At 73.0% G+C, this 57671-nt stretch carries 52 protein-coding genes (2 of these 52 running past the window's edge); 19 read left to right on the top strand and 33 right to left on the bottom strand.

Going from position 1 to position 57671, the window contains the following annotated elements:
* Together gltB and ACFV9M_RS12650 are read right to left on the bottom strand one after the other, a co-directional pair.
* On the bottom strand, nt 1–1838 hold the 5' portion of the coding sequence (gene gltB / locus ACFV9M_RS12655; protein WP_385064278.1) for a glutamate synthase large subunit. The gene continues 2764 nt to the left of window position 1, outside the view; the window shows 1838 of its 4602 coding nt (coding positions 1–1838); it begins with the start codon at nt 1836–1838; its stop codon lies beyond the left edge, outside the window.
* 379 nt (nt 1839–2217) lie between these two features.
* Entirely contained in the window at nt 2218–2949 is a 732-nt protein-coding gene (locus ACFV9M_RS12650; RefSeq protein ID WP_385064276.1) for a VIT1/CCC1 transporter family protein, read from the bottom strand.
* Nucleotides 2950–3219: 270 nt separating this feature from the next.
* Here ACFV9M_RS12650 and ACFV9M_RS12645 point away from each other — a divergent pair, with 270 nt between their 5' ends.
* The 7 genes from ACFV9M_RS12645 to ACFV9M_RS12615 all read left to right on the top strand — a co-directional run bounded on the left by ACFV9M_RS12645 (nt 3220) and on the right by ACFV9M_RS12615 (nt 11667).
* Nucleotides 3220–4308 carry an ADP-ribosylglycohydrolase family protein gene (locus ACFV9M_RS12645; protein ID WP_385064274.1) on the top strand — a complete coding sequence of 363 codons (1089 nt, stop codon included), beginning with the start codon at nt 3220–3222 and terminating at the stop codon, nt 4306–4308.
* 557 nt (nt 4309–4865) lie between these two features.
* Nucleotides 4866–6230: an ADP-ribosylglycohydrolase family protein gene (locus ACFV9M_RS12640; RefSeq protein WP_385064273.1), complete on the top strand. Its 1365-nt coding sequence runs from the start codon at nt 4866–4868 to the stop codon at nt 6228–6230.
* An 8-nt stretch (nt 6231–6238) separates the two neighbouring features.
* On the top strand, nt 6239–7423 hold the full coding sequence (locus tag ACFV9M_RS12635) for an ADP-ribosylglycohydrolase family protein (RefSeq protein ID WP_385064271.1): 1185 nt from the start codon (nt 6239–6241) through the stop codon (nt 7421–7423).
* Complete coding sequence (locus ACFV9M_RS12630) at nt 7411–8775, top strand: ADP-ribosylglycohydrolase family protein (RefSeq protein ID WP_385064270.1); 1365 nt, start codon at nt 7411–7413, stop codon at nt 8773–8775. Before ACFV9M_RS12635 ends, ACFV9M_RS12630 begins: the two co-directional genes overlap by 13 nt.
* Complete coding sequence (gene rbsK, locus ACFV9M_RS12625; protein WP_385064267.1) at nt 8772–9665, top strand: ribokinase; 894 nt, start codon at nt 8772–8774, stop codon at nt 9663–9665. The genes ACFV9M_RS12630 and rbsK overlap by 4 nt, the downstream gene beginning before the upstream one ends.
* Entirely contained in the window at nt 9662–10861 is a 1200-nt protein-coding gene (locus ACFV9M_RS12620; protein WP_385064264.1) for a CaiB/BaiF CoA transferase family protein, read from the top strand. The genes rbsK and ACFV9M_RS12620 overlap by 4 nt, the downstream gene beginning before the upstream one ends.
* Nucleotides 10858–11667 carry an HpcH/HpaI aldolase/citrate lyase family protein gene (locus tag ACFV9M_RS12615; RefSeq protein WP_385064262.1) on the top strand — a complete coding sequence of 270 codons (810 nt, stop codon included), beginning with the start codon at nt 10858–10860 and terminating at the stop codon, nt 11665–11667. Before ACFV9M_RS12620 ends, ACFV9M_RS12615 begins: the two co-directional genes overlap by 4 nt.
* 124 nt (nt 11668–11791) lie before the next feature.
* On the opposite strand, the gene lgt is transcribed toward ACFV9M_RS12615, so the two are convergent.
* From lgt to hisI, 11 genes are all read right to left on the bottom strand, one after another.
* Nucleotides 11792–12808 (bottom strand): prolipoprotein diacylglyceryl transferase, encoded by a 1017-nt coding sequence (gene lgt / locus ACFV9M_RS12610; protein WP_385064259.1) that lies wholly within the window; start codon nt 12806–12808, stop codon nt 11792–11794.
* An 82-nt stretch (nt 12809–12890) separates the two neighbouring features.
* Nucleotides 12891–13667 (bottom strand): DsbA family protein, encoded by a 777-nt coding sequence (locus ACFV9M_RS12605; RefSeq protein WP_385064256.1) that lies wholly within the window; start codon nt 13665–13667, stop codon nt 12891–12893.
* A 108-nt stretch (nt 13668–13775) separates the two neighbouring features.
* The gene (trpA, locus tag ACFV9M_RS12600) at nt 13776–14594 is read right to left on the bottom strand and encodes a tryptophan synthase subunit alpha (RefSeq protein WP_385064254.1); all 819 of its coding nucleotides are present in this window, start codon (nt 14592–14594) and stop codon (nt 13776–13778) included.
* On the bottom strand, nt 14591–15874 hold the full coding sequence (trpB, locus tag ACFV9M_RS12595) for a tryptophan synthase subunit beta (protein WP_385064252.1): 1284 nt from the start codon (nt 15872–15874) through the stop codon (nt 14591–14593). Before trpB ends, trpA begins: the two co-directional genes overlap by 4 nt.
* 69 nt (nt 15875–15943) lie before the next feature.
* Entirely contained in the window at nt 15944–16186 is a 243-nt protein-coding gene (gene trpM, locus ACFV9M_RS12590) for a tryptophan biosynthesis modulator TrpM (protein WP_385064249.1), read from the bottom strand.
* A gap of 21 nt (nt 16187–16207) precedes the next feature.
* Complete coding sequence (trpC, locus tag ACFV9M_RS12585; RefSeq protein WP_385064247.1) at nt 16208–17017, bottom strand: indole-3-glycerol phosphate synthase TrpC; 810 nt, start codon at nt 17015–17017, stop codon at nt 16208–16210.
* Nucleotides 17018–17156: 139 nt separating this feature from the next.
* Nucleotides 17157–17603, bottom strand: coding sequence for a DUF2752 domain-containing protein (locus ACFV9M_RS12580; RefSeq protein ID WP_385064245.1), 447 nt, complete (start codon nt 17601–17603; stop codon nt 17157–17159).
* Nucleotides 17604–17689: 86 nt separating this feature from the next.
* Nucleotides 17690–17941, bottom strand: coding sequence for an HGxxPAAW family protein (locus ACFV9M_RS12575; RefSeq protein WP_385064243.1), 252 nt, complete (start codon nt 17939–17941; stop codon nt 17690–17692).
* 161 nt (nt 17942–18102) lie between these two features.
* Entirely contained in the window at nt 18103–18753 is a 651-nt protein-coding gene (locus ACFV9M_RS12570; protein ID WP_385064241.1) for a TIGR02234 family membrane protein, read from the bottom strand.
* Nucleotides 18754–18866: 113 nt separating this feature from the next.
* Nucleotides 18867–20345, bottom strand: coding sequence for an anthranilate synthase component I (locus ACFV9M_RS12565; protein WP_385064239.1), 1479 nt, complete (start codon nt 20343–20345; stop codon nt 18867–18869).
* 11 nt (nt 20346–20356) lie between these two features.
* Nucleotides 20357–20794 (bottom strand): phosphoribosyl-AMP cyclohydrolase, encoded by a 438-nt coding sequence (gene hisI / locus ACFV9M_RS12560; protein WP_385064237.1) that lies wholly within the window; start codon nt 20792–20794, stop codon nt 20357–20359.
* Between the two features lie 83 nt (nt 20795–20877).
* Between hisI and ACFV9M_RS12555 the strand changes: the two genes are divergently transcribed.
* A complete protein-coding gene (locus ACFV9M_RS12555; RefSeq protein WP_385064235.1) occupies nt 20878–21513 on the top strand; it encodes a TIGR03085 family metal-binding protein in 636 nt (211 codons plus the stop codon).
* 123 nt (nt 21514–21636) lie between these two features.
* Here the strand turns inward: ACFV9M_RS12555 and hisF are convergent, their stop codons facing one another.
* The 8 genes from hisF to hisD are packed head-to-tail and all read right to left on the bottom strand — an operon-like array spanning nt 21637 to nt 27377.
* The gene (hisF, locus tag ACFV9M_RS12550; protein ID WP_385064234.1) at nt 21637–22392 is read right to left on the bottom strand and encodes an imidazole glycerol phosphate synthase subunit HisF; all 756 of its coding nucleotides are present in this window, start codon (nt 22390–22392) and stop codon (nt 21637–21639) included.
* Nucleotides 22389–22805, bottom strand: a complete 417-nt coding sequence (locus ACFV9M_RS12545) for a RidA family protein (protein ID WP_385064232.1) — start codon at nt 22803–22805, stop codon at nt 22389–22391. Before ACFV9M_RS12545 ends, hisF begins: the two co-directional genes overlap by 4 nt.
* On the bottom strand, nt 22802–23527 hold the full coding sequence (gene priA, locus ACFV9M_RS12540) for a bifunctional 1-(5-phosphoribosyl)-5-((5-phosphoribosylamino)methylideneamino)imidazole-4-carboxamide isomerase/phosphoribosylanthranilate isomerase PriA (protein WP_385064230.1): 726 nt from the start codon (nt 23525–23527) through the stop codon (nt 22802–22804). Before priA ends, ACFV9M_RS12545 begins: the two co-directional genes overlap by 4 nt.
* The gene (gene hisH / locus ACFV9M_RS12535; RefSeq protein ID WP_385064228.1) at nt 23524–24168 is read right to left on the bottom strand and encodes an imidazole glycerol phosphate synthase subunit HisH; all 645 of its coding nucleotides are present in this window, start codon (nt 24166–24168) and stop codon (nt 23524–23526) included. Before hisH ends, priA begins: the two co-directional genes overlap by 4 nt.
* Nucleotides 24165–24329 (bottom strand): hypothetical protein, encoded by a 165-nt coding sequence (locus ACFV9M_RS12530; RefSeq protein ID WP_385064226.1) that lies wholly within the window; start codon nt 24327–24329, stop codon nt 24165–24167. Before ACFV9M_RS12530 ends, hisH begins: the two co-directional genes overlap by 4 nt.
* Nucleotides 24326–24919 carry an imidazoleglycerol-phosphate dehydratase HisB gene (hisB, locus tag ACFV9M_RS12525; protein WP_385064224.1) on the bottom strand — a complete coding sequence of 198 codons (594 nt, stop codon included), beginning with the start codon at nt 24917–24919 and terminating at the stop codon, nt 24326–24328. The genes ACFV9M_RS12530 and hisB overlap by 4 nt, the downstream gene beginning before the upstream one ends.
* The gene (locus tag ACFV9M_RS12520) at nt 24916–26055 is read right to left on the bottom strand and encodes a histidinol-phosphate transaminase (protein WP_385064222.1); all 1140 of its coding nucleotides are present in this window, start codon (nt 26053–26055) and stop codon (nt 24916–24918) included. Before ACFV9M_RS12520 ends, hisB begins: the two co-directional genes overlap by 4 nt.
* Nucleotides 26052–27377 carry a histidinol dehydrogenase gene (hisD, locus tag ACFV9M_RS12515; RefSeq protein WP_385064220.1) on the bottom strand — a complete coding sequence of 442 codons (1326 nt, stop codon included), beginning with the start codon at nt 27375–27377 and terminating at the stop codon, nt 26052–26054. The genes ACFV9M_RS12520 and hisD overlap by 4 nt, the downstream gene beginning before the upstream one ends.
* Nucleotides 27378–27553: 176 nt before the next feature.
* Between hisD and ACFV9M_RS12510 the strand changes: the two genes are divergently transcribed.
* From ACFV9M_RS12510 to ybaK, 4 genes are all read left to right on the top strand, one after another.
* Nucleotides 27554–29131 (top strand): oxidoreductase, encoded by a 1578-nt coding sequence (locus ACFV9M_RS12510; protein WP_385064219.1) that lies wholly within the window; start codon nt 27554–27556, stop codon nt 29129–29131.
* A gap of 305 nt (nt 29132–29436) precedes the next feature.
* Entirely contained in the window at nt 29437–30474 is a 1038-nt protein-coding gene (locus ACFV9M_RS12505; protein ID WP_385064217.1) for a hypothetical protein, read from the top strand.
* A gap of 11 nt (nt 30475–30485) precedes the next feature.
* A complete protein-coding gene (locus tag ACFV9M_RS12500; protein WP_385064215.1) occupies nt 30486–31226 on the top strand; it encodes an LON peptidase substrate-binding domain-containing protein in 741 nt (246 codons plus the stop codon).
* Between the two features lie 21 nt (nt 31227–31247).
* Nucleotides 31248–31751, top strand: coding sequence for a Cys-tRNA(Pro) deacylase (gene ybaK, locus ACFV9M_RS12495; RefSeq protein WP_385064213.1), 504 nt, complete (start codon nt 31248–31250; stop codon nt 31749–31751).
* A gap of 421 nt (nt 31752–32172) precedes the next feature.
* Here ybaK and ACFV9M_RS12490 read toward each other — a convergent pair whose 3' ends face one another.
* The 4 genes from ACFV9M_RS12490 to ACFV9M_RS12475 form a co-directional block, all read right to left on the bottom strand.
* The gene (locus ACFV9M_RS12490; protein WP_385064211.1) at nt 32173–32853 is read right to left on the bottom strand and encodes an AAA family ATPase; all 681 of its coding nucleotides are present in this window, start codon (nt 32851–32853) and stop codon (nt 32173–32175) included.
* A gap of 34 nt (nt 32854–32887) precedes the next feature.
* Entirely contained in the window at nt 32888–33712 is an 825-nt protein-coding gene (locus ACFV9M_RS12485; protein ID WP_385064209.1) for an ABC transporter permease, read from the bottom strand.
* Between the two features lie 73 nt (nt 33713–33785).
* A complete protein-coding gene (locus ACFV9M_RS12480; RefSeq protein WP_385064207.1) occupies nt 33786–34760 on the bottom strand; it encodes an ABC transporter ATP-binding protein in 975 nt (324 codons plus the stop codon).
* A gap of 108 nt (nt 34761–34868) precedes the next feature.
* A complete protein-coding gene (locus ACFV9M_RS12475; protein WP_385064205.1) occupies nt 34869–36089 on the bottom strand; it encodes an NYN domain-containing protein in 1221 nt (406 codons plus the stop codon).
* Nucleotides 36090–36313: 224 nt separating this feature from the next.
* On the opposite strand from ACFV9M_RS12475, the gene ACFV9M_RS12470 reads away from it, so the two are divergent.
* Nucleotides 36314–36481, top strand: coding sequence for a hypothetical protein (locus ACFV9M_RS12470; protein WP_385064204.1), 168 nt, complete (start codon nt 36314–36316; stop codon nt 36479–36481).
* 89 nt (nt 36482–36570) lie between these two features.
* Here the strand turns inward: ACFV9M_RS12470 and dnaE are convergent, their stop codons facing one another.
* Nucleotides 36571–40110: a DNA polymerase III subunit alpha gene (gene dnaE / locus ACFV9M_RS12465; protein WP_385064203.1), complete on the bottom strand. Its 3540-nt coding sequence runs from the start codon at nt 40108–40110 to the stop codon at nt 36571–36573.
* A gap of 204 nt (nt 40111–40314) precedes the next feature.
* Here dnaE and ACFV9M_RS12460 point away from each other — a divergent pair, with 204 nt between their 5' ends.
* From ACFV9M_RS12460 to ACFV9M_RS12445, 4 genes are all read left to right on the top strand, one after another.
* Complete coding sequence (locus tag ACFV9M_RS12460; protein ID WP_385064201.1) at nt 40315–41673, top strand: DUF2252 domain-containing protein; 1359 nt, start codon at nt 40315–40317, stop codon at nt 41671–41673.
* A gap of 70 nt (nt 41674–41743) precedes the next feature.
* Nucleotides 41744–42436, top strand: coding sequence for a hypothetical protein (locus ACFV9M_RS12455; protein ID WP_385064200.1), 693 nt, complete (start codon nt 41744–41746; stop codon nt 42434–42436).
* Between the two features lie 458 nt (nt 42437–42894).
* Nucleotides 42895–43707 carry a thioredoxin domain-containing protein gene (locus ACFV9M_RS12450; RefSeq protein WP_385064198.1) on the top strand — a complete coding sequence of 271 codons (813 nt, stop codon included), beginning with the start codon at nt 42895–42897 and terminating at the stop codon, nt 43705–43707.
* A gap of 120 nt (nt 43708–43827) precedes the next feature.
* Nucleotides 43828–45471: an alkaline phosphatase D family protein gene (locus tag ACFV9M_RS12445; RefSeq protein ID WP_385064488.1), complete on the top strand. Its 1644-nt coding sequence runs from the start codon at nt 43828–43830 to the stop codon at nt 45469–45471.
* 10 nt (nt 45472–45481) lie between these two features.
* Here the strand turns inward: ACFV9M_RS12445 and ACFV9M_RS12440 are convergent, their stop codons facing one another.
* On the bottom strand, nt 45482–46051 hold the full coding sequence (locus ACFV9M_RS12440; protein ID WP_385064197.1) for a dienelactone hydrolase family protein: 570 nt from the start codon (nt 46049–46051) through the stop codon (nt 45482–45484).
* Nucleotides 46052–46173: 122 nt separating this feature from the next.
* Between ACFV9M_RS12440 and ACFV9M_RS12435 the strand changes: the two genes are divergently transcribed.
* Complete coding sequence (locus ACFV9M_RS12435; RefSeq protein WP_385064195.1) at nt 46174–47295, top strand: mechanosensitive ion channel family protein; 1122 nt, start codon at nt 46174–46176, stop codon at nt 47293–47295.
* A gap of 91 nt (nt 47296–47386) precedes the next feature.
* Here ACFV9M_RS12435 and ACFV9M_RS12430 read toward each other — a convergent pair whose 3' ends face one another.
* From ACFV9M_RS12430 to ACFV9M_RS12410, 5 genes are all read right to left on the bottom strand, one after another.
* Nucleotides 47387–48973 carry a Na+/H+ antiporter gene (locus ACFV9M_RS12430; RefSeq protein WP_385064193.1) on the bottom strand — a complete coding sequence of 529 codons (1587 nt, stop codon included), beginning with the start codon at nt 48971–48973 and terminating at the stop codon, nt 47387–47389.
* 273 nt (nt 48974–49246) lie between these two features.
* Nucleotides 49247–49723, bottom strand: a complete 477-nt coding sequence (locus ACFV9M_RS12425; protein ID WP_385064191.1) for a GNAT family N-acetyltransferase — start codon at nt 49721–49723, stop codon at nt 49247–49249.
* Nucleotides 49720–50664, bottom strand: coding sequence for an RluA family pseudouridine synthase (locus ACFV9M_RS12420; RefSeq protein WP_385064189.1), 945 nt, complete (start codon nt 50662–50664; stop codon nt 49720–49722). Before ACFV9M_RS12420 ends, ACFV9M_RS12425 begins: the two co-directional genes overlap by 4 nt.
* 136 nt (nt 50665–50800) lie before the next feature.
* Nucleotides 50801–51460: a signal peptidase II gene (gene lspA / locus ACFV9M_RS12415; RefSeq protein ID WP_385064187.1), complete on the bottom strand. Its 660-nt coding sequence runs from the start codon at nt 51458–51460 to the stop codon at nt 50801–50803.
* Nucleotides 51461–51527: 67 nt separating this feature from the next.
* Nucleotides 51528–53063, bottom strand: a complete 1536-nt coding sequence (locus tag ACFV9M_RS12410) for a TraR/DksA C4-type zinc finger protein (RefSeq protein ID WP_385064185.1) — start codon at nt 53061–53063, stop codon at nt 51528–51530.
* A 619-nt stretch (nt 53064–53682) separates the two neighbouring features.
* Here ACFV9M_RS12410 and ileS point away from each other — a divergent pair.
* Nucleotides 53683–56814, top strand: a complete 3132-nt coding sequence (gene ileS, locus ACFV9M_RS12405; protein WP_385064183.1) for an isoleucine--tRNA ligase — start codon at nt 53683–53685, stop codon at nt 56812–56814.
* Nucleotides 56815–57064: 250 nt separating this feature from the next.
* Here the strand turns inward: ileS and ACFV9M_RS12400 are convergent, their stop codons facing one another.
* On the bottom strand, nt 57065–57671 hold the final stretch of the coding sequence (locus tag ACFV9M_RS12400; protein WP_385078404.1) for a DivIVA domain-containing protein. It continues 620 nt past the right edge of the window; only the last 607 of its 1227 coding nucleotides appear in the window; its start codon lies beyond the right edge, outside the window; its stop codon occupies nt 57065–57067.

Here is a 57671-nt window from a genome sequence, read left to right as displayed (position 1 = left end):
AGGGCGTCACCGCCGCCGTGCACGCGGTACAGGCCGGAGAGGGTCGCGGCCTTGAAGCCGGGCATGTCGCCGTCGGCGTTGATGTGGATGAGCTTGGCCAGCTCGTCGTTGTCGATGACCGGGAAGGGCAGCACGACGGAGCGGCAGGAGGCCGCGGTCGGCTCCAGCAGGTTGCCCTGCGGGCCGAGCGAGGAGCGCAGGGAGGTGACCAGTTCCTCGCGGATGGCGTCCAGCGGCGGGTTGGTGACCTGCGCGAACAGCTGGGTGAAGTAGTCGAAGAGCAGCCGCGGGCGCGCGGAGAGCGCGGCGATCGGCGAGTCCGTGCCCATCGAGCCGATCGGCTCGGCGGCGGCCTTGGCCATCGGCGCGAGGAGGACGCGCAGCTCTTCCTCGGTGTAGCCGAAGGTCTGCTGGCGGCGGGTGACCGAGGCGTGGGTGTGCACGATGTGCTCGCGCTCGGGCAGGTCGCCCAGCTCGATCTCGCCGGCCTCGAGCCACTCGGCGTAGGGCGCCTCGGCGGCGAGCTGCGCCTTGATCTCGTCGTCCTCGATGATGCGGTGCTCGACGGTGTCGACGAGGAACATCTTGCCGGGCTGGAGGCGGCCCTTGCGGACCACCTTGGCGGGGTCGATGTCGAGGACGCCGACCTCGGAGCCGAGGACGACGAGGCCGTCGTCGGTGACCCAGTAGCGGCCGGGGCGCAGACCGTTGCGGTCGAGCACGGCGCCGACCTGCTTGCCGTCGGTGAAGGTGACACAGGCCGGGCCGTCCCAGGGCTCCATCATCGTGGAGTGGAACTGGTAGAAGGCGCGCCGGGCCGGGTCCATGGAGTCGTGGTTCTCCCACGCCTCCGGGATCATCATCAGCACGGAGTGCGGCAGCGAGCGGCCACCGAGGTGGAGCAGCTCGAGCACCTCGTCGAAGGACGCCGAGTCCGAGGCGTCCGGCGTACACACCGGGAAGATGCGGTCGATGGCCTTCTCGTCCGAGGCGAACAGCTCGGAGACGAGCTGCGACTCGCGGGCGCGCATCCAGTTGCGGTTGCCCTTGACGGTGTTGATCTCACCGTTGTGCGCGACGAAGCGGTAGGGGTGGGCGAGCGGCCAGCTCGGGAAGGTGTTCGTGGAGAAGCGCGAGTGGACCAGGGCGACGGCCGAGGCGAAGCGGCGGTCGGACAGGTCGGGGAAGAACGGCTCCAGCTGGCCGGTGGTCAGCATGCCCTTGTAGACGATGGTCCGCGCGGACAGCGACGGGAAGTAGACGCCGGCCTCGCGCTCGGCGCGCTTGCGCAGCACGAACGCCTTGCGGTCGAGGGCGATGTCCTTGCTCGTACCGTCGGCGACGAAGATCTCGCGGAAGGCGGGCATCGTCGAGCGGGCGGTGGCGCCGAGGAGTTCGGGGGCGACCGGGACCTCGCGCCAGCCGAGGACGGTCAGGCCCTCTTCAGCGGCGATCGTCTCGATCTGCGAGACGGCTTCGCTCGTGGCGTCCTCGGGGAGGAAGGCGATACCGACGGCGTAGGCACCGGCCTCGGGCAGCTCGAATCCGGCCACCTCGCGGAAGAAGGCGTCGGGGACCTGGGTGAGGATGCCCGCGCCGTCGCCGGAGTCCGGCTCGGAGCCGGTGGCGCCGCGGTGCTCGAGGTTGCGCAGTACGGTGAGCGCCTGCTCCACCAGCGTGTGGCTCGCCTCGCCGGTGAGGGTGGCCACGAAGCCCACGCCGCATGCGTCGTGCTCGTTACGGGGGTCGTACATACCCTGCGCAGCAGGGCGAGCATCCATGAAGGACCAGTTCTGGCCATTCGCGGAGTGCTGGGACGGCTGGCGCGGCGTACGCATCGGCTCTCCCGTCGTCGTCAGTTGGCATATGCATAGTGCCGAGGGACGACGCTGGCCCTCTGCGTGGCTGCAAAATTTCGTGCAGGTTACATGATGGAGCGGTTCTCGGGAACCGGATATTCCGTCCCATCATGCGGACGTCGCGGGGTCGCGACGGGGGCCGCGCGAAGCGGCCTGAAGTGTGGGGTCCGAACCGGACAAGATCGATCAGATCGGTGTCCGCCGGCCCGAGTCGGCGGAGCGAGCGTCGTCGTTCACCCCGCGAGTGCGCCGTAGGCGTCATTGCCCACAGCGCTTACGGCTCATGCCCGGTGGCCATGCGGCCGAAACCAGGGAGTAACGGGTATTTATGCGGCCCATCGCATAAGTACCAGTCGCCCTATCCTACGGCCGTTCCGAACCAACTGCCCAGGGCGTACGTCACACCGGCCGCCGCGCCTCCCAGGGCGAGCTGCCGCAGTCCGCTGTACCACCAGGTCCGCGCGGTCACCCTGGCCACCACGGCACCGCACAGGAAGAGTCCCAGCAGCGCGAGCAGGACGGCGGGCCAGAGGGCCGTGGCTCCCAGCAGGTACGGCAGGACGGGCAGCAGGGCGCCCAGCGCGAAGGAGCCGAAGCTGGACACGGCGGCGACCAGCGGCGAGGGCAGGTCGCCGGGGTCGATGCCCAGCTCCTCGCGGGCGTGGATCTCCAGCGCCTGCTCGGGATCGCGCGACAGCTGGTGGGCGACCTGCCGGGCGAGGTGCGGCTCGACGCCCCGCGCCTCGTAGAGCGCGGCCAGCTCGGCCTCCTCGTCCTTGGGGTGCTTCCTCAGCTCGCGCCGCTCGACGTCGAGCTCGGCCTCGACCAGCTCACGCTGGGAGGCGACGGAGGTGTACTCGCCGGCGGCCATGGAGAAGGCGCCGGCGGCGAGACCGGCGAGACCGCTCAGCACGATGGCCTGCTGGCCGGCCGACCCGCCCGCGACACCGGTCATCAGGGCGAGGTTGGAGACCAGCCCGTCCATGGCGCCGAAGACGGCGGGGCGCAGCCAGCCGCCGTTCACGTCCCGGTGCGTGTGGTTGTCGCGGTGCGCCTCGTGCAGCGCGGCCTCGGTGTCGATGACGGCCATAGGGGTCCCCCAGAAGCTAAGGCTAGGCTAAGTTTGGACTAGTTCCACTTTTTTACAACGACCAGAGTACGCTCGCTATTTCCGTGTCGCCAGGAAGGAAAGGCTGCTCTAACCTGCGGCTTTACCCAGAAACGCTCATCCGATCAAGGTCATGCACATATGTCGACCGGGTGACATGGCGTCTTTCAGGCTCAGGTCAACCGCCGACGGTGGGACACATTCACAAAAGGGCTCCGCGCCCGTGCGGAACCCCCTGAGGGAAGGCCCCGTATGGCATCGACCGCCTGCATCCCCCCGATCCCGGCGCCGGGGGACGCCGCCGAACTCCGCGAACGGGCCCGCGGCGCACTGCTCGGCCTCGCCGTCGGAGACGCCCTCGGAGCGCCGGCCGAGAACCTGAAGCCCTCCGAGATCCGCGCCCGCTGGGGCCGCATCACCGGGTACGTCGAGGACAAGCCCGCCGGCACGGACGACACCGAGTACGCGATCTTCTCCGGCCTGCTGCTGGCCCGGCACGGCTCGGCGCTCACCCCCGCCCATGTGGAGGCGGCCTGGCACGAGTGGATCGCCGACCGCGACGAGGGCCCCTTCCGCGGAGCGGGCTTCAGCGAGCGCGGCACGCTGGAGAACCTCCGCCGGGGACTGGCCGCCCCCATCTCCGCCCAGCACCGGCACGCCTGGAGCGACGGCCTCGCCATGCGCGCGGCCCCCTTCGGCGTCTTCGCCGCGGGGCGGCCCGCCGAAGCGGCACGCCTGGTCGCCATCGACGGCTCGGTCAGCCACGACGGCGAGGGCATCTACGGCGGCCAGGCCGTCGCGGCGGGAGTGGCCGCGGCGATGGCGGGCGCGCCGACGGTCGCGGTCGTGGCCGCCGCGCTCGCCGTCGTCCCCGACGACTCCTGGACGGCCCGTTCCCTGCGCCGCGCGGTCGCCGTGGCCCACTGCGGTGAACGCGCCGTCCGCTCGGCGGTCGTCATCGGCGGCTACCCGTGGACCGACCTGGCCCCCGAGGCCGTGGCCCTCGCCTTCGGCGCGTACGCGTCGGCCGACGGCGACTTCACCCAGGCCGTCCTCACCGCCGTGAACATGGGCCGCGACGCCGACACCACGGCGGCGGTGGCCGGCGCCCTGGCCGGCGCGACCCGGGGCGAGCCGGCCGTCCCGGCCGACTGGGCGGCCGCCATCGGCCCGGCACGCGGCAGCTGCCTGCCCTCCATGGCCGGACACCACGTCCTGGACGTGGCGGAACTCCTGACGCCGGTGGAGGCCGGACGCTGGGGGACGAGCGGCCGCGCGCCCGCGGAGACCCCGGTCCGGACCACCGCCCCCGCACGCCACCCGGCGGAGGTGCGCTCATGAGGCCGCCGGGCCCGTGGGAGGAGGGCATGACGGCGGGCGCGGCCGACGCCCTGATCACTACGGACCCAGCCCCCACGACGGATCCGACGGTCACGACGGACTCGGCGGACCCGACACCCACGACGGACTCGGCGGACTCGGCGGACCCGTCGGTCACGACGGTCACGACGGTCACGACGGTCACGGCGGGCCCGGAGGACCCGACCGTCACGACAGGCCCGGAGGACCCGACCGTCACCACAAACCCGGAGGACCCGACCGTCACCGCAGGCCCCGATGACCCGACGGTCACCACAGTCACACCCGACACGAAGGGCACGACCGGCACGGACGGCACGACCGGCACGACCAGCACGACCAGCACGACCAGCACGACCGGCACGACCGGCACGGACGGCACGACAACCCCAGCAGCCCCAGCAGCCCCAGCAGCCCCAGCAGCCCCAGCAGCCCCAGCAGCCCCAGCAGCCCCAGCAGAACCTCCCCCGACAGCCCCGCCCCCATCGGCGAAGCCGAACGATCTCACGGTCACCGCGAAGCCGAACGGCCCGACGATCATGATCACGGCGCCTCCGCCCACGGCTACGCCACCACCGCCCCCGCCCCCGCCTACGCCCTCACCCCCACCGCCCCCACCGCCCCCGCCCACCGCGCCGAAGCCGGGCGGAGCCGCGGCCGCCGGCGGCGGGGAGCCCCCACCGGGGCCACCCGCACCCGGCGACGAGAGCCGCACGGGCGGTGCGGGTGGGAGACACCACCCGGCCGGCGGCGCAGCCGAGGCCGCCCCCGACCGCCCCCGCCGCCGGCAGGCATCCCGTACCGAGGGCCTCCTGCTCGGCCTCGCGGCGGGCGACGCCGCCGGGTGGCCCGCCGCCCGCCACCGGGCCGCCCGCATGCCGGACTGGACCCGCCGCCTCACCCGCGAACTGGACACCTTCGCCGAACAGAACGCGACCACCACCCTCCCCGTCCCCATCGCCCTCAACCAGCCCCCCGAACCCCTCCGCCTCGGCCCCTCCGACGACGCGGAGTGGGCGGCCTTCGCGGCGGAGGCCCTGCTGCGCGCCGGCGACGACAGCGTTCTCGGCGACCTGAGCCGCGAGCGCCGTACCCGCGCCGCCATCGACCTCACCTGGAACGCGATCGCCGGCGAGGTCGCCGCGGCGGCCGACCGCGCCCCCGAGGTCGAGTCGGCCGTCCTCCCGCTGCGCGCCCGCATCTCCGTGCGGGCCGGTCTCGGCAACCTCGCCACCGGTCTGCGCCCGCCCGCCACCGGCCACGACAACCCGCACTACTTCGACGACGCCGCCTGTGTCCGCGCCTGCGTGCTCGCCGTGGCCCACCCCGGCGACCCCCGACGCGCCGCGGCCCTCGCCGAGTTCGACGCCCGCTACACCCAGGACGGCGACGGCGTGCACGGCGCGCGGGCGATGGCGGCGGCCCTCTCGCTGGCTCTGGCCGGCGCGGACGCCCCCGCCTGTGTGGCGGCGGCGCTCGCCGAGCTCCCCGAGGCGACGGAGATCGGCCGCAACGCCCGCCACGCCGTGGACCTCGCCCGCGCCGCCGAGAGCGCCTTCGCGCTGGTCCCCCTCCTGGAACACCAGATCGTCGACCACGTCTACAGCTACGGCATCGCCGCCGCCGAGACCGTGCCGGTGGCCCTCGCCCTCGCCCTCGCCTCGGGCGGCCGTATCGCCGAGGCCGTACCGGCGGCGGCGTGTCTGTCCCGGGTGGCGGACTCCGCCCCCGCCCTCGCGGGTGCCCTGACCGGCGCGCTGGGCGGCGGCGAGGCGATCCCGGCCGCCTGGCGCGACGCCTGCCGCACCCTCTCCGGCTGCGCCCTGCCCCGCCTCACCGGCACCGACCTGGTGGAACTCGCCGGGCTCCTGGAAGCCGCGCAACCGGCTCCACCCGGAGGATGATTCGGGGCATGACACCCAAAACAGAAGAACGTCACGAAAGTCCGGGAGAGCCCCTGGAGGTCCGGGTCACGGCCGCCCTCGTCGGCGCGGCCGTCGGCGACGCTCTCGGCGGCCCCGTCGAGGGCTACTCCCCCGACCAGATCCTCCAGCGTCACGGCGGCCGCGTCCACGGCATCGTCGGTCCCTGGAACGGCGACGACTGGCGCACCGCCCGCCCCCTCGCGCCGTACCACAAGGGCGACGGCCACGTCACCGACGACACCTTGCTGACGCATGCGCTGATCAGGGTCTACGCCACGGTCCGCGACCACCTGGACGCCTACGCGCTCGCCGGGCACCTGGTGCCCGACCTGATCACGAACCCCCGCTGGATCCCCGAGCTGGAGGCCGAGGCACTCCCCCTGCACCGCGTCTTCCTGGCCGAGAAGTGGCTGGTGACAAGGCTTCACTACGGCCATGTGGACCCCCGCGAGGCAGGCGTCGGCAACATCGTCAACTGCGGTGCGGCCATGTACATGGCGCCGGTCGGCCTGGTCAACGCGGCCAACCCGCGGGCCGCCTACGCGGAGGCGATCGATGTGGCGGGCGCCCACCAGTCGTCGTACGGCCGGGAGGCGGCGGGTGTCTTCGCGGCGGCGGTGGCGGCGGCCTGCGCGCCCGGGGCCACGGCGGACTCGGTGGTGACGGCGTGTCTGTCCCTGGCCAAGGACGGCACCCGCACGGCGATCGAGAAGGTGTGCGAAGTGGCGTCCCGGCACCGGGACTTCGAGTCGGCCCTGGCACCGCTGCGCGAGGCCGTGGCCCCCTACGACACGGTGGGCCCCGACTACCGGGCCCCCTCGCTGGCCGCCCGCCGCCCGTCCCGTCTGCACGCGATCGAGGAACTCCCCGTCGCCCTGGGGATGGTGCTGGTCGCCGGCGGCGACTACCGGCACGCCGTCCTGGGCGCGGTGAACTACGGCCGGGACTGCGACTCGATCGCGACGATGGCCGGCGCGCTGACCGGCGCCCTGGGCTCCCCCGTCCCCGACGACTGGTCGAAGCGGGTGGCGGAGGCCAGCCGCCTGGACCTGTGGGAACCGGCGAGGACCCTCACCGAGGTGGCCCGGGAGATCTTCGACAAGGACCTCGGGCGCCGTCGGGCCCACGAGCGGGCGTTCACCGCGATGGGGGGCCGGGGATGCTCCGACTGACCTGGGTCCAGCCGGAGGACCTCGTCGGCCACGAACTGCGGCAGGCCGTCCAGGACGGCCGCGAACCGTCGGCGATCGCGGCCCGCTGGGCGGCGGCGGGCGGCCGTCAGGCCCCGGAGCGGGCGGGCGCCTCCCCCCACCGGGCCTCCCCCTACCTGCGGCTCCTGGCCGAGGACCTGCTGGACGAACTGGCCGACCTGCCGAGCCGCCTGGCGGAGGAGGAGCCGACGGACCTGGCGCGCATCCGGTCGCTCTGCCCCGGGTGGCCGCGGACGCCCGGCGCCCGGCGCACCGTGCCCGTGGCCGCCCTGGAGGCGGCCTGGCTGGGCCGGGCCGTGGGCTGCCTCCTCGGCAAGCCGGTGGAGAAACTCCCCCTGGACGGCATCCGCGCCCTCGCCCGGTCCGCCGGGAACTGGCCCCTCGACGACTACTTCACCGCTCGGGGGGTCCCCCCGGACGTCCTCGCGGCGTACCCCTGGAACCGCCGCTCGGCGGGCACCTCCCTCGCCGAGAACATCGACGGCATGCCCGAGGACGACGACCTCAACTACCCCCTCCTCAACCTCCTCGTGCTGCAACGCCACGGCAGGCACTTCACCACCACCGACGTGGCCCGGGTCTGGCTCGACGAACTCCCCGCCGGCCGCACCTTCACCGCCGAACGCCTCGCCTACCGCAACCTCCTCTCCGGCGTCGAACCCCCGCTCACCGCCCGCCGGCGCAACCCGTTCCGGGAGTGGATCGGCGCCCTCATCCGGGCCGACGTCCACGGCTGGACCAACCCGGGCGACCCGGGCGCCGCCGCGGCCCAGGCCCACCGCGACGCCACCCTCACCCACACGGCCAACGGCGTCTACGCGGCGATGTTCGCCGCGGCCGTCATCGCGGCCGCGGCCGGCGGCACCCACGACGTGCACGCCTGTCTGCGCACCGGCCTCGCCGTCGTCCCGCCCCGCTCCCGCCTGGCCCGGGCGGTCACCCACGCCGTCCGACTCGCCCGCGCCCACGAGGACTTCGACACGGTCGTGGACGAACTCCACGCCGCCCACGCCGCGACCCACCACTGGGTGCACGCGATCCCCAACACCGCGCTCGCCGCCGCCGCCCTCACCCACGCCGGCGGCGACTTCACCGGATCCGTCCGCCGAGCCGTGTCGGGAGGCTGGGACACCGACTCCAACGGCGCCTTCGCCGGCGGCGTCGCCGCGCTCCTGGCCGGCGAGCCCGCCGCGCTCCCCGACCGCTGGACGGCCCCCCTGAAGAACCGTCTGGCCACCTCCGTCGCCGACTTCGACGGCACCGGTTTCGACACCCTCGCCCACCTCACCCACCGGGAGGCATCCCGCCCATGACCGACATCGTCGTGCTCGGCAGCACGAACATGGACCTCGTCGCCTACGTCGAGAAGGCCCCGCAGCGCGGGGAGACCGTGACGGGACGGCAGTTCCGCACCATCCCCGGCGGCAAGGGCGCCAACCAGGCGATCGCCGCGGCCCACGCCGGCGCCACCGTCTCGATGATCGGCGCCGTCGGCAACGACGCCTTCGGCACCCGGCTGCGCTCCACCCTCGAACACTCCGGCGTGAACACCGACCACCTGCGCACGGTGGAGGGCCCCTCCGGCACCGCCCACATCGTCGTGGACGACGAGGGCGGCAACGCGATCGTCGTCGTCCCCGGCGCCAACGGCACCGTCGACCACCTGGTCCCCGGCGACGAGGTCCTCATCGCCTCCGCCGACGCCCTGCTGCTCCAGTTGGAGATCCCCCTCCCGGCGGTCGTGGCGGGCGCCCGCGCGGCCCGCGCCCACGGCGTCCGCACCCTCCTCACCCCCGCCCCCGCCCAGCCGCTGCCCGCCGAACTCCTCGACGCCACCGACCTGTTGGTGCCCAACGAGCACGAGGCCACCGCGCTCACCGGCCGCACCGATCCGCACGAGGCAGCCCTCGCCCTCCTCGACAGCGTCCCCGAGGTCGTCGTCACCCTCGGCGCGGCGGGCAGCCTGTACGCGGCCCGCGGCACCGAGCCGCTGACCGTCCCCGCGCCGCACGTCACCGCCGTGGACTCCACGGGCGCGGGCGACACCTTCGCCGGCGCCCTCGCCGTGGCCCTCGGCGAGGAGCGTTGCGTAGCCGAGGCCCTGGCCTGGGCCGCCGCGGCGGCCGCGCTGTCGGTCCAGCGGGCGGGCGCGTCGGCGTCGATGCCGTACCGCTCCGAGATCGACCGGCAGTACGCGTCATGACCGGCACCGGCACCGCGCCCCTGCACGGACTGCGCGTCCTCGACCTGGCCACCCTCTTCGCCGGCCCCCTGGCCGCCACCATGCTCGGCGACTTCGGCGCGGAGGTCGTCAAGATCGAGCACCCGGAGCGGCCCGACCCGTCCCGCGGCCACGGCCCGTCCAAGGACGGCGTCGGCCTGTGGTGGAAGATCCTCGCCCGCAACAAACGGACCGTCACCCTCAACCTCTCCCGGCCCGGCGGGCGCGCCACCCTCCTGCGGCTCGCCGCCACCGCCGACGTGATCATCGAGAACTTCCGCCCCGGCACCCTGGAGAAGTGGGACCTCGGCTGGGAGGAACTGTCCGCGGTCAACCCCCGCCTGATCCTCACCCGCGTCACCGGCTTCGGCCAGTTCGGCCCCTACGCGCACCGCCCCGGCTTCGGCACCCTCGCCGAGGCGATGAGCGGCTTCGCCGCGATCACCGGCGAACCGGACGCGCCCCCGACCCTCCCGCCCTTCGGCCTCGCCGACTCCATCGCGGGCCTGGCCACGGCATACGCGGTGATGACGGCCCTCGCCGCCCGCGACCGCACGGGCGAGGGCCAGGTCGTCGACATGGCGATCATCGAACCGATCCTGACGGTCCTCGGCCCCCAGCCCCTCTGGTACGACCAACTGGGCTATGTGCAGGAACGCACCGGCAACCGGTCCGCCAACAACGCCCCGCGCAACACCTACCGCACGGCGGACGGCCGGTGGGTCGCCGTGTCGACGTCCGCCCAGTCGGTGGCGGAGCGCGTCATGCGGCTGGTCGGCCGCCCCGACCTGATCGACGAGCCGTGGTTCACGACGGGCGCCGGCCGGGCCGCCCACGCCGACGTCCTCGACGAGGCGGTCGGCCGGTGGATCGCCGCGAACACCCGCACCGACGTCGTCGCCGCCTTCGAGAAGGCGGAGGCGGCGGTCGCCCCGGTGCAGGACGTGCGCGACGTGATGACGGACCCTCAGTACCAGGCGCTCGACACGGTCACCACCGTCGACGATCCCGAACTGGGCCCGATCCGTATGCAGAACGTCCTGTTCCGTCTCTCCTCGACGCCCGGCGCGATCCGCTGGGCGGGCCGTCCGCACGGCGCGGACACCGAGGCGGTCCTCACCGAACTCGGGCTGACCGCCGCCGACCTGTCCGCCCTGCGCGCGGAGGGCGCCCTGTGATCCACCCGCTGACCTGGCTGTACGCCCCCGGCGACCGCCCGCACATCGTCGCCAAGGCCCTCACCCGCGGGGCGGACGTCGTCGTGATCGACCTGGAGGACGCGGTCGCCCCCGACCGCAAGGAGTACGCCCGCACCGCCACCGCCGAACTGCTGTCCGAACGACAGCCGGTGCCGGTGCACGTGCGGATCAACGCCCTGGACGGTCCCTGGGCCGCCGCCGACCTGCGGGCCGTGGCGACCCTGCCCGGCGTCCGCGGTCTGCGCCTGCCGAAGGTGACCTCGCCCGCCCAGATCACCGGTATCGCCGAGCACACCCCGGGCCCGTTCCACGCCCTGCTGGAGACAGCCCTCGGCGTCGAGCGCGCCTACGCCATCGCCGCCGCGCACCCCGCCCTGCGCGGTGTCTCCCTGGGCGAGGCGGATCTCCGCGCCGACCTGGGCATCCGGGAGGACGCGGGCCTGGACTGGTCCCGCTCCCGGGTGATCGTCGCCGCGCGGGCGGCGGGCCTGGCACCGCCCGCGCAGTCGGTGCATCCCGACACCCGCGACCTGGAAGGTCTGGCGGCCACCTGCGCCCACGGCCGCACCCTCGGCTTCCTGGGCCGCGCCGCCATCCACCCCCGTCAGCTCCCCCTCATCGAACGGGCCTACCTGCCCACCCAGCGGGAGATCGAGGAGGCGGAGACGATCGTCAAGGCGGCGGCACACCAACAGGGCGCCCAGGCCCTGCCCGACGGCCGCTTCATCGACGCGGCGGTGGTGGCGACGGCACGGCGGACGCTGTCGCTGGCCCGCCGGATCTAGGTGCCGAGCCGCCCACGAGCGGCACCCGGACCGCACACGGCGAGGGCGCCCGGGAAGGTCTCCCGGGCGCCCTCGCCGTGGTACGGGCCGTCGGCGGCCGACGGTGTTCGGTGCGGCGTGTGCGTCAGTTCTTGCGGCCCGCCGACTCGGACTCGGGCTCGGCCGTGTCCTTCGCGTCGCCGTCCTCGCTGTCCGGCTCGGCACCGTCCCGCGTGTCCTTGCCGGTGTCGGCCTCCGCCTTCGCGGCGTCGGTGTCGCCGTCGTCCTCGGCGTCGGCCTTCGAGCCGTCCTCGGCGTCGGCCGGGGACCCGCCGTCGGCGGACACGGCGTCAGGCTCCACGACCGCCTCGCGGCCCGGCCGCTTCTTCGCCGACACCACGATGTACACCACGGCGAGCAGGAACACGAACACCGCGGTCCAGTTGTTCAGCCGCAGGCCCAGGATGTGGTGGGCGTCGTCGACGCGGAGGTACTCGATCCAGAAGCGCCCCGCGCAGTACGCGGCGACGTACAGGGCGAACGCCCGGCCATGGCCCAGTTGGAAGCGGCGGTCGGCCCAGATCACCAGCAGCGCGACACCGATGCACCACAGCGACTCGTACAGGAAGGTCGGGTGGTAGTAGCCCGGCACCCGGCCGTCCGCGGCGGACGTGATGTGCAGCGCCCAGGGAAGGCCGGTCTCCTTGCCGTACAGCTCCTGGTTGAACCAGTTGCCCCAGCGGCCGATCGCCTGGGCGAGGGCGATGCCGGGGGCGACGGCGTCGGCGTACGCGGGCATCGGGATGCCGCGGCGGCGGCAGCCGATCCACGCGCCCAGCGCGCCGAGCGCGATCGCACCCCAGATGCCGAGTCCGCCCTCCCATACCTTGAAGGCGTCCACCCAGTCACGGCCCTCGCTGAAGTACAGCTCGTAGTCCGTGATGACGTGGTAGAGGCGGCCGCCGAGCAGGCCGAAGGGCACGGCCCAGACGGCGATGTCGGCCACCGTGCCGGCCCGCCCGCCCCGGGCGACCCAGCGCTTGTTGCCGAGCCAGACCGCGACGAAGACGCCGATGATGATGCAGAACGCGTAGCCGCGCAGCGGAACGGGGCCGAGGTACAGCACCCCGCGCGACGGGCTCGGAATGTAGGCAAGTTCCATGGCAAGGTCGACGCTACCCTGCCGCGCCGGGCCCACGACGGGCAGCCCGGCTACGGCTCCATAACGGGCCGGGGAGATGGGCTCACCCCTGGTCTGCCTCCTCCACCATCTGCCGGAACTTCTCCGGCGTCATCGTCTGGTCCTGGTAGATGTTCTTGCCGTTGAGCATCACGGACGGCGTGCCGGTGAAACCGCCCTTCTGGAAGGCCTCGTTGGACTTGGCGACCCAGCTGTTGTGGGTGCCCTTCTCCACACAGGTGCGGAAGGCGGGGGTGTCGAGGCCCTCGACCTTGCCGGCCAGGGCGATGAGTCTGCTGTTCTTCGCGAAGGCGTCGTCGGTCTCGGCGGGCTGGTTCTGGTAGAGGACGTCGTGGTACGCGGGGAACTTGCCGGCGTCCTGGGCGCAGGCCGCGGCGTTGGCCGCGTTGCGCGAGCCGGTGCCGCCCATGTTGCCGTCGATGAGGGTGGCCAGGTGGTACTCCACCTTCAGCTTCCCGGCGGCGGTCAGCTCGTGGATCGTCGAGCGGTAGGTGTCCTCGAAGGACTTGCAGGCCGGGCAGCGGAAGTCCTCCCAGACCGTGAGCGTCGAGCCGGCGCCGTCCTTGCCGACCGGGATGGCGAGGGCGTCCTCCCCCTGCGCGCCCGAGGGCGCGACGACCGGGCCCGCGCTGTCGCTGCCGTCGTCCTTGCCGGCGTTCGCCGCGAGGACGCCGATGACCGCCGCCAGACCCAGCACGCACACGACGCTCGCGGTGACGATCAGCGTCCGGCGCCGCCGGTCCGCGGCCTTCTGCTTCTCGCGCTCGACCGCCAGCCGCTCCCTGGCGGTGCGCTTCCCTTCACGATTCTTCTCGCTCACACCCCCAGAACGAACCGGGGAGGCGCACCGCGCCTCCCCGGTCCCATGTCCACCCGTTCGGGTGAGCCGTACGGCTCGTACGGAGATGACCGCGCCGGCGGCCGTCGGCTAGACCTGCCCGCGCACGCCCTTGGCGAGATCGCCCGCGAGCGCGCGGACGGCGTCCAGGCCGGCCGCGTGGTCCGGCGCGTCCAGCATCCGCTTGACGAAGGCGGAACCGACGATCACGCCGTCGGCGAAGCCGGCGACCTCGGCCGCCTGCGCGGCGTTGGAGACGCCGAGGCCGACGCAGACCGGCAGCTCGGTGCCGGTGGCGCGGGTGCGTCCGACCAGGTCCTGGGCCTGCGCGCCGACGGACTCGCGGGTGCCGGTGACGCCCATCAGCGAGGCGGCGTAGACGAAGCCGCTGCCCGCCGCGGTGATCTGCGCGAGCCGCTCGTCCTTGCTGCTGGGGGCCACGACGAAGACCGTCGCGAGGTCGTGCTTCTCGGCGTGCTCCCTCCACAGCGCCGACTCCTGCACGGGCAGGTCGGGCAGGATGCAGCCCGCGCCGCCCGCCTCGGCCAGCTCGGCGGTGAAGCGCTCGACGCCGTAGCGGTCGATGGGGTTCCAGTACGTCATGACGAGCACCGGCTTGCCGGTGGCCCGGTAGGCCTCGCGGACCGTGCGCATGACGTCGGCGATCCGCACTCCGCCGCGCAGGGCGATGTCGTCGGCGGTCTGGATGACCGGGCCGTCGAGGACGGGGTCGCTGTGCGGCAGACCCACCTCGACGATGTCGGCGCCGCCGTCCAGGACGGCCTTGATCGCCTCGATGCCGCCGTCGACGGTCGGGAACCCGGCCGGGAGGTAGGCGATGAGGGCGGAGCGGCCCTCGGCCCTGGCGGCGGCGAGGGTGTCGGACAGCAGGTGGATGGTGCCGCTCACTTGGCGTCCCCCTCGATCTCGGCGGTGCCGGTGGCGTCCTCGGCGACCTCGGCGTCGGTGTCGTACAGGCCGAAGTAGCGGGCGGCCGTGTCCATGTCCTTGTCGCCGCGGCCGGACAGGTTGACCACGATCAGCCCGTCCCTGCCCAGCTCCCTGCCGACCTCCAGGGCGCCGGCCAGCGCGTGGGCGCTCTCGATGGCCGGGATGATGCCCTCGGTGCGCGACAGCAGGCGCAGCGCCTGCATGGCCGCGTCGTCGGTGACGGCGCGGTACTCGCCGCGGCCGGAGTCCTTCAGGTAGGAGTGCTCCGGGCCGATGCCCGGGTAGTCCAGACCGGCGGAGATGGAGTACGGCTCGGTGATCTGGCCCTCGTCGTCCTGGAGGACGTAGGAGCGGGACCCGTGCAGGATGCCGGGCTCGCCGGCGGTGAGGGTCGCCGCGTGCTCGCCGGTCTCGACGCCGTGCCCGGCCGGTTCGCAGCCGATGAGGCGTACGTCGGTGTCGGGGATGAAGGCGTGGAAGAGGCCGATGGCGTTGGAGCCGCCGCCGACGCAGGCGACGGCCGCGTCGGGCAGGCGTCCGGCGCGCTCCAGGATCTGGCGGCGGGCCTCGACGCCGATCACGCGGTGGAAGTCGCGGACCATGGCCGGGAAGGGGTGCGGGCCGGCGACGGTGCCGAACAGGTAGTGGGTGCGGTCGACGTTGGCGACCCAGTCGCGGAAGGCCTCGTTGATGGCGTCCTTGAGCGTGCGGCTGCCGGACTTCACCGCGACGACCTCGGCGCCGAGCATGCGCATACGGGCCACGTTCAGCGCCTGGCGCTGCGTGTCGATCTCGCCCATGTAGATGGTGCACTCGAGCCCGAAGAGGGCGCAGGCGGTGGCGGTGGCGACGCCGTGCTGGCCGGCGCCGGTCTCCGCGATCACGCGCGTCTTGCCCATGCGCTTGGTGAGCAGCGCCTGGCCGAGCACGTTGTTGATCTTGTGGGAGCCGGTGTGGTTGAGGTCCTCGCGCTTGAGGAAGATCCGGGCGCCGCCGGCGTGCTCGGCGAACCGGGGCACCTCGGTGAGGGAGCTGGGCCGGCCGGTGTAGTGCACCAGCAGGTCGTCGAGCTCGCGGGCGAACTCGGGGTCGTGCTTCGCCTTGTCGTACTCGACGGCGACCTCGTCCACGGCGGCGACGAGGGCCTCCGGGATGAACTTGCCGCCGAAGGCGCCGAAGTAGCCTTCGGCGTCGGGGACCTGACCCTCGGGGTCGGGGATGAAGAACTCGCTGGGCATGCGGTTTACCTCACGGTGAGTGTGTGAAAGGACACGAGTCGCCGTGGGGGCAGGGCTTGTCGGACGACCTCAGGTGGTGTCTGGCCGGTCGTGCCCGCGCGGCGGAGCCGCATGTTCGGACACTGCCCCGCGCCCCTGACAGGCCTGCCGGTGCCATCGCATGCCGTTGACTTGCCCCGGTTCGTCGCCGATGACGTAGCGCACCCTGCGGCCGTGCACCCGCCTCGCGGGCGCGCGGCAGCCACGGGGCCGGCAGCCGCGCGCGAGGCGGGCGTACCGGTCCGTGGTCGTCACGGAGGCGGTCGGAGTCATCGGGTCAACCCTGTCGAGTGATCAGTCGCGGCCGTGGCGGAGTGCGGGGTGCTCCCCCGCCGCCACCAGGTCGGCGACCGCGGTCTTCGGGTCGCGGCCGGTGACGAGGGACTCGCCGACCAGGACCGCGTCGGCGCCGGCGTTGGCGTAGGCGATGAGGTCGTGCGGGCCGCGGACGCCGGACTCGGCGACCTTGACGATGTGGCCGGGGATCTCCGGGGCGATCCGCTCGAAGGTGCCCCGGTCGACCTCCAGGGTCTTCAGGTTGCGCGCGTTGACGCCGATCACCTTGGCGCCCGCGTCCACCGCGCGCTCGACCTCGTCCTCGTCGTGGACCTCGACGAGCGGGGTGAGGCCGATGGAGACGGCCCGCTCGATCAGCGACTCGAGGGCCGACTGGTCGAGGGCGGCCACGATCAGCAGCGCGAGGTCGGCGCCGTACGCGCGGGCCTCCCACAGCTGGTACGAGGTGACGATGAAGTCCTTGCGCAGGACGGGGATGTCCACGCGCGCGCGGACCGCCTCGAGGTCGGCGAGGGAGCCGCCGAAGCGGCGCTGTTCGGTGAGGACGGAGATGACGGCCGCGCCGCCCGCCTCGTAGTCCGCGGCCAGCCCGGCCGGGTCGGCGATCGCGGCCAGCGCGCCCTTGGAGGGGCTGGAGCGCTTGACCTCGCAGATCACCTTGACGCCGTCGCCCTTCAGCGCGGCGACCCCGTCCTTGGCGGGGCGGGCCTTCGCCGCGCGCTCCTTGAGCTCGTCGAGGCTCACGCGCGCCTGCCGCTCCGCGAGGTCGGCACGGACTCCGTCGATGATCTCGTCGAGCACACTCACGCGAGCGGCCCCCTTCCAGACGGTTGGCAGTTGCGGCGACCAGTGGAAACCGGTGGTCACTGCGATGGTATCCGGAGGAGGGCGAAGGCCTCGCATCCGGTTGACGCCGGTCCCACCACGTGGACGCGCCGCCCGGTGGTCACGGGTGCAGCCAGTCACCGAACGGAAGGTTCCGGACCACCGTGAAGACCAGCAGCAACGCGCCCAGCGACCACAGGTGCACCGGCCGCGCCTCCAGGCGCGGCGGGCGTCCGCGGGCCGCGCGGACCACCCAGACGGTCCACAGCACGGCGAAGGCCAGGTAGGCGGCGACGGCCGGTGCGTTGGCGTGCAGGGCGGTCACGACGTCGCCGTGCGCGAAGGCGTGCGCGCTGCGCAGACCGCCGCAGCCGGGGCAGTACAGGCCCGTGAAGCGCAGCAGCGGGCAGACCGGGTAGTGGCCGGGCTCGTTGGGGTCGACGGCCGCGACGTACGCGAAGGCCCCGGCGACGGCCGCGAGGAGGCCCGCGGGCACGGCGAGCCGTCCCAGGACGGTCCCCGGGGCGGGTGGTGTCACGCTCTGGCGGTCGGGGTGCACGCCTCGCATTGTGCCCCGCTCCCGCTCGTGGCCGCACGCGCGCGTGGGGCGGCCGGTGTCACCGGCCGCCCCACGGCGTGGTCCTGCGGGGGGGCTCAGCCCTCGGCGACCGCCGGCTCGCGCGTGGCCGTCACCCGGTGCGCCGACTGCGCCTGCTTCGGCTGCCCCAGGCCCATGGCGCGCATCACGCCGCCGACCACACCGCCGAGCACCACGATCACCATGCCGGCCCAGAAGCCGAGCGGCTGGGCCATCACCATGAACGCGCCCGCGACGCAGAAACCGATGAAGGCGATGGTGACACCGGTCCAGGCGGCCGGGGTGTGTCCGTGGCTGCTGCCCGCCATGACTTTGCTCCTCGTTGCTGTCTGTGTTGCGTACGGGGTGTACGTGTGCGAGCCGGGGGCTCGCCGTCCATTGTCCCGTACGGGGTGGCGTGCCGTGCCCGGGGGTCGTGTCCTCGGGGCGTCTGATTCACCACATCGGGAGGGGACCGGTCGGCGGGTGGTCAGGCCGGGTCCGCGCCCGTGGGGTCCTCGCCCCGGTCCAGCGCCTTCCACATCTCCTCGGGCCGGTCGGGGTCGACGGGCCGGGACCGGCGCCGGGGGCGGGGGGCGCCGTCGCGCTCGTACCGGCCGGACATGGCGGGCCACATCCCGCCGTAGCGCAGGGCGAGCAGGCCGGCCAGGAGGATCAGGACGCCGCCCACGGCCGCGGCGTACGGCCAGGCGGTGTGGGTGAGCGAGGCGACGGTGGCGGAGGTGTCGCCGGAGGCCTGGGCCGCCTTCTCGTCGAGCGCGGAGCTGTCGGACGCGCCGAGCAGGGCGGCTGCGACGATGCCCGCGCCGGAGAGCGCCAGCAGGCCGGCGACGGCGAGGCGGCCGGCCCTGCGGACGGCGAAGACGGCGACGAGCGCGGCGAGGCCCACTATGGCGAGCGCCGCGGGGACGCCGGTGACGTCGCTGCCCTTGGCGGTCAGGGGGAAGGCGCCGCCGGCCACCGTCGCCGTGCCCGCCGACCAGCGCTGCCGGGTGGAGAGCAGGGCCACGGCCGCGCCCAGCGCACCGCACAGCAGGGCGAGGGCGAGGCTCCGGCGGCCGGACCGGGCGGGGGCGGCGGCTTGGGCACGGGGGTGAGGGACAGCAGTCACGTACTCCACTATCGCCTGAACCCCGGGCGAAGCGTCACCCGGGGTTACGTGACGCGCGCCCCATCGTCCCGGGCACGCCCCCGCGCACCGGCGTCCGCGCAGCGCCGCGTCCCCGTAGCGCCCTACCGCCCCAGCCGGTTGGCGGTGTGCACCGCGCGCAGGACCGCCGCCGCCTTGTTGCGGCACTCCTGGTCCTCGGCGGCCGGGTCGGAGTCGGCGACGACGCCCGCGCCGGCCTGGACGTAGGCGGTGCCGTCGCGCAGCAGGGCGGTGCGGATGGCGATGGCGGTGTCGGAGTCGCCGGCGAAGTCCAGGTAGCCCACGCAGCCGCCGTAGAGGCCGCGCCGGGACGGCTCCAGCTCGTCGATGATCTGCATGGCGCGCGGCTTCGGGGCGCCCGAGAGGGTGCCCGCGGGGAAGCAGGCGGTGAGGACGTCGAAGGCGGTGCGGCCCCGCGCGACCCGGCCGGTCACCGTGGAGACGATGTGCATGACGTGCGAGTACCGCTCGATGGACATGAAGTCGACGACCTCGACCGAGCCGGGTTCGCAGACCCGCCCGAGGTCGTTGCGGCCGAGGTCGACGAGCATGAGGTGCTCGGCTCGCTCCTTGGGGTCGGCGAGCAGCTCGTCGGCGAGTGCCTGGTCCTCCTGCGGGGTCGCCCCGCGGTGCCGGGTGCCGGCGATGGGGTGGACCATGGCCCGCCCGTCCTCGACCTTGACCAGGGCCTCCGGGGAGGAGCCGACGACGTCGAAGCCGTCGAGGCGGAAGAGGTACATGTACGGGGAGGGGTTGGTGGCCCTGAGGACCCGGTAGACGTCCAGGGCGCTCGCCGAGCACGGTGTCTCGAACCGCTGGGAGGGGACCACCTGGAAGGCCTCGCCCGCGCGGATGCGCTCCTTGATGTCCTCGACGGCCTCCTGGTAGTCGGGGCCGCCCCACAGGGCGGTGTACTCGGGGAGTTCGGAGGGCGGCAGGACGGCGGGGGGCTGGACGACCGCGCGGCCGAGGTCGGCCTCCATGGCGTCGAGGCGGGCGACCGCGTCCGCGTACGCCTCGTCGACGCCGGTGTCGAGGTCGTTGTGGTTGATCGCGTTGGCGATCAGCAGGACGGAGCCCTCCCAGTGGTCCATGACGGCGAGGTCGCTGGTGAGGAGCATGGTGAGCTCGGGCAGCCGCAGATCGTCCCGCTCGCCGGGGCCGATCTTCTCCAGGCGGCGCACGATGTCGTAGCCGAGGTAGCCGACCATGCCGCCGGTGAAGGGCGGCAGGCCCTCCTGGTGGGGGGTGTGCAGGGCCTCGAGGGTGGCGCGCAGGGCGGCGAGCGGGTCGCCGTCGACGGGGACGCCGACGGGCGGGGCGCCCAGCCAGTGGGCCTGGCCGTCGCGGGCGGTGAGGGTGGCCGCGCTGCGGACGCCCACGAAGGAGTAACGGGACCACGTGCGGCCGTTCTCCGCGGACTCCAGCAGGAAGGTGCCGGGGCGCTCGCCGGCGAGCTTGCGGTAGAGCGCGACCGGGGTGTCGCCGTCGGCGAGCAGCTTGCGGGTGACGGGGATGACACGGCGGTCGCCGGCCAGCTTGCGGAACGTCTCGAGGTCCATGGCGGCTGACCTTACTGATCCGAGGCGGGTGCGCCGGAACCGGCGGCGTCGGAACCGGAACCGGACCCGGCGCCGCCCTCGCCCTGGCCCTCGCCGAGCAGTACGTCGGCGTCGAAGCAGGTGCGGGCGCCGGTGTGGCAGGCGGCGCCGACCTGGTCGACCTTGACCAGCACGGTGTCGGCGTCGCAGTCGAGGGCGACGGACTTGACCCACTGGAAGTGGCCGGAGGTGTCGCCCTTGACCCAGTACTCGCCGCGGCTGCGCGACCAGTAGGTGCAGCGGCCGGTCGTCAGGGTGCGGTGCAGCGCCTCGTCGTCCATCCAGCCGAGCATGAGCACCTCACCGGTGTCGTACTGCTGGGCGATGGCGGGGACGAGCCCGTCGGGGCTGCGCTTGAGACGCGCGGCGATCTCCGGATCCAGGCTGCTGGGCGGGGGCGTGCTGGTCATGTGTGCCATTGTGCCGCGCGGCACCGACAGCGCCCGGGCCGTGTCCACTGTCCGGACCTCCTACGCGGTCGTAGGCTGACCGCATGTCGACTTTCGCCAAGCGTGAACGGCTCCTGCTCGCCGACCTCTTGGAGGCGCTGGGCCCCTACGCCCCGACCCTCTGCGAGGGCTGGCAGACCCTCGACCTCGCCGCGCACGTGGTGGTGCGCGAGCGCCGGCCGGACGCCGCCGGGGGCCTGCTGATCAAGCAGCTCGCGTCCCGTCTGGACAAGGCGATGGAGGAGTTCGCCGCCAAGCCGTACGAGGAGCTGATCCAGCTGATCCGTACCGGCCCGCCGCGCTTCTCGCCGTTCCAGCTCAAGCAGATCGACGAGGTGTCGAACACGGTCGAGTTCTACGTCCACACCGAGGACGTCCGCCGTGCCCAGCCGGGGTGGACGGCCCGCGAGCTGGACCCGGTCTTCCAGGACGCCCTGTGGTCCCGGCTGGAGCGCACGGCCCGGCTGATGGGCCGGAACACGCCGACCGGCCTGGTCCTGCGTCGCCCGGACGGGCGTACGGCGGTCGCCAACCGCGGCACGCCGGTGGTGACGGCGACGGGTGAGCCGTCGGAGCTGCTGCTGTTCCTGTACGGCCGGCAGAGCGCCGCCCAGGTGGACCTGGCCGGCGACGCGGACGCCATCGAGAAGCTGAGCGGCGGCAAGCGGCTCGGGTTCTGAGGGAGCCGGGCGGCCGGGGCGGGGACGTGTGCGTCTCCCGCGCGGGAAGCGGGTGGGCGAGGGCGGGCCCCGGTCACCGGGTGACCGGGGCCCGGCTCGGGTCCTCGTCGCGCCGGCGGGGCGTCACCGCACCGGGCGGCCCGCCTCCCGCAGCGTCTGCTTCACCTCGCCGATCCGCAGGTCCCCGAAGTGGAAGACGGAGGCGGCCAGGACGGCGTCCGCGCCCGCCTCGACGGCCGGCGGGAAGTCCGCGAGCTTTCCGGCGCCGCCGGAGGCGATCACCGGGACCGTGACGTGCTTGCGGACGGCGGTGATCATCTCCAGGTCGTAGCCGTCCTTGGTGCCGTCGGCGTCCATCGAGTTGAGCAGGATCTCGCCGGCGCCCAGCTCGGCCGCGCGGTGCGCCCACTCGACGGCGTCGATGCCGGTGCCGCGCCGGCCGCCGTGGGTGGTCACCTCGAAGGTGCCCGACTCCGTGCGCCGTGCGTCCACCGAGAGCACCAGCACCTGGCTGCCGAACCGCTCGGCGATCTCCTTGATCAGCTCCGGGCGGGCGATGGCCGCCGTGTTGACGCCCACCTTGTCGGCGCCGGCCCGCAGCAGCTTGTCGACGTCCTCGGGGGTGCGCACCCCGCCACCGACGGTCAGCGGGATGAACACCTGTTCGGCAGTGCGGCGGACCACGTCGTAGGTGGTCTCGCGGTTGCCCGACGAGGCGGTGATGTCCAGGAACGTCAGTTCGTCGGCGCCCTCGGCGTCGTACACCTTGGCCATCTCGACGGGGTCGCCCGCGTCCCGCAGGTTCTGGAAGTTGACGCCCTTGACGACCCGGCCGTTGTCCACGTCCAGGCAGGGGATGACTCGGACTGCCAGGCTCATGACTGCGCGGCTCCTTCTGAATGTCCTCTGAATGCTTCGAGTTCCACCGAGACCAGGACGCGCGGATCGATGAACCCCTCCACGACCAGCAGGGTCGCGGCCGGGCGTACGGCGTCGAAGAACTCCTTGTGGGCCCGGCCCACCGCGTCGACGTCCCGCGAATGCGCCAGGTGCATCCGGGTCCGGATCACGGAGGCGGGCCCCAGACCGAACTCGGCGATGGCCTCGAGCGCGCCGGTGAAGGCCACCCTGGCCTGTTCGTACGGGTCGCCCTCCCCGTACAGCACCTCGCCCCGGAAGGCCGTCGTGCCCGCCACCAGCACACGGTCGCCCGCCGCGACGGCGCGTGCGAAACCGAAAGCCTCTTCCCAGGGATTTCCGCTCTGCACGCGCCGCACGGCTTCGGACGTCATGACGACACAGCCTCCAGGGCCTCTTCCAGGGTGAACGCCTTCGCGTACAGCGCCTTCCCGACGATGGAGCCCTCGACGCCGAGGGGCACCAGGGCGGCGATGGCGCGCAGGTCGTCGAGGGACGACACGCCGCCGGAGGCCACGACCGGGCGGTCGGTCGCCGCGCAGACGTTGCGCAGCAGCTCCAGGTTGGGGCCCTGGAGGGTGCCGTCCTTGGCGATGTCGGTCACCACGTAGCGGGCGCAGCCCTCCTTGTTCAGCCGCTCCAGCGTCTCGTAGAGGTCGCCGCCGTCGCGGGTCCAGCCGCGGCCGCGCAGGGTGGTGCCGCGTACGTCGAGGCCGACGGCGATCTTGTCGCCGTGCTCGGCGATGACCTTGGCGACCCACTCCGGGGTCTCCAGGGCGGCCGTGCCGAGGTTGACCCGGGTGCAGCCGGTGGCCAGGGCCGCGGCGAGGGTGTCGTCGTCGCGGATGCCGCCGGACAGTTCGACCTTGATGTCCATCGCCCCGGCGACCTCGGCGATCAGCTGCCGGTTGTCGCCGGTGCCGAAGGCGGCGTCCAGGTCGACCAGGTGCAGCCATTCGGCGCCGGACCGCTGCCAGGCGAGGGCGGCCTCCAGCGGGGAGCCGTAGGAGGTCTCGGTGCCGGACTCGCCGTGCACGAGGCGGACGGCCTGGCCGTCGCGGACGTCGACGGCGGGGAGGAGTTCGAGCTTGCTCACAGGGTTCCGATCCAGTTGGTGAGGAGCTGGGCTCCGGCGTCGCCGGACTTCTCGGGGTGGAACTGCGTGGCCCACAGGGCGCCGTTCTCCACGGCGGCCACGAACGGCTTGCCGTGTGTCGACCAGGTCACCCTGGGGGCCTGGATCGCCGGGTTGTGCGACTCCAGGGACCAGTCGTGGACGGCGTAGGAGTGCACGAAGTAGAAGCGCGCGTCCGCGTCCAGGCCGGCGAACAGCTCGGTGTCGGCCGGGGCCTCCACGGTGTTCCAGCCCATGTGCGGGACGATCTCGGCCTGGAGCGGCTCGACCGCGCCGGGCCACTCGTCGAGGCCCTCGGTCTCCACGCCGTGCTCGATGCCGCGCGCGAAGAGGATCTGCATGCCGACGCAGATGCCCATCACCGGGCGGCCGCCGGACAGCCGCCGGTCGATGATCCAGTCACCGCGCGCGTCGCGCAGGCCCTTCATGCAGGCGGCGAAGGCGCCGACGCCCGGCACCAGCAGGCCGTCGGCGTTCATGGCCCGGTCGAAGTCACGGGTGATCTCGACGTCGGCGCCGGTCCGCGCGAGGGCGCGCTCGGCGGAGCGGACGTTGCCGAAGCCGTAGTCGAAGACGACGACCTTCTTGTTCACGGCGCTCAACTCCACACCTCCAGCCGCATGACGCCCGCCACGAGACACATCGCGGCGGCGATCGAGAGCAGCACGATCAGGCTCTTGGGCATCTCCTGCTTGACGAAGGAGATGATGCCGCCGACCAGGAACAGGCCGACGACGATCAGGATGGTCGACAGACCGTTCACAGGGCGCCCTTCGTGGAGGGCAGGATGCCCGCCGCGCGCGGGTCGCGCTCCGAGGCGTAGCGCAGGGCGCGGGCCAGGGCCTTGAACTGGCACTCCACGATGTGGTGCGCGTTGCGCCCGTAGGGCACGTGCACGTGCAGCGCGATCTGGGCCTGGGCGACGAAGGACTCCAGGATGTGCCGGGTCATCGTGGTGTCGTACTCGCCGATCATCGGCGCCATGTTCTCGGGCTCGGTGTGCACGAGGTACGGGCGGCCGGAGAGGTCGACGGTGACCTGGGCGAGGGACTCGTCCAGCGGGACCGTGCAGTTGCCGAAGCGGTAGATGCCCACCTTGTCGCCGAGGGCCTGCTTGAAGGCGGCGCCCAGGGCGAGGGCGGTGTCCTCGATGGTGTGGTGGGAGTCGATGTGCAGGTCGCCCTCGGTCTTCACGGTGAGGTCGAACAGGCCGTGCCGGCCGAGCTGGTCGAGCATGTGGTCGTAGAAGCCGACCCCGGTCGCCACGTCGACCTTGCCGCTGCCGTCGAGGTCGATCTCGACGACGACCGAGGTCTCCTTGGTCACTCGCTCCACGCGTCCCACGCGGTTCATGCGCTCTGCTCCTTCGGGGGTGTGGGGGTGGCCCCCACAAAGCTCGTCAGTTCACGGACCGCGTCCAGGAACGCGTCGTTCTCTTCGGGGGTTCCGGCGGTGACCCGCAGCCAGCCGGGCACGCCGTTGTCCCGGACCAGGACGCCCCGGTCGAGGATCTTCCGCCAGACCGTGTGCGCGTCGGCGAACCGGCCGAACTGCACGAAGTTGGCGTCCGAGGCGGTCACCTCGTAGCCGAGCGCGAGCAGTTCGGCGACCAGCCGGTCGCGCTCGGCCTTCAGCTGCTCGACGTACTTCAGCAGCGTGTCGGTGTGCTCCAGGGCGGCCAGCGCGGTCGCCTGGGTGACGGCCGACAGGTGGTACGGCAGCCGCACCAGCTGGACGGCGTCCACGACGGCCGGGTGCGCGGCGAGGTAGCCGAGGCGCAGGCCGGCCGCGCCGAAGGCCTTCGACATCGTCCGCGAGACGACGAGATTCGGCCGACCTTCGAGCAGCGGCAGCAGCGAGTCGCCGTGGCTGAACTCGATGTACGCCTCGTCCACGATCACCATCGACGGCTTGGCGGCCTGGGCCGCCTCGTACAGCGCGACGACGGTCTCGCCGGGGACGGCGGTGCCGGTGGGGTTGTTGGGGGTGGTGACGAAGACGACGTCGGGGCGGTGCTCGGCGATCGCCTTCTCGGCCGCCGCGAGGTCGATGGTGAAGTCCTCGTGGCGCGGGCCGGAGATCCATCCGGTGCCGGTGCCGCGCGCGATGAGCCCGTGCATCGAGTAGGAGGGCTCGAAGCCGATGGCCGTGCGGCCCGGCCCGCCGAAGGTCTGCAGCAGTTGCTGGATGACCTCGTTGGAGCCGTTGGCCGCCCAGACGTCGGCCGGGCCGACCTCGTGGCCGGACGTGTCCGTCAGGTACCGGGCGAGCTGCGTGCGCAGCTCCACCGCGTCCCGGTCCGGGTAGCGGTTGAGGTGGCGGGCCGCCTCGCGCACCCGCTCCGCGATCCGCTCGACCAGCGGCTCGGGCAGCGGGTACGGGTTCTCGTTGGTGTTCAGCCGTACGGGGACGTCCAGCTGGGGCGCGCCGTAGGGGGACTTGCCACGCAGCTCGTCCCGTACGGGGAGATCGTCGATTCCGAAGCTCACTTGCTCGTCGGTACCTTCCACCCGAACCGTGCCTTGATCGCCGCGCCGTGCGCGGGCAGGTCCTCCGCCTCCGCCAGGGTCACCACGTGGTGCGCGACCTCGGCCAGCGCCTCCCGCGTGTAGTCCACGATGTGGATGCCGCGCAGGAAGGACTGGACGGACAGGCCGGAGGAGTGGCAGGCGCAGCCGCCGGTGGGAAGGACGTGGTTGGACCCGGCCGCGTAGTCGCCCAGCGACACCGGCGCCCAGGGTCCGATGAAGATCGCGCCCGCGTTCTGCACCCGGTCGGCCACGGCGGCGGCGTCGGCCGTCTGGATCTCCAGGTGCTCGGCGCCGTAGGCGTCGACCACGCGCAGGCCCTCGTCGACGCCGTCGACGAGCACGATCGCGGACTGCTTGCCCTTGAGCGCCGGCACGATCCGGTCGTCGATGTGCTTGGTGGCCGCGACCTGCGGCTCCAGCTCCTTCTCGACCGCGTCCGCGAGCTCGGCGGAGTCGGTGACCAGGACGGCGGCGGCCAGCGGGTCGTGCTCGGCCTGGCTGATCAGGTCGGAGGCGACGTGCACCGGGTCGGCCGTGGAGTCCGCGAGGACCGCGATCTCGGTGGGGCCGGCCTCGGCGTCGATGCCGATCCTGCCGGTGAAGTAGCGCTTGGCGGCGGCGACCCAGATGTTGCCGGGCCCGGTGACCATGTCGGCGGGCGGGCAGGACTCGGTGCCGTACGCGAACATCGCGACGGCGGTGGCGCCGCCGGCCGCGTAGACCTCGTCGACGCCGAGCAGGGCGCAGGCGGCGAGGATCGTCGGGTGCGGGAGGCCCCCGAACTCGGCCTGCGCCGGGGAGGCGAGGGCGATGGACTCGACGCCGGCCTCCTGCGCGGGCACGACGTTCATGACGACGGAGGACGGGTAGACCGACCGGCCGCCCGGCGCGTACAGGCCGACGCGCCCGACGGGCACCCACTTCTCGGTGACCGAGCCGCCGGGCACGACCTGGGTCGTGTGGGTGGTACGGCGCTGCGCGCGGTGGACGAGGCGGGCGCGGCGGATGGACTCCTCGAGGGCGGCGCGCACGGCCGGGTCGAGTTCCTCCAGGGCGCGGGTGAGGGCCGCGGCGGGCACCCGGACCCGGTCGAGGCGGACGCCGTCGAACTTCTCGGCGAAGTCGATCAGCGCCGCGTCGCCCCGATGATGCACGGCCTCGCAGATCGGACGCACCTTCTCGAGGGCGGCCGAGACGTCGAAGTCGGCTCGGGGCAGCAGGTCGCGCAGGGCGGGTCCCTCGGGGAGGGCGTCGCCGCGCAGATCGATTCGGGAGATCACGTCGTCAATTCTCTCAGACCGGCATCGGAGGTCGGTCGCGCGTCCCAGTGGCTGATACACACCGCGGCCGGATTCGGAAGATCCCCTTCACGGTTAGCGTTCGTGACGTCACCCAGCGGGCATGAACGGTTGTGCGAAACCCGTGAGCCGACGGGCGGCAGGAGGGACGGGACAGCGTGACCGAGGGGGCCGGCATCCGCACCGGGGACGTGCCGGAGGATCTGACCGCCGCCGAGGCCGGCATGTGGCAGGCCTTCCGCAACGGCAGCGTGTACGACCTGAGCAGCGGGGACACGGTCGTCGACGACCCGCACGGCGGACATCCCTGGGGCGCGGCGCGGACCGTGCGGGCGCGGATCGTGGCCTGGCTGCTGCTGGACGGACCGCCCGCGCTCGCGGGCCGGGTCTCCTCGCTCAAGCTGGTCGGCGTGCAAATCAGCGGCACGCTCGACGTGGCGGGCGGCACGGTGGTGCCGTACGTCGAGATGAAGCGCTGCCGGTTCGAGCAGGACGTGCTGCTGCCGGAGGCGCGGGTGACGACGCTGCGCATGGTGGACTGCTCGGTCCCGCGGCTGGAGGCGGCCCGGCTGCAGACGGAGGGCGACCTGCACCTGCCCCGCTGCCGCTTCCACAACGGCGTCCGGCTCACCGACGCGCACATCGGCACGGACCTGCTGCTCAACCAGGCGATCGTCTACCGCGACCGCACCGGCCGCTCGGTCTCCGCCGACGGCCTGACCGTCGGCCAGGACCTCCAGGCCGAGCTGCTCGAGTCGCACGGCGAGCTGCGGCTGCGCAGCGCCAAGATCGGCGTGTCGCTGAGTCTGCGCGGGGCGCGGCTGGTCAACCCGTACACCCGGTTCGCGCTGAACGCGCCCCGGCTGACCGTCGAGCGCTCCCTGTACCTCACCCCGGCGGGCATCGGCGGCCACGCGCTGAGCGGCACGACACCCGCGCGCGGGACCCGCGTCCAGCGCTTCGAGTGCCGGGGCGGGGTGCGGCTGGACGACGGGCGGTTCGGAGACGCCGTCGACCTGGAGCGGGCCCGGTTCGACCTCACCGACGAGCAGGAGTTGTCGCTGCGCCGGGTGCAGACCCCCGAGCTGCGCTTTCTCGGCGAGGGGCCGCGGCGCGGCAAGGTGGTGCTGTCGGGCGCGCGGGTGGTCAACCTGGTGGACCGGGCGAGCGCCTGGCCGGGGCCCGGCAACCTGCACATGGGCGGCTTCGGCTACGAGAACCTGGTGCCGCAGGGCCCGTTCCCGCTGGCGGAGCGGCTGGGGTGGGTGGCCGCCGCGACCGCCGAGTACAACCCGGAGCCGTACGAGCGGCTGGCGGCGGTGCTGCGGACGGGCGGGGAGGACGAGGACGCCCGCGAGGTGCTGCTCGCCAAGCAGCGCCGCCGCCGCGAGACCCTGCCGCCGGCCGCGAAGCTCTGGGGGTACGCGCAGGACTGGACGGTGGCCTACGGGTACCGGCCCGGCCGGGCCGCGGTGTGGATGGCGGTGCTGTGGGCGGCGGGTTCGCTGGCCTTCGCGCACGCCGACCATCCCCCCGTCAACCGCGAGGGCCATCCGCCCTGGAACCCGGCGCTCTTCGCCCTCGACCTGCTGCTTCCCGTCATCGACCTGGGGCAGGCCGGCCAGTGGCGGCTGTACGGCGGCTGGCAGTGGGTGCAGGCGGCGATGATCCTGCTGGGCTGGACCCTGGCGACGACGGTGGCGGCGGGGGCGACCCGGATGCTGCGGCGCGGCTGACCGCGGGGGCGACCCGGCTGCTGCGGCGCGGCTGACCGCGGGGGCGGCCGGGACTGCCAGGGCTGCCGGGACTGCGGGGCTGCCGGGACTACCGGGACTACCGGGACTACCGGGACTACCGGGACTGCCGTCCCCACCCTGCGGCGGCGGAGACCACGGTCGGCGAACGGCGGGGAACAGCAGCCGGTGAACAGTTGCCGAACAGTTACCTTTTACCTGTCCTTGACCTGGGGGCGCACAACTTTCCACAGGTTCGCCTTACCCCCTGGCGCTCTGCCCACCAGCGGCTTTTCAATGGCGAAACCATGGCTCTGCTGCCCCCCTTCCACCGCGCTTCCCGGACGGCCGCGTCCCGGACGGCGCGGTCCGCCGCCCCCCACCCCGTCGCAGGGCTCCCGGCCGACGACGAGGTGCTCCTCGACGTGCCCGACGACCGGCTCGGCCCCGCGCTGGTCGAGGCCGCGCGGGGCGGGTACCAGGCCGCCGCCGCCCTGCTCTCCGGCGTCCGCGAGCGGGCCGAGTGGGAGTACCGCGACCGGTACGCCACCCGTCTGGCCGCCTTCGCCGACGCCCGGCCCGAGTGGTTCGAGCAGTGGCGCGCCGCCGCCCCGCGCGACCCGGACGTGCTGCTGGTCACCGCCCAGCTCGCGGTGGACCGCGCCTGGCGCTCGCCCGCCCGGGCGGAGCTGCTGCGCGAGGTCAGTCCGCTGATCACGGCGGCCGCGCAGAGCGACATCCGCGACCCGGTGCCGTGGCGGATCGCCCTGGACCACGCGCGCGGGGCGAACGCCGGGCACAAGTACTTCGAGGAGCTGTGGGAGGCCGCGGTGCGCCGCGCCCCGCACCACTACGGCTGCCATGTCGCCGCCAAGCGCTACCTGGCCGAGTCCTGGCACGGCTCCCACCGCGAGTGCTTCGACTTCGCCGACCGGGCCGCGCAGGACGCGCCCGCGGGCTCCCTGGTGCAGGCGCTGCCGGTGCGGGCCGCCTTCGCCTACCTCACCGACGGCTGCGGGCCCCAGGTGCCGCGCGAGCGCCTCGAGGCGGCCGCCGACCGGGCCGTCGACCTCTCCGCCCGGTTCCCGGCCGCCGACCCCTGGCCGGCCGAGATCCGCAACCTGCTGACGTACGTCCTGGTCCGTCTCGACCGGCGCGACGACGCCCTCGACCAGCTGCGGCTGATCGGCCCGTACGCCACGTCGTTCCCCTGGGGACGGCTGTCCGACGACCCGCTGGGACACTTCCTGGCGGTGCGCGAGGGTGTGTGCTCGGGGGTGCCCTGGCAGGCCCTGGGGCATCCACGGAACGGGCACGGGGAACGGGCCCGCCCCGGGGACCACTAGGCTTCTGCGGCGTGACCACCGTCCGGCTGCCGCTCTTCCCCCTGAACACGGTGCTGTTCCCGGGGCTCGTGCTCCCGCTCAGCGTCTTCGAGGAGCGCTATCGCGCCCTGATGCGCGATCTGCTCAAGTCCCCCGAGGAGGAACCCCGCCGGTTCGCCGTCGTGGCGATCCGCGACGGCCACGAGGTGGCGCCCAGCGCACCGGGCCTGCCCGATCCGACGGCGCCGGCCCGGCGGGGGCCCGCGGCCGGCTTCGGCGACGACCCGGCCAAGGCGTTCCACGGGTTCGGGTGCGTCGCCGACGCGGCGACGATCCGCGAGCGGGCCGACGGCACCTTCGAGGTGCTGGCGACCGGCACGACCCGGGTGCGGCTGCTGTCGGTGGACGCCTCCGGGCCGTATCTGACGGCGGAGCTGGAGGAGCTCCCGGAGGAGCCCGGCGACGAGGCTGGCGCGCTCGCGGAGGGTGTGCTGCGGGCTTTCCGCAAGTACCAGAAGCGGCTGGCGGGCGCCCGGGAGCGGTCGCTGTCGACGGGGGCGGACCTCCCCGACGAGCCGTCGGTGGTCTCGTACCTGGTGGCGGCCGCGATGATGCTGGACATCCCGACCAAGCAGCGGCTCCTCCAGGCCCCGGACACCGCCTCCCGGCTGCGCGACGAGCTGAAACTCCTGCGCACGGAGACGGCCATCATCCGTAGCCTGCCCTCGCTGCCCGCGGCCGAGCTCACGCGCGGGCCCACCAGTCTCAACTGACGTCACCACCAGAAGGCCCGCATGGCGAAGAAGTCGAAGAAGCAGCAGCAGTCCGGCGGCACGCCCGCCACGGTGGCCCTGACGGCCGCGGGCGTGGACTTCACGGTCCACGCCTACGACCACGACCCGAGCCACCCCTCCTACGGCGAGGAGGCGGCCGAGGCGATGGGCGTCTCCCCCGACCGGGTGTTCAAGACGCTCGTCGCGGACGTCGACGGCACCCTGACCGTGGCGGTGGTCCCGGTCGCCGGTTCCCTGGACCTGAAGGCCCTCGCGTCGGCGGTCGGCGGCAAGCGGGCCGCCATGGCCGACCCGGTCCTGGCGGAACGCACCACCGGCTACGTCCGCGGGGGCATCTCACCGCTGGGCCAGCGCAAGAAGCTCCCCACGGTGCTCGACGACTCCGCGAGCGCGCACGCCACCATCTGCGTCTCGGCGGGCCGGCGCGGCCTGGAGGTCGAACTGTCCCCCACCGACCTGGCCACCCTCACCGGGGCGGTCCTGGCCCCCGTCGGACGCACCTGACCCCCGCACCGACGCCCGACAACCACGGCCCCGGCCCCGGCCGGGGCCGTGGCCGGGGCCGGCCCCGGCCGGAACCCGGCCCCCGGACCCCGGGGCCCCCGGCCCTGCGAACGCCGGCAGCGCACTACCCGAGACGGCGCGGCGCCGGCACGGCGGACTCGGCCCGACACGGCGGACTCGGCCCGACACGGCGGACTCGGCCCGACACAGTGGACCCGGCCCCGCTCGGCCCGGCCCGGCTCGGCCCGGCCCGGCCCGGCCCGGCTGCCGGACAGTGGCCACCGGCGTGGTGCCGAACCCGCCCGTGCCCCTCGCCGCTGAGCAAGCCGAGCAAGCCTCCGGCCGGGCAGCCGCACCGCCAGGCGTCCGGACGGCGTCCCGCCGCCGGACGCCCCGGCAGCACCCGAGCGGGCGCCGCCCCTTACGCGGACGGGCCCTCGTAGGGCTTCGGGTACGGCCCCTGCCCGCCGTAGGGCTCCGGGTCGCGTGGGCCGAACAGGGCCAGGAGGCCGAGGTGGACCAGCAGCGCCGCCACGGACCAGATCACGAGCGCGCTCTTCGCACCCAGTTCGAGGGGGGCGGAGAACGTCACGCCCTTGCCCACCTCCTTCGCCCGGGCGAGGACGTCGTCGGCGGGGCCGAGCCAGACGCCCAGGCGCCAGGCCAGGAGCGAGCCGAGCAGACCGCCCAGGGCCAGCCCCACCACCAGCGGCACGCCGCCGCGCCGCCGCCACCCGAACACGGCCAGCGCGCTCACGGCGCCGCAGGCCAGGGCCAGCAGCGTGAACGTACCGTCCACGCCGACGGCCTGCTCGCCCTCACTGTCCTCGAGGTAGACCACCCAGTCGCCGTCCACCACGTCCCCCACCAGCGGCACGCGCGGCGCGAGCCACACCCACAGCAGGCCGAGCAGCACACCGGCGAGGGCGACCAGCACGGTGACCACGGCGGCTTCCCGCACCTCGGTCCTCATCCCGGGCCCGTCCTGGCCGTACGCGGCGGGCGGGCCGGCCGCACCCGGGTGGCCGCCGGGCGCCGGCGGCCAGGCCTGGTGCGGGGAGGGTTCGTGCGGGGGCGGCGGCGGGGTCAGCGGTGCGGTCACCCTGACATCGTGCCAGGCCCGCCCCGGCGGCGCGTCACCGGACGGCGGCCCGGCGGTAGGCCCAGGTGGCGACGGCCAGCGAGACGACGCCGACACCCGCGCAGACCGCGAGGTCGCCGAGGACGAACGCCCAGTCGGGGCTCGGCCGGAAGGTCCGCGCGAAGGCCTCGACGCCGTACGTCGACGGCAGCAGGTCACGGGTGAAGCGCACCGGCTCCGGCATCCGGTCGGGCGGCAGCACGCCGAGGAGCAGCGCCGCCGACATGCCCAGCTGCCCCAGCACGGTGGCCAGCTCCGGACGGGGCGCGAGCAGCCCGAAGGCCGCGCCGAGCCCGGACAGCGCGGCGCCCGCCAGCGGGATCACCGCCGCGAGCACCCACAGATGGGTCAGCGGCAGCCCGAACAGCACGCACCCGAAGACGGCCGTGACCAGCGTCCCCGGCACGGTGAAGGAGGCGTACGCGCCGGCCGCGCCCAGCACCACGGCCGCGGGCGGCACGGGGAGCGTCGCGTAGTGGTCCAGCCCCCCGCTCGCCCGGAGCTGCCCGAAGTACTGCGCGAGCAGGTTCAGCGCGACGAAGGCGACGACGAGGACCGCCGAGCCCGCCACCACGGCCTCCGCCTCGCGCCCGCCGTCCACGACGCCCCGCATCATGATCAGGATGCCGACCGACTGGAAGGTCGCCACGAACAGCAGCGGGATGCGCGCCACGCGCGCGCGGGACAGCTGCGCCCGGTACACGGCGACCAGCGACGGCCACAGCCTCGCACGCGGCCCGAGCTCGGCCGCCTCCCGGACCGGCTGCTCGTCCACGGCCCGGACGCTGCCCGGCAGAACCTCTGCGGGTACGACACTCACGTCGCGTCGCTTCCCTTCTCGGAGTCCACTCCGTCAGTCGTCCTGTTCGGTACGGATGCGATGGCCGCCGTACTCACACCCTCACCAGTCCCTGTCCCGCGGCGCCGCCCAGCGCCAGGTAGACGTCCTCCAGGCTCGGCGTCGCCAGGGTGAAGTCGTCCAGGGCGGCGAAGGCGGCTCCGCCGGTGACGGTGGCGACGACCGCGCGGGCCTCCTCGGGGGCCAGCCGCAGCGTCCAGCGGCGCCCGGACTCCACGGCGCGTTCCCGCAGCGCGGCGACCTCGGGCACGTCCAGCGGTGCCCGCTCGCGCCACACCAGTTCCACCCGTACCTCGCCCGCGACCTGCTCCTTGAGCCCGGTGGGCGTGTCGCAGGCGATGACCCGGCCCCGGTCGAGGACGGCGACCCGGTCGAGCACGGTCTCGGCCTCGATGACGTTGTGGGTGACGAGCAGGACGGTCGTGCCGCGCTCGGCGCGCCGCCGGTCCACGGCGGACCACACGGCCCGCCGGGCGACGGGGTCCATGCCCGTGGTGGGCTCGTCCAGCACCAGCAGCGGCCGCTCCCCCACCAGGGCGGTCGCGAAGCAGGCGAGCCGCCGCTGCCCGCCGGACAGCTTCCGCAGCGGCCGCCCGGCGATCGGGGTCAGCCCGAGTTCGTCGAGCACGGCGTCCCGCTCCCGGCGCGCCTGCCGCACGTCGAGGCCGCGCAGACGCGCGGTGGTCTCGGCGGCGAGGGAGACGGTGAGCTCGTCCAGGGCGGTGGACTCCTGGCCGAGGTAGGCGAGGATGCGCGCGGCCCGCTCGGGGTGGCGCAGGATGTCGTGGCCGAGGATCTCCACGCTGCCCGTGTCGGGCCGCATCAGCCCGGTCACCTGCCGGACCAGGGTGGACTTGCCGGCCCCGTTCGGGCCGAGCAGCCCGAAGATCTCCCCGCGCCGGACCTCCAGCCGTACGTCGTCGGTGGCGCGCACCTCGGGGGTGGCGGGGGTGCCACGCCGGGCCCGTACCGCCGGATAGGTCTTGGTCAGGTTGCGCACGGCACACACGACCTCGCCCCTGGGCCGGACTGCCGGTGCCGCGCGCGTACTCACAAAGGACGAGACTAAGGGGTCGGCGACCGCCGCTCGCGTCGGGGGGCGTCCCGAGTGCCCCGCTCAGTCCCCGGCGGGCGCGTGCTCGGCGGCCGTACGCACGTCGACCTCGCGCCAGAAGCCCGCCCGGATGGCGTAGCGGTCGTGTTCGTCGATCTGGTCGTCCTTGTGCGCGAGCAGGCCGAAGCGGGCCGCGTACCGCAGCAGCTCGCCGTCGATGCGGTGGGGGATCCGCGGATACATCCCGGACAGCTTCTGGAGGTGGCTCTGGTCGCCGAGCCGCTCCGTCCAGCGCCGGGCGAAGACCTGCCCCACCTCGTACGGGTCGCCGCCGACGGTGGTGATGTCCTCCTCGCGGTCGGCCCACCGCTGCTCGGCGGTGGTGAGCTGGGCGAGGGTGGGCATCGAGGCGGCCTCGGAGGGTTCGGCGGCGACGCCGGGCCGGTCGACCCAGCCCTTGTCGGAGGACCAGCGCAGGGTGGCGGTCGTGGGGTGCTGGACGGCCTGCGGGCCGGGGGCGCGTAGCGCGGCGAGGTCCTTGGGGGTGGGGACGCCCTTGGGGGCGGGGATCCGTTCCTGCGGCGCGTCGCCGTCGGACGGGGCCGCGGGCGCGTGGTCGCTCTCCTCGGACGGCCGGCCGTCGGCGTGGCCGAGCCCGGAGTCGGGCAGCGGCGCGGAAAGGATCGCGGCGATCTCGGGGCGGGGCGCGGGCGGCGGCGCGCAGATCCCGCCGAGGTCCTTGGCGCGGACGGCCTTGGTGATCCACGTACGGTCCAGCACGCGCCGCTCGTCGGCCTCGGCGACGAGGTCCTCGGACTGGTTGTAGTCGCCGTCGGCGGCCTGGACGGCCCACAGGTGGACGGCGACGCCGTGCTCCTTGGCGGCCATCATGCCGGGCAGCAGATCGCCGTCGCCGGTGACGAGGACGACGTCGGAGCAGGCGCGGTTGCGGGCCAGCTCGGTCAGTTCGGCGTGCATGGCGGCGTCGACGCCCTTCTGCGCCCAGCGGCCGTCGCTGCGGGTCAGGGCGCCCAGCCGGACGGTCACCCGGGGCATCACACGCAGCCTGCGGTGCTCGGGCTGGGGGACGCGGTCGGGGGCGCCGTCGAACCAGTAGATGCGCAGCAGCGGCCGTTGCGTCTCGGACTCGGCCTGTTCGCGCAGGCCCTGGACGAGGGCGGGGTGGTCGACGGTGATCCGGGACCGCGACGGCTCTCCGGCGAGGAGACTCGCGGCGGCCCCCAGCAGATACCCGGCGTCCACCAGGACGATGCAGCGGTCCACACGACTCACCCTCTTCCTGGGAGGTTTGCTCAGGGCCTGCTTCGAGTCTGCCCGACGGCGCGGAGGTTAACGGTCCGAACTCGATCTTCGGCGTGGCGTTTCGGCGTCGTTCACCCCGACCACCCCTGTCACAGACGGTAATTATCCGACATGCGCGGTAAGTCGGGCTATGTGAATCTGAATCCGGCCCTGGCCCCTAGACCCCCAACAGGAGGCAGATCCCCATGGCCAAGAACAAGAACCGTGACCGTAAGCAGCCGCAGCCCGAGCGCACCGGCCAGAGCACCCAGCAGAGCACGCTGGAGCCGCAGGACGAACAGCGCACCACCCAGGTGACGCCCGGTGACGTCACCCACGGCAAGGGGCGCGGCAAGCGCTTCGGTCACAACTAGCGTCTGGGTGACGGGCTTTCGAGCCTTGCAGATACCGAGGGGCGCACCCGGAGCCGGGTGCGCCCCTCGCGCCTGTCGTCCGCGTCCGCTCAGCCCGCCAGGCAGGACGGGCCGAGCAGCACCTTCAGGTCGCCGAAGAGCGCCGGGTCGGGCTTGACCCGGTGTCGGTCCAGGCGCAGCACGGTCGTCCTGGTCGGGCCCTGGAGCTTGATCCGGACCTCGCTGTCGCCCTTGTGGTGGGTGAGGATCTCGCCGAGGCGGCTGACCATCGGCGGGGTGACCTTCACGGCCGGGATGGTGAGGATCACCGGCGCGTTGGTGCCCGCGGTGGACAGGTCCGGGACCATCAGCTCCATCGCGACGAGCCGCGGCACGTCCTCCCGCTTGTCGAGGCGGCCCTTGACGAACACCACGGCGTCCTCGACGAGTTGGGTGGACACCAACTGGTAGGTCGCCGGGAAGAACATGCACTCGATGGAGCCGGCGAGGTCCTCGACGGTGGCGATCGCCCAGGCGTTGCCCTGCTTGGTCATCTTGCGCTGGAGGCCGGAGATGATGCCGCCGATGGTGACGACCGCGCCGTCGGCGTGCTCGCCCCCGGTGAGCTGGGCGATGCCCGCGTCGGCCTTGTCCGACAGCACGTGCTCCAGGCCGAACAGCGGGTGGTCGGAGACGTAGAGGCCGAGCATCTCGCGCTCCTGCGCGAGGAGGTAGGTCTTCTCCCACTCCTCGGTGGTGAACTCGACGTCGAGGCCGAAGCCGGGCTCGCTGCTCTCCTCCTCGCCCATGCCGCCGAAGAGGTCGAACTGGCCCTCGGCCTCCTTGCGCTTGACCGCGACCACGTTGTCGATCATCGGCTCGAAGTGCGCGGTGAGGCCCTTGCGGGTGTGCCCCAGGGTGTCGAACGCCCCCGCCTTGATCAGCGACTCCGTGGTGCGCTTGTTGCAGGCGACCGCCTCCACCTTGTCGAGGTAGTCGGGGAAGGAGGCGTACTTGCCCTTGGCCTTGCGGCTCTTGATGATCGACTCGACCACGTTCGTGCCGACGTTGCGCACGGCTTCGAGGCCGAAGAGGATCACGTCGTCGCCCTGCGCGGCGAAGTTGTGCACCGACTCGTTGACGTTCGGCGGGAGCACCTTGATGCCCATGCGGCGGCACTCGTTGAGGTAGACGGCCGACTTGTCCTTGTCGTCCTTGACCGAGGTGAGCAGCGCGGCCATGTACTCGGCGGGGTGGTTCGCCTTGAGGTAGGCGGTCCAGTACGAGACCAGGCCGTACGCGGCCGAGTGCGCCTTGTTGAAGGCGTAGCCGGCGAAGGGCACCAGCACGTCCCACAGGGCCTGGATCGCTTCGTCGCTGTAGCCGTTCCTCTGGGCGCCGGCCTGGAAGATGGTGAAGTTCTTCGCCAGTTCGTCGGGCTTCTTCTTGCCCATCACGCGGCGCAGGATGTCGGCCTCGCCGAGCGAGTAGCCGGCGATGATCTGGGCGGCCTTCTGCACCTGCTCCTGATAGACGATCAGGCCGTAGGTGACGGCCAGGACCTCTTCGAGGGGCTCCTCCAGCTCCTTGTGGATCGGGGTGATCTCCTGGAGCTTGTTCTTGCGGAGCGCGTAGTTGGTGTGCGAGTCCATGCCCATCGGGCCGGGACGGTAGAGCGCCGAGACGGCGGAGATGTCCTCGAAGTTGTCGGGCTTCATCAGGCGCAGCAGCGAGCGCATGGGGCCGCCGTCGAACTGGAAGACGCCGAGGGTGTCGCCGCGCTGGAGCAGTTCGAAGGTCGTCGGATCGTCGAGCGGGAGGCTCAGCAGATCGATGTCGATGCCCTTGTTGGACTTCACCATCTTGACGGCGTCGTCCATGATCGTGAGGTTGCGCAGGCCGAGGAAGTCCATCTTCAGCAGGCCGAGCGACTCGCAGCTCGGGTAGTCCCACTGGGTGATGGTCACGCCGTCGGTGTGCCTCACCCACACGGGCACGTGCTCGGTGATGGTCTCGCTGGACATGATCACGCCGGCGGCGTGCACGCCCATCTGCCGGACCAGGCCCTCGACGCCCTTGGCGGTGTCGATGACCTTCTTCACGTCCGGCTCGTTCTCGTACATCCCGCGGACCTCGCCCGCCTCCGAGTACCGGGGGTGGGACGGGTCCGTGATGCCGTTGAGGTCGATGCCCTTGCCGAGGACGTCGGCGGGCATGGCCTTGGTGATGCGGTCGCCCATCGCGTACGGGTAGCCCAGCACGCGCGCGGAGTCCTTGATCGCGTTCTTGGCCTTGATCTTGCCGTAGGTGCCGATCATGGCGACCTTGTCGGCGCCGTACTTCTCCGTCACGTACCTGATCACCTCGACGCGCCTGCGCTCGTCGAAGTCGATGTCGACGTCGGGCATGGAGACGCGCTCGGGGTTGAGGAACCGCTCGAAGATCAGGCCGTGCGGGATCGGGTCGAGGTCGGTGATGCCCATGGCGTAGGCGACGATCGAGCCGGCCGCGGAGCCTCGGCCGGGGCCGACCGCGATGCCGTTGTTCTTGGCCCACATGATGAAGTCGGCGACGACGAGGAAGTACCCCGGGAACCCCATCTGGATGATGACGTCCATCTCGTACTCGACCTGCTTCTGCCGGTCCTCGGGGATGCCGCCCGGGAAGCGGCGCTCCATGCCCCGGCGGACCTCCTCCTTGAACCAGGTGACCTCGGTGTAGCCCTCGGGGATGTCGAACTTCGGCATGAGGTTCCTGGCCTCGAACATGCCGGTGGTGTCGATCTGCTCGGCCACCAGGAGGGTGTTGCGGCAGCCCTCCTGCCAGGCGTCCGAGGAGTCGATGGCGTACATCTCGTCCGTGGACTTCAGGTAGTAGCCGGTGCCGTCGAACTTGAAGCGGTCGGGGTCGGAGAGGTTCTTGCCGGTCTGGATGCACAGCAGCGCGTCGTGCGCGGTCGCCTCGTGCGCGTAGGTGTAGTGCGAGTCGTTGGTCACCAGCGGCGGGATGCCGAGCTTCTTGCCGATCTCCAGCAGACCGTCGCGGACCCGGCGCTCGATCTCGATGCCGTGGTCCATCAGCTCCAGGAAGTAGCGGTCCTTGCCGAAGATGTCCTGGTAGTCGGCGGCCGCCTTCAGTGCCTCGTCGTACTGGCCGAGGCGCAGCCGGGTCTGGAGCTCGCCGGAGGGGCAGCCGGTGGAGGCGATGAGCCCCTCGGACCACTGGGAGATGGTCTCCTTGTCCATCCGGGGCCACTTCTGCAGCCAGCCCTCGGCGTACGCGTCGGAGGAGAGCCGGAAGAGGTTGTGCAGACCGGTGGCGTTCGCCGCCCAGATCGTCTTGTGGGTGTAGCCGCCCGAGCCGGAGACGTCGTCCCGCTTCTGGTGCGGCTGGCCCCACTGGATCTTGCGCTTGTTCCGCCGCGACTCGGGCGCGACGTACGCCTCGATCCCGATGATCGGGGTGACTCCGGCCTTCTTCGCGGAGTGGAAGAAGTCGTACGCCCCGTGCAGGTTGCCGTGGTCGGACATGGCGATGTGCGTCATGCCCATCTCGTTGCACGCGTCGAACATGTCCTTCAGCCGCGCGGCACCGTCCAGCAGCGAGTACTGGGTGTGGACGTGCAGGTGCGTGAACGGCGGCTTCGACACGGCGGGGCCTCCCAGGGAAACAGACGACGACGGACCGGCGGACAGTCCGGGGGTCAGCGTCGAAGTCTATGCCTCGCCACTGACACCCCGAGGGCTCCCCCGCGTACCTTCACTGCGGGGGCCGTGGGCACTTTCACACACCCCGGCCCGTTGGATACGACAGAAACGCTGTCGTACACGTCTTGCACCAGGAGGCACCCCGCGATGTCGGTCCCGCAGCTCAACGAGGAGCCTCGCGGCGAGGAGATCCTCGCCGTCTTCGACACCGCCTTCGGCGCGCTCCTGGCCGCCGACCCGGCCGCGTTCCGGGTGAAGTTCCGGAAGATGGCGGCCTCGGCGTTCGCGTTCTACCGGGGCACGGCGGCGCTGTTCTACCACGACCTGGACCGGGAGAACGCCGGGCGGGGCGCCGGGAAGGTGCTCAGCGGGCCGTACCTCGACGAGCGCACCTCGCGCGTGTGGATCCACGGCGACCTGCACGCGGAGAACTTCGGCACCTACATGGACGCCACCGGCCGCCTGATCTTCAACGTCAACGACTTCGACGAGGCGTACGTCGGCCCCTTCACCTGGGACCTGAAGCGCTTCGCCGCCTCGATCGCCCTCATCGGGTACGCGAAGGCGCTCGGCGACGACCAGATCACCGACCTGGTGGAGGTGTACGCGGGCGCGTACCGCGAGCGGATCCGCGCGCTGGCCACCGGCGCCAAGGACGACGAGGTGCCGCCGTTCACCCTGGACAGCGCCCAGGGTCCGCTGCTGGACGCCCTGCGCGACGCCCGCTCCCTGACCCGCTTCGGGCTGCTGGAGTCCATGACCGAGATCCGCGACTTCGAGCGCCGCTTCGCGCCCGGGGGCGGCTCCATCGAGCTGGACGCGGCCACGCGCTACAAGGTTCTGGCCGCCTTCGACGGCTACCTGGAGACGCTGCCGGAGACGTCGCTGACCCGCCCGGACTCCTACCGGGTGAAGGACGTCGTCGGGCGGCGCGGCATCGGCATCGGCTCGGCCGGCCTGCCGTCGTACAACATCCTCCTGGAGGGCCACAGCGACGCCCTGGAGAACGATGTCGTGATCTACATCAAGCAGGCCCAGACCCCGGCCGTCTCCCGGCACGTCACCGACCCGGCGATCCGCGACTACTTCCGGCACGAGGGCCACCGCACGGTGATCTCCCAGCGCGCCCTCCAGGCGCACGCCGACCCGTGGCTGGGCTGGACCGAGCTGGACGGCGCGGGCCAGCTGGTCGCCGAGGTCTCGCCGTACGCCGTCGACCTGGACTGGGGCGACATCGACGACCCCGAGGAGATCGCGGGGGTCGTCGCCGACCTGGGCCGGGCCACGGCCGCGATGCACGCGGCGGCCGACGACACCTCCGGCGAGTCCCTGGTGCCGTTCTCCACCGAGCGGGCCATCGACGCGGCCATCGCCGCCGACGAGGACGGCTTCGCGCCCCTGCTGGTGGACTTCGCGCACGCCTACGGCGCCCGCGCGCGGGCCGACCACCAGCTCTTCGTCGACCTCTTCCGCAACGGCCGGATCCCCGGTCTGGGGCGGGACTGACCAGGTCCGGAGCGCTCACAGGGACCCTTTAGGAGTCTCTTACGGGAGCGCGTGACAGACTTCCTGCGCCATGGACATATCCGGGACCCGACTCAGAGCCGTACGCGCGGCGCTGTTCACGGCCTTCGTCGTGACGCTCAGCACCGCGTCGCACGTACTGCTGTCCCGGGCCCCGCTGCCGCTGAACACGGTGGCCGCCGTCGCGGCCGCCGTCTTCGCCCTCGCGTACGCCCTCGCGGGCCGCGAGTGCGGCTTCGGCCGGATCGCCGCCCTGCTGATCCCACTGGAGCTGGCGGCCGACACGGTCTTCACCACGGGCCAGCACGTCTGCTACGGCCGGGCCGGCGGCCCGGTCGCGGGGCCACTGGCCTCGGTGGGCTGGGACCTGCTGTGCGGTGACGGCACCCCCGTCGGGACGCCGCTGGCCCAGGTCACCGGTACCGGCACCGACCGCCTCGGCGGCCTCCTCGCGCACGCCGACCCGGCCACCGCCTGGCTGCTGCTCGGCGCCCACGTCGGCGTCGGGCTGATCGCCGCCGCCTGGCTGCGCCGCGGCGAGCGGGCCCTGGCCCAGCTGCTGCGGGCCGCCGCCGCGACCACCTTCCGGCCCCTGCTGCTGGCCGTCGCCGCCGTGACCGTCCGACGGGCCCCGGCGGCGCGCCCCCTGCCGCGGCCCACGCGCCGCGCGGTCACCGTCCGCGACCGGATCCTCGCTCACTCCCTGGGACGCCGCGGACCACCGCACCGGACCGCCCTCGTCTGACGCGGCACTCCCCTTCCCGAGGAGACCCTCGATCCCGGGCACCCCTCGACCCGAGGGAACGCTCGATCCGGGGGAGACCCTCGACCCGGGGAGACCCTCGATCCCGGGCACCCCTCGACCCGAGGGAACGCTCGATCCGGGGGAGACCCTCGACCCTCGACCCGGGAAGCCCGGGTTCCGGGAAGCCCGGGTTCCGGGAAGCCCGGCTTCCGGGAAGCCCGGCTTCCGGGAAGCCCGGCTTCCGAGCAGACGCCGGCCTCGGGGGGAGCCCCGCCCCGCGGCGAGGCGCCCCCGGCCCCGAGGGCAACACGCGCCCCAAGGGCAACACGCGCCCCGAGGGCACCCCGCGCGCCGAGCGACACCCCCGTGCCGCGTCGGCGGCCACCGGGAGCACACCAGTCCCCCACACACGTATTCCGCGCACCCGCGCGTGCGCGTCCCACAGGGAGAACACCCACATGAGCAAGCGGAACAGCCAGTCGGCGAAGACGGCGGCCCGGGAGCGGCTGCGCCTCGAACGCGAGCGCCAGGCCAAGAGGGCCAAGATCAAGCGGCAGATCGTCGTCGCCTGCTCGGTCGTCGGCGTGCTGGCGGTGGCGGGCGGCATAGGTTACGCGGTCGTCCAGGCCAACCAGCCCACCTACTGGGAAGAGGCCGAGAGCGCCAAGCTGGTCAAGCCGGCCAACACCACCGGCGAGAACGGCACGACCGTCGTCATCGGTGAGAGCACCGCCAAGAAGACCCTCGTGATGTACGAGGACCCGCGCTGCCCGATCTGCGCCCAGTTCGAGCAGACCGTCGGCTCGACGGTGAAGGCGGACTACGACGCCGGCAAGTACAAGGTCCAGTTCGTCGGCGCCACCTTCCTCGACCGGAGTCTGAGCGGCGAGGGCTCCAAGAACGCGCTGAGCGCCCTGGGCGCCGCCCTCAACGTCAGCCCCGAGGCCTTCCTGGAGTACAAGACCGCGCTGTACTCGGCGAAGTACCACCCCGAGGAGTCCGACGACAAGTTCAAGGACGACAGCTACCTGATCAAGGTGGCGAACACGGTCTCCGCGCTGAAGGGCAACACCAAGTTCCAGAACGCCGTGAAGGACGGCACGTTCGACCGGTGGGCGCTGGAGATGTCCGCGACGTTCGACGACAGCGGCGTGTCGGGCACCCCCACGCTGAAGATGGACGGCAAGGCGCTGACCGGCTCCGACGGCCAGAACGCGCCGATGACGGTCGCCGACTTCAACACCGCGATCGAGGCGGCGCTCAAGGCCTGATCCGACGCGCAGCCGAAGAGCGGGCGAACTCTTGCCGGTTCGCCCGCTCTTCCGTCGTACTGGTCAGTAATCTCATCGCCCGTGACCAGACGACACAATTCAACACAGGGCCCCGACGCGCTGCCCGGACGCGCCGACCCGCCTGCGCCCCGCCGCCGTTCGGTCGTCAAGGCCGCCGCCGCCACCGCGGCGCTGGCCGGACCGCTCGGCGCCGCGCTGCCCGCCCGGGCCGTCGAGGAGAGCCCGGCCTTCCTGCACGGCGTGGCCTCCGGCGACCCGCTGCCCGACGGCGTCCTGCTGTGGACGCGGGTGACGCCCACCGCCGGGGCGATACCCGGCTCCGGGCTCGGCCCGGACACCGAGGTCGAGTGGATCGTCGCCCGGGACAAGGCGCTGACCACCGTCGTGGCGAAGGGGTCCGTCACCGCGACCGCCGCCGCCGACCACACCGTCAAGGCCGACGTGCGCGGCCTGGAACCGGCCACCGACTACTGGTTCCGCTTCTCGGCCGGCGGCACCGACTCCCCGGTGGCGCGCACCCGCACCGCGCCGGCGGCGGACGCGTCCGTGGCGGGCCTGCGCTTCGGCGTGGTCTCCTGCGCCAACTGGGAGGCCGGCTACTTCTCCCCCTACCGCCACCTCGCCGCCCGCGGCGACCTCGACGCCTGGCTGCACCTCGGCGACTACATCTACGAGTACGGCACCGGCGAGTACGGCACGCGCGGCACGGTCGTACGGCAGCACGCGCCGGCGCACGAGATCCTCACCCTCGCCGACTACCGCACCCGGCACGGCAGGTACAAGACCGACCCGGACCTCCAGGCCCTGCACGCCACGGCCCCCGTCGTGGCGATCTGGGACGACCACGAGATCGCCAACGACGCCTGGTCGGGCGGGGCCGAGAACCACACCGAGGGCACCGAGGGCACCTGGGCGGCCCGTCAGGCGGCCGCGAAGCAGGCCTACTTCGAGTGGATGCCGGTCCGCCCGGCGCTGGCGGGCACCACCTACCGCCGTCTGCGCTTCGGCAGGCTCGCCGACCTGTCCCTGCTGGACCTGCGGTCCTTCCGCTCCCAGCAGGTCTCCGCCGGCGACGGCGGCGTCGACGACCCGGACCGCACGCTCACCGGCCGCGCCCAACTCGACTGGCTCAAGGCCGGGCTGACGGCGTCCGACACCACCTGGCGACTGGTCGGCAACTCGGTGATGATCTCGCCGTTCGCCGTCGGCTCGCTCTCCGCGGACCTGCTCGCGCCGCTCGCCGGGCTGCTCGGCCTGCCCAAGGAGGGCCTGGCCCTCAACACCGACCAGTGGGACGGCTACACCGACGACCGCCGGGAGCTCCTCGCCCACCTGCGCGCGAACGCCGTCCGCAACACCGTCTTCCTGACCGGCGACATCCACATGGCGTGGGCCAACGACGTGCCGGTGGACGCCGGGACCTACCCGCTGTCCGCCTCGGCCGCGACCGAGTTCGTCGTCACCTCGGTGACCTCCGACAACCTCGACGACCTCGTGAACGTCCCCGAGGGCACCGTCTCCGCGATCGCCGCACCGGCCATCAGGGCCGCCAACCGCCACGTCCACTGGGTCGACACCGACCGGCACGGCTACGGCGTCCTGGACGTCACCGCCGAGCGCGCGCAGATGGACTACTACGTGGTCTCCAGCCGCACGCGGGCGGACGCCGGCTCGTCCTGGACCCGCTCCTACCGCACCCGCAGCGGCACGCAGCAGGTCGAACGCACCTACGACCCGGTGTAGCCGTCGCGGGCTACAGACTGCCGAGGAACCCGAGCGCGACCCGCCAGGTGGCCTCGGCCGCCTCCTCGTCGTAGTCGGGCAGGCCGGGGTCGGTGTACAGGTGGCCGGCCCCGGCGTACCGGTAGACCTCCACGTCGGCGCCCGCTCTGCGCATCTGGAGATACCAGGCGCTCAGCCAGTCGTCGGTCTCGAACGGGTCCGGTTCGGCCACGTGCAGCTGGACCGGCAGCTCGTCCACCGAGACGTTCGGCGCGAGGTCGGACGTGCCGTGCAGGAGGAGCAGTCCGCGGGCCTTGTCGTCGCCGAGGGCGAGCGTCTGCGCGATCGACGCGCCCAGCGAGAACCCGGCGTACACCAGACCCCGCTCCGAGTAGGGCGCCGCGGCCAGGACGGCTCTCCTCAGCAACTCGTCCTTGCCGGTCTCCTCCTTGTGGGCCATGCCCTCCTCGACCGTGTCGAACGTGCGGCCCTCGAAGAGGTCCGGCGTCCACACCTCGTGGCCGGCGGCGCGCAGCCGGTCCGCCGCCGCACGCACCGCGGGACGCGGTCCATAGGTCGAATGGAAGAGCATGATGTTCATGGGGCCATGGTGCCAGCCGGCACCGACAACACCGCACGGACCGCCTGCCGTCACCCGGACCGTGTGCCTCTTCACACGAACCGCATGTTCACGACCCCGCCCTGCCGGTTACGTTCGAAGGCATGGAGAACCTGCTCCGCCCACTGATCGTGGTCGGCGGTTCGGTCCTGGTGACGCTGTTCATCGGCTGGGCCACCGACCGACTGCTGTCCAAGGCCGACCGACGCCATTCCGAGACGCCCCTGTGGGGGCTGCTGCGCCGTGGCCGTATCCCCTACCAGCTCGTGCTCTGCGCCGCGCTGCTGAGAGGCGCCTACGACGAGGCGGAACTGCTCCAGGAGCACCGGGTCGGCATCGGCCGGACGCTCACCCTGGTCCTGATCGGGGCCGCCGCTTGGCTGGCGATCCGTATCGCCGCCGCGGTCGTGGAGACCTCGTACAGCCGCTACGCGCGCGTGCACCGCGACGCGGCCCGGGTGCGGCGCGTCCGCACCCAGGTGTCGCTGATCATGCGGGTCGTCTCGGCGATCGTCGGCGTGGTGGCGGTGGCGGCGATGCTGCTGACGTTCCCGGCGTTCCGCGCCGCGGGCGCCTCGCTGCTGGCCTCCGCCGGCATCCTCGGCATCGTCGCCGGTGTCGCCGCCCAGTCGACGCTGAGCAACATGTTCGCCGGGTTCCAGATCGCCTTCGGCGACATGGTGCGCATCGGCGACACGGTCGTCGTCGACGGGGAGTGGGGCACGGTCGAGGAGATCACCCTGACCTTCCTGACCGTGCGGACCTGGGACGAGCGCCGGATCACGATGCCCGTCTCGTACTTCACGTCCAAGCCGTTCGAGAACTGGTCGCGGGGCACGCCCCAGATGACCGGCACCGTGTACTGGCACGTCGACCACTCGGCGCCGTTGGACGCCATGCGCGAGAAGCTGCGGGACGTCCTGCGCGAGTGCCCGGCCTGGGACGGCCGCGCCTACGGCCTCGACGTCACGGACACCACCCCGAACACCGTGCAGGTCAGGGCCCTGGTGACCGCCAAGGACGCCGACGACATCTGGACGGTGCGGGTCACCGTCCGGGAGCGGATGATCCGCTGGCTGTGCGAGGAGCACCCCTACGCGCTGCCCCGCGTCAACACCGCGGACGCGACGCTGCCGCCGGGCCGCTCGAACGGCCTGGCGTTCCCCGACGGCGCGGCCGCCCCACGCCAGCGCCGCGTCCACGAGTCGCCGCGCGTGGACCGCTGACCGGCGCGGCCTCCCTCACCGCCCCACCCACCCGGTCCTCCGGAGGTTCCGGAACGGGCGGGGCGGGCCGGGAGGCCGTCCCCCGCCCCCCTCACCGCAGACTGCGCACGTCGAGATGGCGCAGCACCCGGTCCACGATCTCCGGGTCCGCGCCCGGCTCGCTCCGCGCCGCCACCACCTCGTGCCGCGCCGCGCTCAGCATCTCCCCCTGGATGCGCCGGACCCGCTTCAGCCGGCGCGCCCGCTGCTCGTGCGCCTCCCGCCGCTCGTCCTCCCCCAGGTCCGGGCTGATCCGCAGGCCGATGTCGAACGCCCGCCGCACCATCTGCTCGGACAGCTCCTCCGGCAGCTCCTCCTCGGCCTCGATCTCCCTCAGCCTGCGCTTGGCCGCCCGCGCCGCCCGCACGGCCAGTTCCTTCTCGAACTCCTTCTCCCGGTCGGTGTCCGCCCGCACCCCGAGCCGTTTCACCAGCCACGGCAGGGTCAGCCCCTGCAACACCAGCGTGCCCATGATCACCCCGAACGCGATGAACACGATCTCGTCCCGGTCGGGGAAGGCCTCCCCCGCCTCGGTCCGCAACGGGACCGCGAGCGCCAGCGCCACCGAGGCCACCCCGCGCATCCCCGCCCACCACATGACGACGGTCTCCCGCCAGCTCATCGGGATCTCCTCGTCGCGGTCCCGCCCGCGGTGCAGGCGCTGGGTGAGCCAGGTGGCCGGCAGCAGCCACAGCAGCCGTACCAGCACCACGACCCCGACCACCGCCCCCGCCCAGCCGAGCATCTCGCCCCACCGCCCGGACGCGGTCCGGACGGCGTTGTGGAGCTCCAGCCCGATCAGCCCGAACGCGACCCCCGTGACCAGTGTGTCGACGATGTCCCAGAAGGTGTGCCCGGCGAGCCGGGTCATCACGTCGTCGGGATCGGTGGCGTACTCGGCGAGGAACAGCGCGGTGGTGAGCACCGCGAGCACGCCGGACCCGTGGAACTCCTCCGCCAGCACGTACGACGCGTACGGCACCAGCAGGGTGAGCCCGATCTGGAGCGTCGCGTCCCCGAGCAGGTCCATCAGCTTGTTGGCGCCCCACCCGAGCGCGAGCCCGACCGCCACCGCCACCACCGCGGACAGCACCAGGTCCAGTCCGGCCCGCCACGGCGAGAAGGTGCCGCTCACGGCGGCGGCGATCGCCACGTGGTACAGGACGATGGCCGTGACGTCGTTGAACAGCCCCTCGCCCTCCAGGATGGACACCAGCCGGCGGGGCAGCCCGAGCTGCCCGGCCACGGCGGTGGCGGCGACCGGGTCGGGCGGCGCGACGAGCGCCCCGAGCGCGACGGCCGCGGCGATCGGCAGCCCCGGCACGATCGTGTGGGCGACGGCGGCCACGCACATCGTCGTGACGAACACCAGCGCCACGGCCAGCAGGAAGATCGGCCGTTTGTTCGCCGCGAACTGCCGCCAGGAGGTCCGCCGGACCGCCGCGTACAGCAGGGGCGGCAGCAGCAGGGGCAGGATCAGGTCGGGCGGGACGTCGACGTCGGGCACGAAGTCCGCGAGCGCGAGCACGATCCCCAGCAGCGTCATCAGCACCGGCGCGGGCAGCCCCCACCGGTCCCCGAGCGGGACGCTCACCACGGCCCCGAGCAACAGGACGAACAGCAGGGCCAACTGATCCACGGTCAGTGCTCCGGGGGTCGCGACGTCACAGGGCTGCCTTCCAGCCTGCCACGCCACACCCGTCACCAGCCCGTTCGGCACCGGGGACCACGGCACTCCGGTCCCCGGGCGGCACCCGGGCGCCGGGTCCGACGGCCGGGTCCTGTCGCCGGGCAGGCGTGGCGGGAGCTCGACGGCAGGGCCCACGCCGCAGGCCCACGCCGCAGGCCTACGCCGCAGGCCCAAGCCGCAGGCCCACGCCGCAGGCCCACGCCGCAGGCCCACGCCGCAGGCCTACGGCCGCAGCGCCCGCCGCATCGCCCGGTGCGGGATGCCGGCGTCCGCGAACTGCGGCCCGTAGGCCGCGTATCCGAGCCGTTCGTAGAACCCCAGCGCGTGCGTCTGCGCGTGCAGGTCGACGGCCGCGAGCCCCCGCGCGCCTGCCGCCTCCTCCAGCGCCCGCACGAGCGCGGCCCCGACGCCCAGCCCGCGCGCCTCCTTCGCGACCGCGAGCCTGCCCAGCGACCCGACCGAGGGATCGCCGCCGGTCTTCGCCGCGGCCGCCTCGCCGTACAGCAGCCGCCCGGTCCCCAGGGGCACGCCGTCCTCGCCGACCGCCAGCACGTGCACCGCGTCGGCGTCGTGGACGTCGTACTCGATGTCCTCGGGGACCCCCTGCTCGTCGACGAAGACCTCCTTGCGGAGCGCGAAGCAGGCCTCGCGGTCGGCGGGGTCCTCCACGACACGCACCCCGTACGCGCGCGTGCTCATCCGTAGGTCTCCTCGCGGACCTGGTCCAGGGCGTTCTGCAGGTCGTCCGGGTAGTCACAGGCGAACTCGGCCCACCGGCCGTCGCCGGGGTGCTCGAAGCCCAGCCGCACCGCGTGCAGCCACTGCCGGGTCAGGCGCAGCCGCTTGGCGAGCGTCGGGTCGGCGCCGTACGTCAGGTCGCCGACGCAGGGGTGGCGGTGGGCCGACATGTGGACGCGGATCTGGTGCGTGCGGCCGGTCTCCAGCTTGACGTCGAGGAGAGAGGCCGCGCGGAACGCCTCGATGAGGTCGTAGTGGGTGACGGACGGCTTGCCGTCGGCGGTGACCGCCCACTTGTAGTCGTGCTGGGGGTGCCGGCCGATGGGGGCGTCGATGGTGCCGCTGGTCGGGTCGGGGTGGCCCTGGACGAGCGTGTGGTAGCGCTTGTCGACCGTGCGCTCCTTGAACTGGCGCTTCAGCGACGTGTACGCGTACTCGGACTTGGCGACCACCATCAGGCCGGAGGTGCCCACGTCGAGCCGGTGCACGATGCCCTGGCGCTCGGCGGCGCCGGAGGTGGAGATGCGGTAGCCGGCGGCGGCGAGACCGCCGATGACGGTCGGCCCGGTCCAGCCCGGCGACGGGTGGGCGGCCACCCCGACCGGCTTGACGATGACGACCACGTCGTCGTCGTCGTGGACGATCTCCATGCCCTCGACCGGTTCGGCCACCACCTGCACCGGCGCGGGCGCCTGCGGCATCTCGACCTCGAGCCAGGCGCCGCCGCGCACCCGCTCGGACTTCCCGACGACCGACCCGTCGACCGCGACCTTCCCCGTCGCGGCGAGTTCGGCCGCCTTGGTGCGGGAGAAGCCGAACATGCGGGAGATGGCGGCGTCGACGCGCTCGCCCTCCAGGCCGTCGGGCACGGGCAGGGTACGGATCTCGGGAAGGGTGCTCACCCGTCGAGTATGCAGGACGGGTGGGACAGGACCGTACGGAGCCTGTGGACGACCATGGACAACCGCCCGCGGAGCCCGCCGCCCGCTGCCCTCGGCCCCCGCCCCGGACCCGGACCCGGACCGGGTCGTCGCGGAGTCAGTCCTTGTGGACGGTGCCGTCCGGGTCGAGTCCCTTGAACGACAGCAGCACGATCAGGATGCCGCCGCACACGATGGCCGAGTCGGCGAGGTTGAAGACCGCGAAGTGCTTCGGCGCGATGAAGTCCACCACCGCGCCCTCGAAGACGCCCGGCGAGCGGAAGATCCGGTCGGTGAGGTTGCCGAGCGCGCCGCCGAGCAGCAGGCCGAGCGCGATCGCCCAGGGCAGGCTGCGCAGTTTGCGCGCGAGCCGGGCGATCACCACGATCACCGCCGCCGCGATGACCGTGAAGATCACCGTGAAGGCCTCGCCGAAGCCGAAGGCGGCGCCGGCATTGCGGATCGCCTCGAACCTCAGCCAGTCGCCGATGATCTCGACCGGCTCCTGGTGCTCCAGCTTCTCGACCACGATCATCTTGCTGACCAGGTCGAGGGCGTACGCGAACGCGGCGACCGCGAACAGCACGGCGACCCGGCGCTTGCCGCGCGGTCCCTCGGCGCCCGCCTCGGCCCCGTCCTCGGCTCCCGCCACCGGCTCGTGCGCACCGGACGACCCGTCCGGCGCCGCCTTCCCGGCGGTCCCGTCGGACGGCTCCGGCGCGGCTCCCGCCGCCTCGGGGGTGTCCGGCGTACCGATGATGCGCTCCGCCTCTGCCACGTGAGTCCCTCAACCTAGGTACCTGACTGAGGACGAGGGTACGGCACACCCCCCGACGGCCGGGTGATCAGTACCGGCGCTCCTGCTTCTGCTTGCACTCGACGCACAGCGTGGCCCGGGGGAAGGCCTGCATACGGGCCTTGCCGATGGGGTTGCCGCAGTTCTCGCACAGGCCGTAGGTACCGGCGTCCAGCCGCTCCAGGGCGTGTTCCGTCTGGATCAGCATCTCGCGCGCATTGGCGGCCAGCGCCAGCTCGTGCTCCCGCGTGATGTTCTTGGTCCCGGTGTCCGCCTGGTCGTCTCCGGCGCCGTCCCCGGAGTCGCGCATCAGGCCCGCCAGGGCCGCCTCGGACGCGGCGAGTTCCGCGCGCAGCCGCTCCCGCTCGGACTGCAGTTCGGCGCGGGCTTCGTCGGCCTCCTCCGGGGTCCAGGGTTCCTCACCGGGGCGCACCGCCAGCTCGCCCGGCTCCGCGGCGGCGAACCGCGCCTTGGGAACGGCCGTCTTCGCCGCCGTGGCCGTGCCAGGAGTCTTCTTCGCAACCACCGTCGTGGCTCCCGTCTGCTCCGCGGCCGAGGCCGCGCCCACCTTCTTGGCCGTGCTCTTCCCGGCGGTGCGCTTCCCGGCCGTGCCCCCGCTCCCCGAGGGCTCTCCGGCCACCGCACCGCCCTTGCCGCCGGCCCCCTCCGAACCGGCGGTCACCTCGTTGCCGACGCTCCCCGCCACCGCGGCCTCCTGCGGGGCCACGGCCTTCCTCGCCCCCGTCCTCTTCCCGGCACCCGCCTTCTCCCGACCGCCCGCCCGCGCGACCGCCTTCCCCGCCGACCTGACCGCCTTGCCGGCGCCTTCGCCGGTCGATCCGGCGGTCTTTCCTGTCGGTCCGGTGGCCTTGCCGGTCGGTCCGGCGGTCTCCTCCAGCGCTGCGGCCTCCTCCACCTCTGCGGTGTCCTCGACCGCCGCATGCCCGTCGGGTGCCGTTCTCACCGGCGCCTTCCTGGCGGGCGCCTTCCTCGCAGGCACCTCCTTGGCGGGCGCCTTCCTCGCAGGCGCCTTCTTGGCGGGCGCCTTCCTCGCAGGCGCCTTCTTGGCAGGCGCCTTCTTGGCAGGCACCTTCTTGTCCGCCTTCTCCCCCGTCCTCTCCGCGACGGCCTCAGGCCGCTCGGCCGCCTTCCCGACGGAAGCGTTCGTCGTGGCCGTCCTCCGCGCGGACGCCCGCTTCGCCGACGCCTGCCCACCGGACGCCTGCTTGCCGGACGCCTGCTTGCCGGACGCCTGCTTGCCGGACGCCTGCGGCGCGGCGGCCCTCCTGGCGGTGGTCCTCCTGGGCACCGCTCTCTTCCCCTCCCCCTCCTCGGCGACCGACTTCTTCCCCACCGGAGCCCGGCCAACCCCCGACTCCGGCGTCCCCACGCCGACAGCCGCCCCCACCGTCCTCACCGCCCCGCCGCCGCCATCGCCGACGACTCCCCTGCCGTCCTTGCCGTCCTTGCCGAGGTCCTCGCCGAGGCTCTTGCCGCTCTTGCCGACATGCCCGGCCGCACCGCCAGGGGCACCCGTGGGCCTGCCGGACGCCGACTGCTGTACGGCGGTCTTCTTCGCCACCATGGCCGCGGCCCCTTCACATATTGTGCTTTGCGCGCAAATCGTGCTGGGACGATAAATCGACTTGGGTCCCGCGGCAACGGGGCACACCGCCCGATTCGCCCGCCTCGCGCACGCCGTGCGGCAAGCCTGCATCCGTTGTGCCCAGCTCCCCGGCGGGTAATCCGCCGGGCCGGCCGTCCCGGGAACCCCGGGTCCGCGCGCCTCACCGTTCGGGTCATCCCGGATCCGCCCGCGCCCCGCGCCCGCCCGTCCCGAAAACCGGTCGGCCGCTGTCGTCGCGGCGCCGTACACTGGGCGCAGCGAAAAGCGTGGATGGGGACGAGTAGCGGCGTACGCAGCCCAGAGCGACCCGGGGACGGTGGAAGCCCGGGGGCGAGCGCGACGTGAAGATCACCCCGGAGCCGCCGGAAGAACGCCTTGGACGATGGGCCCCGCCCACCGGCCGCACAGGGCCAGTAGACCCGGCATCGCGACCCCAATGAGGGGGCTCACCGGAGCGTACGGCGCACCGGAGGGCCAAGGAGGGTGGTACCGCGGGAGCGCGCCGCACACGGCGTAGACGGAAAAGAAGGCTCTCGTCCCTCCGACGGAAGGCAGAAAGTCCGCCGGAGGAAGATCGATGACGACGTACCGCCAGGTGCCCGCCCAGGTCGACCTGCCCGCCCTCGAGCACGCGGTGCTCGACTTCTGGCGCGAGCAGAAGATCTTTGCCAAGAGCCTGGAGCAGTCCGAGGGCCGCCCCGAGTGGGTGTTCTACGAGGGCCCGCCCACCGCCAACGGCATGCCGGGCGCCCACCACATCGAGGCGCGCGTCTTCAAGGACGTCTTCCCCCGCTTCCGCACCATGCGCGGCTACCACGTGGCCCGCAAGGCGGGCTGGGACTGCCACGGCCTGCCGGTGGAGCTGGCGGTCGAGAAGGAGCTCGGTTTCAGCGGCAAGCAGGACATCGAGGCGTACGGCATCGCCGAGTTCAACGCCAAGTGCCGCGAGTCGGTGACCCGCCACACCGACGCCTTCGCCGAGCTGACGACCCGCATGGGCTACTGGGTCGACCTCGACGACGCCTACCGGACCATGGACCCGGAGTACGTCGACTCGGTCTGGTGGTCGCTGAAGGAGATCTTCACCAAGGGCCTGCTGGTCCAGGACCACCGCGTCGCCCCCTGGTGCCCGCGCTGCGGCACCGGCCTCTCCGACCACGAGCTGGCCCAGGGCTACGAGACGGTCGTCGACCCGTCCGTGTACGTCCGCTTCCCCCTCACCTCCGGTCCGCTCGCCGACCGGGCCGCGCTCCTGGTGTGGACGACGACCCCCTGGACCCTCGTCTCCAACACGGCCGTCGCCGCCCACCCCGAGGTCACCTACGTCGTCGCCACCGACGGCGAGGAGCAGCTCGTCGTCGCCGAGCCGCTCGTCGCCAAGGCGCTCGGCGACGGCTGGGAGACCACCGGCGAGACCTTCACCGGCGCCGACATGGAGCGCTGGACCTACCAGCGCCCCTTCGAGCTGGTGGAGTTCCCTGCCGAGGCCCACTTCGTGGTCAACGCCGACTACGTCACCACCGAGGACGGCACGGGCCTGGTCCACCAGTCCCCCGCCTTCGGCGAGGACGACCTCAAGGTCTGCCGCTCCTACGGCCTGCCGCTGGTGAACCCGGTCCGTCAGGACGGCACCTTCGCCGAGGACGTCCCCCTGGTCGGCGGCGTCTTCTTCAAGAAGGCGGACGAAAAGCTCACCGAGGACCTCCAGCAGCGCGGCCTCCTCTTCCGGCACATCCCGTACGAGCACAGCTACCCGCACTGCTGGCGCTGCCACACCGCGCTCCTCTACTACGCGCAGCCGTCCTGGTACATCCGCACCACGGCCGTCAAGGACCGCCTCCTCCAGGAGAACGAGAAGACCAACTGGTTCCCCGAGACGGTCAAGCACGGCCGCTTCGGCGACTGGCTGAACAACAACATCGACTGGGCCCTGTCCCGCAGCCGCTACTGGGGCACCCCGCTGCCGATCTGGCGCTGCGAGGACGACCACCTCACCGTCGTCGGCTCCCGCGCCGAGCTCACCGAGCTGACCGGCACCGACCAGTCGGAGCTGGACCCGCACCGCCCGTACATCGACGCCGTCACCTTCGCCTGCCCCCAGTGCGAGAAGACGGCCACGCGCGTGCCGGAGGTCATCGACGCCTGGTACGACTCGGGATCGATGCCGTTCGCGCAGTGGGGCTACCCGTACAAGAACAAGGAACTGTTCGAGTCCCGCTACCCGGCGCAGTTCATCAGCGAGGCCATCGACCAGACCCGCGGCTGGTTCTACACGCTGATGGCGGTCGGCACGCTGGTCTTCGACAAGTCGTCGTACGAGAACGTCGTCTGCCTCGGCCACATCCTCGCCGAGGACGGCCGCAAGATGTCCAAGCACCTCGGGAACATCCTCCAGCCGATCCCGCTCATGGACCAGCACGGCGCGGACGCGGTCCGCTGGTTCATGGCGGCCGGCGGCTCCCCGTGGGCGGCCCGCCGCGTCGGCCACGGCACCATCCAGGAAGTCGTCCGCAAGACGCTCCTCACGTACTGGAACACGGTCGCCTTCCAGGCCCTGTACGCCCGTACGGCCGGCTGGGCGCCGTCCGGGGCCGACCCGGCCCCCGCCGACCGCCCGGTCCTGGACCGGTGGCTGCTGTCCGAGCTCCACGCGCTCACCGACCAGGTGACCCGGTCCCTGGAGGCCTACGACACCCAGCGCGCCGGCAAGCTGCTCTCGGCGTTCGTCGACGACCTGTCCAACTGGTACGTCCGCCGCTCCCGCCGCCGCTTCTGGCAGGGCGACAAGGCCGCGCTGCGCACCCTGCACGAGGTCGTGGAGACGGTCACCAAGCTGATGGCCCCGCTGACCCCGTTCATCACCGAGCGGGTCTGGCAGGACCTGGTGGTCCCGGTCACCCCGGGCGCCCCGGACTCCGTCCACCTGGCCGCCTGGCCGGAGACGGACCTCTCCGCCATCGACCCCGGGTTGTCACGGCAGATGGTCCTGGTCCGCCGCCTGGTCGAGCTGGGCCGCGCCACGCGCGCGGAGTCGGGGGTGAAGACCCGCCAGCCGCTGCGACGCGCCCTGATCGCGGCGACCGGGTTCGACGCCCTCTCCCCCGAGCTGCACACACAGATCACGGAGGAGCTGAACGTCGAGTCCCTGGCCTCGCTCTCCGAGGTCGGCGGCAGCCTGGTCGACACCACCGCCAAGGCCAACTTCCGGGCCCTGGGCAAGCGGTTCGGCAAGCGGGTCCAGGACGTGGCGAAGGCCGTCGCGAACGCCGACGCGGCCGCACTCTCCCTCGCCCTGCGCGACGGCACGGCGTCGATCGAGGTCGACGGTGAGACGATCACCCTCGCCCCGGACGAGGTGATCATCACGGAGACTCCGCGCGAGGGCTGGTCGGTGGCGTCCGACTCCGGCGCGACGGTCGCCCTCGACCTGGAGATCACCGAGGAGCTGCGCCGCGCCGGCCTGGCCCGTGACGCGATCCGCCTGATCCAGGAGGCCCGCAAGAACAGCGGCCTCGACGTCGCCGACCGCATCGCGCTCCGCTGGACCGCGACCGACCCGGCCACCGTCGACGCCCTGACCGGTCACACCGGACTGATCGCCGACGAGGTCCTCGCCACGGACTTCGCCCAGGGCGAGGCGGACGACACCTACGGCACCCCGTTCACGGACGAGGGCCTGACCCTGACGTTCCGCCTCCGCAAGGCGTAACCCTCCCCGACCGACGGCGGCTGTCCCCGGGCCCACCCCGGCGGACAGCCGCCGCTCCGTCCCCGGGCGGGCCACCTCGTGGAGGGAGGCACCCCCGGAACGCCGGGCCGCTCAGCCCCTCCCGCCCCCACCCCGGCACACCGCACCCGCACCCCGTCGCCACGGCACGCAACAGGGCGGGGCCCCGGATCAGTGATCCGGGGCCCCGCCCTGTTGAACGCTGCCGACGCCTAAGGCGTACTACTGGCCGTCAGTTGTCGTCCTCGTCGATCAGGAAGCCACGCATCGGCGAGGGAGCCTGGCCCATCGGCGACGGGCCCTGCGGCCGCACCGGAGCCATCGGCTGGGTCATCGCCGGGGACATCTGCTGCTGGCCGCCGTAGGACGGACCGGCCGGGCTCGGCGCGCCCATGCCCTGGTTGCCGTAGGACGGGGCGCTCGCGCCGGCCGGAGCCATGGAAGGCGCCGGGGACGGCGGGAGGGAGGCGGCGGCCGGAGTGCGCGGCGGGGCGAGGGAGTCGTCGGCCTGGGTCTCCAGCTGACGCAGCTGCGACTCCAGGTACGACTTCAGACGCGTGCGGTACTCGCGCTCGAAGCCGCGCAGGTCCTCGACCTTGCGCTCCAGCGTGGCGCGGGCGGACTCCAGGGAGCCCATCGCGACACGGTGCTTCTCCTGCGCGTCCCGCTCCAGGGCGTCGGCCTTGGCACGGGCGTCACGCTCGAGGCCCTCGGCCCGCGAACGCGCCTCGCCGACGATCTTGTTGGCCTCGGAACGGGCCTCCGCGATCGCCTGGTCGGCCGTCTGCTGGGCCAGCGACAGGACGCGGGCGGCGCTGTCGCCACCGGGTCCCTGACCG

Origin of the sequence: Streptomyces sp. NPDC059895, assembly GCF_042731035.1 — a bacterium.
Lineage (GTDB): Bacteria > Actinomycetota > Actinomycetes > Streptomycetales > Streptomycetaceae > Streptomyces.
This window is presented reverse-complemented; position numbering and strand designations above follow the sequence as displayed.

Excerpts from the sequence above, each read along its gene's own strand:
- ACFV9M_RS12650 (WP_385064276.1), bottom strand. The coding sequence starts at position 2,949 with ATGGCCGTCATCGACACCGAGGCCGCGCTGCACGAGGCGCACCGCGAC.
- ACFV9M_RS12645 (WP_385064274.1), top strand. The coding sequence starts at position 3,220 with ATGGCATCGACCGCCTGCATCCCCCCGATCCCGGCGCCGGGGGACGCC.
- ACFV9M_RS12640 (WP_385064273.1), top strand. The coding sequence starts at position 4,866 with ATGATCACGGCGCCTCCGCCCACGGCTACGCCACCACCGCCCCCGCCC.
- ACFV9M_RS12635 (WP_385064271.1), top strand. The coding sequence starts at position 6,239 with ATGACACCCAAAACAGAAGAACGTCACGAAAGTCCGGGAGAGCCCCTG.
- ACFV9M_RS12630 (WP_385064270.1), top strand. The coding sequence starts at position 7,411 with ATGCTCCGACTGACCTGGGTCCAGCCGGAGGACCTCGTCGGCCACGAA.
- rbsK (WP_385064267.1), top strand. The coding sequence starts at position 8,772 with ATGACCGACATCGTCGTGCTCGGCAGCACGAACATGGACCTCGTCGCC.
- ACFV9M_RS12620 (WP_385064264.1), top strand. The coding sequence starts at position 9,662 with ATGACCGGCACCGGCACCGCGCCCCTGCACGGACTGCGCGTCCTCGAC.
- lgt (WP_385064259.1), bottom strand. The coding sequence starts at position 12,808 with ATGGAACTTGCCTACATTCCGAGCCCGTCGCGCGGGGTGCTGTACCTC.
- trpB (WP_385064252.1), bottom strand. The coding sequence starts at position 15,874 with ATGCCCAGCGAGTTCTTCATCCCCGACCCCGAGGGTCAGGTCCCCGAC.
- trpM (WP_385064249.1), bottom strand. The coding sequence starts at position 16,186 with ATGACTCCGACCGCCTCCGTGACGACCACGGACCGGTACGCCCGCCTC.
- ACFV9M_RS12580 (WP_385064245.1), bottom strand. The coding sequence starts at position 17,603 with ATGCGAGGCGTGCACCCCGACCGCCAGAGCGTGACACCACCCGCCCCG.
- ACFV9M_RS12575 (WP_385064243.1), bottom strand. The coding sequence starts at position 17,941 with ATGGCGGGCAGCAGCCACGGACACACCCCGGCCGCCTGGACCGGTGTC.
- ACFV9M_RS12565 (WP_385064239.1), bottom strand. The coding sequence starts at position 20,345 with ATGGACCTCGAGACGTTCCGCAAGCTGGCCGGCGACCGCCGTGTCATC.
- hisI (WP_385064237.1), bottom strand. The coding sequence starts at position 20,794 with ATGACCAGCACGCCCCCGCCCAGCAGCCTGGATCCGGAGATCGCCGCG.
- ACFV9M_RS12555 (WP_385064235.1), top strand. The coding sequence starts at position 20,878 with ATGTCGACTTTCGCCAAGCGTGAACGGCTCCTGCTCGCCGACCTCTTG.
- hisF (WP_385064234.1), bottom strand. The coding sequence starts at position 22,392 with ATGAGCCTGGCAGTCCGAGTCATCCCCTGCCTGGACGTGGACAACGGC.
- ACFV9M_RS12545 (WP_385064232.1), bottom strand. The coding sequence starts at position 22,805 with ATGACGTCCGAAGCCGTGCGGCGCGTGCAGAGCGGAAATCCCTGGGAA.
- hisB (WP_385064224.1), bottom strand. The coding sequence starts at position 24,919 with ATGAACCGCGTGGGACGCGTGGAGCGAGTGACCAAGGAGACCTCGGTC.
- ACFV9M_RS12505 (WP_385064217.1), top strand. The coding sequence starts at position 29,437 with ATGGCTCTGCTGCCCCCCTTCCACCGCGCTTCCCGGACGGCCGCGTCC.
- ybaK (WP_385064213.1), top strand. The coding sequence starts at position 31,248 with ATGGCGAAGAAGTCGAAGAAGCAGCAGCAGTCCGGCGGCACGCCCGCC.
- ACFV9M_RS12470 (WP_385064204.1), top strand. The coding sequence starts at position 36,314 with ATGGCCAAGAACAAGAACCGTGACCGTAAGCAGCCGCAGCCCGAGCGC.
- ACFV9M_RS12460 (WP_385064201.1), top strand. The coding sequence starts at position 40,315 with ATGTCGGTCCCGCAGCTCAACGAGGAGCCTCGCGGCGAGGAGATCCTC.
- ACFV9M_RS12455 (WP_385064200.1), top strand. The coding sequence starts at position 41,744 with ATGGACATATCCGGGACCCGACTCAGAGCCGTACGCGCGGCGCTGTTC.
- ACFV9M_RS12450 (WP_385064198.1), top strand. The coding sequence starts at position 42,895 with ATGAGCAAGCGGAACAGCCAGTCGGCGAAGACGGCGGCCCGGGAGCGG.
- ACFV9M_RS12440 (WP_385064197.1), bottom strand. The coding sequence starts at position 46,051 with ATGAACATCATGCTCTTCCATTCGACCTATGGACCGCGTCCCGCGGTG.
- ACFV9M_RS12435 (WP_385064195.1), top strand. The coding sequence starts at position 46,174 with ATGGAGAACCTGCTCCGCCCACTGATCGTGGTCGGCGGTTCGGTCCTG.
- ACFV9M_RS12425 (WP_385064191.1), bottom strand. The coding sequence starts at position 49,723 with ATGAGCACGCGCGCGTACGGGGTGCGTGTCGTGGAGGACCCCGCCGAC.
- ACFV9M_RS12410 (WP_385064185.1), bottom strand. The coding sequence starts at position 53,063 with ATGGTGGCGAAGAAGACCGCCGTACAGCAGTCGGCGTCCGGCAGGCCC.
- ileS (WP_385064183.1), top strand. The coding sequence starts at position 53,683 with ATGACGACGTACCGCCAGGTGCCCGCCCAGGTCGACCTGCCCGCCCTC.